Origin of the sequence: Streptomyces lincolnensis (assembly GCF_021173675.1) — a bacterium.
GTDB classification, from domain to species: Bacteria; Actinomycetota; Actinomycetes; order Streptomycetales; family Streptomycetaceae; genus Streptomyces; species Streptomyces lincolnensis_B.
Genome location: NZ_JAIHON010000022.1, coordinates 1 through 57,671, shown reverse-complemented (window position 1 = coordinate 57,671; position 57,671 = coordinate 1). Strand labels below are relative to the sequence as shown.

Genomic DNA, 57,671 nt, shown 5'->3' with positions numbered 1-57,671 from the left:
ACCTCGTCCTGAACGTCGACCCCGCCGGTGACCACAAGGACTACCTGCACCGCGCCGGCCGTACCGCTCGCGCGGGCCGTACCGGCACGGTCGTGTCGCTGTCCCTGCCGCACCAGCGGCGCCAGATCTTCCGGCTGATGGAGGACGCGGGCGTCGACGCCGGGCGTCACATCATCAACTCCGGTACGGCCTTCGAGCCCGAGGTCGCCGAGATCACCGGCGCCCGTTCGATGACCGAGGTCCAGTCCGAGTCCGCGGCCAACGCGGCTCAGCAGGCCGAGCGCGAGGTCGCCCACCTCAGCAAGCAGCTGGAGCGGGCGCAGCGTCGCGCGGCCGAGCTGCGCGAGGAGGCCGACCGTCTGGTCGCCCGTGCCGCCCGCGAGCGGGGCGAGGACCCGGAGACCGCGGTCGCCGAGGCGCAGGCCGTGGTGGCTGAGGCGGCGGAGGCGGCTGAGGCCGTGGTCGCCGAGCAGCCCGCCGAGCGTCCCGCGTACGAGCAGCCGCGGCAGCGCCGTGACGAGCGGGGCAACTACGAGCGTCGGGACGACCGTGGTGGCCGTTCCTTCGAGCGTCGTGACGACCGCTCCTCGGGTGGGTTCAACCGTGACCGCCGTGACGGCGAGCGTGGCGGGTTCCGCCGTGACGACCGCCGTGACGACCGTGGTGGCCGTTCCTTCGAGCGTCGTGACGACCGCTCCTCGGGTGGGTTCAACCGTGACCGCCGTGACGACCGCCCCACCGGTGGTTTCAACCGTGACCGTCGTGACGAGCGTCCCTCGGGCGGCTTCCGTCGTGACGACCGCCCCTCGGGTGGCTTCAACCGCGACCGTCGTGACGACCGCCCCACCGGTGGTTTCAACCGTGACCGTCGTGACGAGCGTCCCTCGGGCGGTTTCAACCGTGACCGTCGTGACGAGCGTCCGTCCACCCACCGGGGCAGCGACCGTCCCTTCAACCGTGACCGTCAGGGCGACCGCCCCACCGGTGGAGGTTTCCGCTCCGGCGGCCACGACCGCCCGCACGGCCGTCGTGACGACCGCCCGGCCGGTTCCTCCTTCGGCCGCCGTGACGACAAGCCGCGCTGGAAGCGCAACGGCTGACGCAACGTGAGCTGAGCTGGGGCCCGTACGACTTCGGTCGTGCGGGCCCTTTTCGCACGTTTTATCGACTACCGCAACCTGTGTGGCCGTTGTTAACATCCGTGCATCGCGTGGTGGAGCGTGGCCGAGGGGGACAGACACGAGGCCTGCCACCGCGCCTTTTCTGACTTCCCTGGGGAGGGACCCTTGACCCGGCATGCCCGGATCGCACTCACTCTTGTCTCGCTGGCCGCTCTGGGCGCCGGCACCCTGACGGCCGCGGGCCCGGCGGCCGCGGACACCACCCCGACGCCGATCGCCACGGACGGCGTCTGGGGCATCGACTACGCGGCCGGCTATCTCACCACCGTCGAGTACCGGCCGAACGGCGAGCAGTACGTCGTCGGCAGGCAGCTCTCGCCCGACGGCTCCACGGTGCTCCAGCAGGACACCCGCGGATACGCCGGCTACTTCGCCGACGGCACCCACCTTCAGCGGGTGCCGTGCGACGCGGGCGACTGCGTGCCCCTGCGGTCCACCGGCACGCAGGGCGTGGGCTACTTCCGCGTCGACGAGTACGGCAAGGAGCGCGCCCAGATCTGGCTGGAGCCCAACAGCTACCACTCCGCGTCCGAACCGGACGTCACCGGCGGTCGTTTCGTCGACGCCACCGGCCGCTACTTCGTCTACACCGCGGCCTCCACCGGCAAGCAGTACGTCGACGCCGTGAACCGCTTCCGCGCCGAGGACGTCCGCCTGACCCGCTCGATCACCGCCGCCTCCGTCTGGGGTTCGGCGCTGTGGACGCCGGGTTCGGGCAACGGTGTCGTCACCCAGTACGACCTGGAGGGGAAGAAGACGGTCGCGACCGTCTCCACCGGCGCCCCCTGCACGGTCAAGGAGCTTCAGGTCATCGGCCGTTGGCTCTACTGGAACTGCGGTCCGACCGGAGCCGCGGGCGTCTACGACCGTACGGCGAAGAAGAACATCAAGGTGCCCTCCGGGCCCGCCCTCGTCGGTGACGGCTACCTCGTCCAGCACGACCGGACGGCCGGCAAGCTGATGCTGACGGACTACCACTCCGGTACGGCAGCCGCCGCCCGCGAGATCGCCGACCTGCCGGCCGGGAACACCGCCGACCAGCGGCGGCAGACCTGGTCGGTGGACAAGTTCGGCGGGGGCATCGCCTACGTCGGCACGGACAACGTGATCCGGACCGTGCAGAGCGGGGTGCCCGCCCAGTCGCTCGGGAAGATCGAGTCGGACCTGGACAACCCCTACTTCGACGCCTCGGGCCGCAACGGCGGCAACATGGCGTGGATGAGCACCTGGCAGCTCAACAAGCCCGCGACCTGGACCTTCACCGTCAAGGACGCCCAGGGCCGCGTCGACCGCACCCTCCAGGGCAGCGGTACGGCCATCGACCTGTCCTGGGACGGGAAGACCAGCTCGGGTGCCTACGCGTACAACGGCAAGAAGACCTGGACGCTGACCGCGAAGGCCGCCGACGGCGTGGGCACGTACACCACCAGCGGCACGTTCGCGCTGACCGGCGGCCGCCAGGGCCACCACGACCAGGGCGGGTACGCCTACGGCGAGCTGGTCACCCTCAACTCCTCGGGCACGCTGAGCCTTCAGTTCACCAACGGCGGCGGCAAGTTCGACTTCAAGCAGAGCGCGTCCGGCTGGCCCGCGGGCACGGTCGCCGTCCCCTTCGGCGACATGGGCAAGGACCGTTGCGCCGAGATGCTGGTCCGCATGCCGAACGGCGAGCTGCGCCGCTACGCGGGCAAGTGCGGCAGCGGCTCGTACGCCCCGGCGAGCAGCCACACCTCCCTCGGCACCGGCTGGAACGCCTACAACGTCCTGACCGCCCCCGGCGACCTCACCGGTGACGGCCGCACCGACCTGCTGGCCCGCAAGGCATCGACCGGGGACGTCTACCTGTTCGCCAACGACGGCGCGAGCAAGCTCAAGGCGGGCGTGAAGATCCGCAGCTGGGCGACGTACAAGAAGATCGTCGGTGCCGGTGACCTCAACGGCGACGGCTTCGGGGACGTGCTGGTGCAGGACAAGGCCGGGACGCTGTGGCGCTACGACGGCACCGCGAGCGGCCAGGTCAAGGAGCGGGTGAAGGTCTTCTCCAACTGGGGGACCTCGTACAACGTGATCGTCGGCGTCGGCGACATCACCGGCGACGGCAGGAACGACCTGGTCTCCCGGGACACCGCGGGCAACCTCTTCCGCAACAACGGCAACGGCAAGGGCTCGTTCGGGGCGCGCACGAAGATCGCGACCGGCTGGCAGGGATACAGGGGGATCTTCTGATGCGGCTGATGCGGCGCCACATGATCAGAGCGGGGGCCACGGCCGGCATCCTGGCCCTGGGACTCGGGCTCACCCCCGTCCTGGCCGCCCCGGCCGTCGCCGCGGACACACCGGCCCAGCTCGACATCACGCCCAACTGGCGTGCCGTGCCTCGCGCGGACTCGCTCGGCTCCTTCGGCGCGACCGGTTTCGTGCACGCGCCGGAGGACGCCGACGAGCACTCCGGGCAGGAGTTCCGGTGGACCCGGTTCGACACGGGTCAGACGACCACCCTGCTCGGCTACGGCAACAACGAGGACGCCGGCTTCGCCGAGTTCGGCGCCGAGTCGGACTACGTGGCCCACCACTACCTGGGCTCGATCGACATCGAGAACATGGCGGACGGCACCGCCCGCCGCTTCACCGTGCCGTACGACTCCGGCGACCTCTTCAGGGGCCTGCTCGGCTCCACGGTCCTGGTGCAGGACTTCACGGACAGCGACCTGTCGACGGTGGACGGCTGGTACCTGCTGCCCGCCGACAATCCGGTGGCCGACGCCAAGGTCGCCGTCACCGGCTGGCCCGAGGGCACGGACCTCAAGCAGGTGCGGCTGGTCGCGGGCGACGCGCGGGAGGCCGTCGTACGGTTCTCCACCTCGGGCGGCGCGGAGTCCGGCGACTTCGACCACTTCGGCCTGATCGACCTGACGACGGGACAGCTGCGCCCGCTCGCCGCGGACACCGGCTGGACCGCCTCCGTCGCGCTCGCCGGCGACGACCTCCTGTGGATCGACCCCGAACGGGTCGCCCATGTGCGCTCCCGCACCGACCTGGACGCGCCCGAGCGGACCTTCCCGGTCCCCTCCGACCTGGACATCTCAAAGATCGGGCTGCTGGACGGCTGGCTGCTGACCTTCACCCAGGCCGACGGCACGGACGCGGCGCTCAAGCGGAACCTCGTCGCCCTCTCCTTCGACGGGCAGCGCCGGACCCTGCTGGAGAAGGCCGACAAGGAGGCCGTGCAGACCCCGGGCGGCGGTGTCGCCGTGCTCGGCGGGACCTCGTCGGCGGACTGGTACGTCCAGAAGGCCACGGTCGGCGCGGACGGCCTGCCCCGCCTGGAGAAGCTGCGGCGCCTGGACCCGGTCGCGGCGGGCGTGGACGCGATCGCGCTGAGCGCGGGCGTGCTGTCCACCGTGGAGAAGGAGGGCCCCCAGGGCGCCGGCTTCTACAACCGCGTCCTCACCCCCGCCCAGGCGCCCACCGCCGCCTCCGACCCGGTGTACGCCGGACGGGAGAGCGGACGGTCGTACGACTACACGGTCTGCGGGCAGTCGCTGTGCACCCAGCTGTTCAACAGCGGTGACGGGCGGACCGTCTACCAGGTCCGCAATTTCCAGCAGAGCCCCGCGCAGGTCGAGATCGTCGGCCGCCGCGGGCCCGACCAGGCGGACCGCGCCCTGACCGGGAGCTCCGACGGGCGGCTCACCGAGTCCACCGGCCGGTACGCCGTCTACCAGAGCGGCCGGCCCACGGTCCCGGGGATGCCGGTGGCGGACGGCGTGACGATCGTCGCCGATCTCGACACCGGCTCGGTCGTCGACCAGCGGGCGCAGGTGGGCGCGACCGTGTGGGGCGGCACGCTCTACGCGGCGACGGCCACCGCCGGCACGGTCGCCCGCAAGGACCTGGCGACCGGCAAGGACACCGGGACCCTCGACACGGGCGCGCCCTGTGTGCCGGTCGAGCTCCAGAGCGCCGGGCCGTGGCTGTACTGGACCTGCGAGCAGTTCCGCCAGCACGGCGTGGTCAACGTGACCAGCGGCGAGAAGATCGCCCTGCCCGCGGGTAGGGGCGGCCTCCTCGGCGACGGCTACTTCGTCAACCAGCGCTACACGGGCTCGAATCTGCGCCTGACGGAGTTCCAGAGCGGCGGCACCGCCGTCACCCGCGACCTCGGCATCCCGATGTCCACCGACGGCAGCGACTCCCGCCGTCGTACCTGGGCCGTGGACCGGTTCGGCGGCGGCATCGCCTACGTCGACAAGGAGAACGCCGTCCACGTCGTGTCGAGCGGCGTGCCCGCCTCCCCGCTGACCGCGACGCGGGCGACCACGCCCACGACGTTCAAGGCGGCGGACACCTTCCGGGCGTCCTGGCAGCTGTCCAAGCCGGCCGCCTCCTGGAAGCTGACCCTGAAGGCCGCGGACGGCACGGTCGTGCGCACCCTCACCGGAGGTGAGGCCCGCAACGCCATCACCGCCGCGTGGGACGGCCGTACGACGTCCGGGAGTTGGGCCCCCAACGGCACCTACGCCTGGACCCTCACCGCCCAGCCCGCCGACGGCCAGGGCGCGCCCCTGACCACCACCGGCAGGACGTCCCTGTCGGGCGGTGCCGCCGTCCGCCACGACCACGCCGGCGACGACGGCGTGGGCGACCTGCTCACCCTCGACGCATCCGGCGCCCTGGCCTTCCAGCAGGGCACGGGCAAGGGGACGTTCTCGGGGAAGGTCACCGGCACCGGCTGGCCCACCACCGCGCGGTTCGTCTCCTACGGCGACCTGAGCGGCGACCGCTGCAACGACGTGCTGGTCCGGCTGAGCAGCGGCGCCCTGCGCCTGTACAAGCCGGCCTGCGGGGCGGCGGTCAAGCCGTCGACGCCGTACACGTCGCTCGGCACCAGTGGCTGGAACCAGTACGACGTCCTGACCTCACCCGGCGACCTGACGGGCGACGGCCGCCCGGACCTGATCGCGCGGGCCGCCTCGACCGGCACGGTCTACCTCTACAAGGGCACCGCCACCGGCAAGCTCTCGGCCCGGGTGAAGCTCTACGACAACTGGAAGACGTACAAGAAGGTCGTCGGTGTCGGCGACCTCAACGGCGACGGTGTCGGGGACCTGCTCGCGCAGGACACGGCCAACACGCTGTACCGCTACTACGGCAGGGCCAACGGCACCTTCGGGGCGCGAGCCAAGCTGTTCGGCGCCTGGGGCGGGTCGTACAACGTCGTGGTCGGCGTCGGGGACGTCACCGGGGACGGGAAGGCCGACCTGGTGTCGAGGGACTCCGGCGGGAGCGTCTACCGCAACAACGGTGACGGCAAGGGGTCGTTCGGCGGCCGTACGAAGATCGCGAGCGGTTGGCAGGGTTACAAGGGCGTCTTCTAGCCAAGTTGTGACGTGTGTCACGCCCCCGGTGTGGGAATCGCTGGGGGCATGACAGATGACGCCATAGAGAGCGGGCAGTCCGGGCCTTCGGGGCTCTCGGACGAGGAACGGCTTGCCCAGCTCGGCTACACGCAGGTCCTGGCCCGCCGCATGTCGGCGTTCTCCAACTACGCGGTCTCCTTCACGATCATCTCGGTCCTGTCGGGCTGCCTGACGCTGTATCTGTTCGGCATGAACACCGGCGGCCCGGCCGTGATCACCTGGGGCTGGGTGGCCGTGGGCCTGATGACGCTGTTCGTCGGCCTGGCGATGGCCGAGATCTGCTCGGCCTACCCGACCTCGGCCGGCCTGTACTTCTGGGCGCACCGGCTGGCCCCGCCGCGGTCCGCGGCCGCCTGGGCCTGGTTCACCGGCTGGTTCAACGTGCTGGGCCAGGTCGCGGTGACCGCGGGCATCGACTTCGGGGCCGCGTCCTTCCTGGGCGCGTACCTGAACCTCCAGTTCGACTTCGAGGTCACCCCCGGCCGCACGATCCTGCTCTTCGCCGGGATCCTGGTCCTGCACGGCCTGCTGAACACCTTCGGCGTGCGGATCGTCGCGCTGCTGAACAGTGTGAGCGTGTGGTGGCACGTGGTGGGTGTCGCGGTGATCGTCGGCGCGCTGACCTTCGCCCCCGACCAGCACCAGTCCGCGTCCTTCGTGTTCGGCGAGTTCGTGAACAACACGGGCTGGGGCAGCGGGGTGTATGTGGTGCTGTTGGGGTTGCTGATGGCTCAGTACACCTTCACCGGCTACGACGCCTCGGCCCACATGACGGAGGAGACGCACGACGCGTCCACGGCCGGCCCGAAGGGCATCGTCCAGTCCATCTGGACGTCATGGATAGCGGGGTTCGTGCTGCTCCTGGGCTTCACCTTCGCCATCCAGTCCTACGACGGGGCCCTCTCCTCGCCCACGGGCGCACCGCCGGCCCAGATCCTGTTGGACGCGCTCGGCGCCACGGCCGGCAAGCTCCTCCTCTTGGTCGTGATCGGCGCCCAGCTGTTCTGCGGCATGGCCTCCGTGACCGCCAACAGCCGCATGATCTACGCCTTCTCCCGCGACGGCGCGCTGCCCTTCTCGCACGTCTGGCACACGGTCAGCCCCCGCACCCGCACTCCCGTGGCGGCGGTATGGCTGGCGGCGGGCGGCGCGCTCGTCCTCGGCCTGCCCTATCTGATCAACGTGACCGCCTACGCGGCCGTGACGTCCATCGCCGTCATCGGCCTCTACATCGCCTACGTCATCCCGACGCTGTTGCGGCTGCGCAAGGGCGAGGCGTTCGAGCGGGGGCCGTGGCATCTGGGCCGCTGGTCACGGGCGATCGGGCTGGTCGCGGTGGCCTGGGTCGGCGTGATCACGGTCCTGTTCATGCTGCCGCAGGTCTCCCCGGTCACCTGGGAGACCTTCAACTACGCCCCGGTCGCCGTCCTCGTCGTCCTCGGCTTCGCCTGGATCTGGTGGCTGGCCTCCGCCCGCCACTGGTTCCTCAACCCCGACCACGAACGCACCCGCACCCGCGAGGCCGCCCGCGCGAACGCCCCCGAACCGGTCGATCCATAACACTCCCCTCACGATCCCCCCGCCGACAGGCCCGTGTCACCGATACCCGATCGGCGACACGGCCTCCTGCGGCTATGCTCGGGGAGGCAACATCGCAACATCGCCAAGGGCCCTTAGCTCAATTGGCAGAGCAGTGGACTTTTAATCCATTGGTTGTGGGTTCGAGTCCCACAGGGCCTACCGGGTCGCCCCCAGCTCAGAGGTAGTTCGAGCTGGGGGCGTGTCCGTTTTCGGCTAGATCTCATGATCACTGGCTGGCCCGTGGCTGGCCCGAGTGGACGGCCATCCCGCCGACCGTGCGACTGGCCCCAGCCGCCGACCGTGCCGGCCTCGGGCGCTCGACGTGCCGCTTGTCGAATCGCTGCGCTGTGTGAGCGGACGTCATCCCGCAGCAGGCCTCTTGCAGCTCGCTTCTCGCGCTCGTCGTACAGGTCGAAGCCGGGCCGGAGCTCCTGGAAGACCTCGCGGTGGTCGCGGCCTTGCTCGTCCACCAGACACCCGCCGACATCGAGTATCACCGCGCGAAGCATGGGGAGCAGCGCGGTAAGGCGTGACGAAAGGGGCTCCCGCCGCTCGGTACGTCGGTCCAGGGCGGCGCGGAACTGCTTGGCGGCGGCGAGTTCCGACTGTCAATCGTCTGAGGGCAGGGAAGCGGGCTTGCGCAGCAGCCACTGTCCGAACGTCCGCCGCGGGTGCCGTACCACGACGTGGCCGTGGGTCGTCGTGCCGGCCAGTTCCACACGCAACGTGATCGGCGTTCCGGGGTCTGGAGCCTGACGGACCTTGATCTTGCTGTGTACGAGGCTCAGGGCGCCGGTGTCGACCACGATGCCTGGCTTGGTGATCAGCGTCAGTTTCTTGCCTACCGTGTTCATGTCGATCCGCAAGGTGTCCTGCGTGATCACTGCCTGCGTGAAGTCGAGCGTCACCTCACACCACGCGGTGGCCAGCTCCAGCCTCCGCGGCACCACCCAGCGCCCTTCGCGCTTGACCGCACCACTGTGAATCCCCTCGATCCGGAGGACGTCCTTGACGTCCGATACTGCGGTGCCGGTCGAAGTGGACACGGCCGGCAGGTCAGCGGTCAGGGCGGTGAGCTCCCTGACGGTACGAGCGGACAGGGCGGCTTCCAGGCGCTCGTCCAGCTCGTCGGCGGTCAGCAGGCCGTCCCCCGCCGCGATGCGCAGCACGTCCACCACTCGGTCCCGGTCTGCATGAGAGGCCCGCAGCTCGGGCGACGAGTCCGCACCGGAGCTCTTCCCGGTGGGCGAGATCTCTCCCGACATGCTTCCGTCCTGGTCCTGTCGAAGGGCTCCGCGCGACGCGGGCAGCGGCGTGAGAAGAAGACTAGCGCTACATCGCGATATAGGTCGGTCCCGTCTGGGACCCCGTCGCGGAGGGGCGACGGCCGCGATGTTGCTTCGGGAATGCTGGGTGCCGGGGGAATCAATATCTGTGCTCGGGAGGTTAGATTTTGGCGGAATGGGCGGGGAGATTCTTTGGTGTGAGAAATAGGGTGGGGCTCTTTTTCGCGTCCGAGCCGTTGCGGTGTGCTACTGTCGATCTCAGTTGCAGTTGTGGTTCCCGAAACTTCAAGTGCTCTCCGGTCGGCCTTCGGGTCGCTGGGGACGCTTCTGTATTTCCGGTCTTTTTCCGGGCGGGGTGATCATCGCAGCGACATGGGATCCGCGCAGCGTGGATTCCGTCACGCACTGCCCCGAAGGAGAAATGACATGGCTGCTGGTACCGTGAAGTGGTTCAACGCGGAAAAGGGCTTCGGCTTCATCGAGCAGGACGGTGGCGGCGCCGATGTGTTCGCCCACTACTCGAACATCGCCGCCCAGGGCTTCCGTGAGCTGGTGGAAGGCCAGAAGGTGAACTTCGACATCGCGCAGGGTCAGAAGGGCCCGACCGCCGAGAACATCGTTCTCGTCTGACGCTGACGCGTATTTCGTAGCTGGGGCCCGCATCCTTCGGGGTGCGGGCCCCAGCTGCACGCATTTTCCGCGGGGGTTCCGCCGTCGCGGCAGTGTCAGTCGGATTCGGTATTCCACTTTTCACCGGCCCTCATTCTTGCGATTCTCCGTGTTGTTGTTCATCGCCGGGAATTCCTTGATATGCGTGCCACATCGAGGAAGATTTCGCATGAACCGCACACGCACGAACGACCGCTTCGCCCGCACCCGCAACAGCGGTGGCGATTCCGGACGGGGCGGCGGTCGATTCCGCTCGTCGGCGCCGAGCCGTTCCGGTGGTTACGGTCGCCGACCCGCCGCGATCCAGGGGGAGTTCGCCCTCCCCAAGACGATCACCCCCGCGCTTCCCGCGGTGGAGGGCTTCGCCGATCTCGACATGCCCGGGGAGTTGCTGGCCGCGCTCGGCTCGGCCGGCGTGGCCGTGCCGTTCCCGATCCAGGCGGCGACGCTGCCGAACTCCCTGGCCGGCCGTGACGTTCTCGGCCGGGGGCGCACCGGCTCCGGCAAGACGCTCGCCTTCGGGCTGGCGCTGCTGGCCCGTACGGCCGGGCAGCGCGCCGAGTCCAGGCAGCCGCTGGGGCTGATCCTCGTACCGACGCGTGAGTTGGCGCAGCAGGTCACCGACGCGCTCACCCCGTACGCCCGTTCCGTGAGGCTGCGGCTGGCCACCGTGGTGGGCGGGATGTCGATCGGCAGGCAGGTGAGCGTGCTGCGCGGCGGTGCCGAGGTGGTCGTCGCGACGCCCGGGCGGCTGAAGGACCTCATCGACCGCGGTGACTGCCGGCTGGACCAGGTCGCCATCACCGTCCTCGACGAGGCCGACCAGATGGCCGACATGGGCTTCATGCCCCAGGTCACCGCACTGCTCGACCAGGTGCGCACCGACGGACAGCGGATGCTGTTCTCGGCCACCCTGGACCGTAATGTCGACCTGCTCGTCCGCCGCTACCTGCACGACCCGGTGGTCCACTCCGTCGACCCCTCGGCGGGCGCGGTCACGACCATGGAGCACCACGTGCTGCACGTCCACGGCGCCGACAAGCACGCGGCCACCACCGAGATCGCCGCCCGCGACGGTCGAGTGATCATGTTCCTCGACACCAAGCACGCCGTCGACCGCCTCACCGAGCATCTCCTGAACAGCGGGGTGCGGGCCGCCGCGCTGCACGGCGGCAAGTCGCAGCCGCAACGCACCCGCACGCTGGCGCAGTTCAAGACCGGGCACGTCAACGTGCTGGTGGCGACCAATGTCGCGGCGCGCGGCATCCACGTCGACAACCTCGACCTCGTCGTGAACGTCGACCCGCCGACCGACCACAAGGACTACCTGCACCGCGGCGGCCGCACCGCCCGCGCCGGCGAGTCCGGCAGCGTCGTCACCCTGGTCACCCCGAACCAGCGCCGCGAGATGACCCGGCTCATGGCGGCGGCGGGCATCGTCCCGCGCACCACCCAGGTCCGCTCCGGCGAAGAGGCCCTGCACCGCATCACCGGCGCCCAGGCGCCGACCGGTGTCCCGGTCGTCATCACCGCACCGGTGGCCGAACGCCCCAAGAAGCGCGGCGCCACCTCACGCGGCCGACGCCGCCCCGCGTCGGTGGCCCGCCGCAGCGCCGTACGGCAGTCCACGGTCGCCGCGGCCGCGTAGCACCCTCGTGATCAGGAAGCCGACCGACTCCCCAGGAGGCACTCTTTGACGCTGGTCCAGACGCAGGCCCGCCCGGCGAGCGCCCACCCCGTGCACCGCACGGTGGCCGACGCCGTCGACGCGGGCGGACCGCAGGTCGGGCCTCAGGCCGGGCCGCAGGTCTGGGGGGACATGACCGTGGAGGTGGCGTTGTCCGTGATGGACGCCGCCCGCACGGGTCATCTGGTCGTCTGCGACGAGGACGGGCTGCGCACCGGCCTGGTCACCCGGGCCGGACTCACGGCCGTCCGCGACAGCTCCGGATACTCGGACCGGATCCGCCTGCGCGACCTCGCCGACGGCATCGGGCCCGCTGAACCCCTCCACCGAGGTCGGCCCCGTCTCTCCTTCTCCCTGTGAGGCATCATGCGCTGTGTCATCGCACGCTTCCCGTTCGACCTGACCAAGAGCGGCGTCCTGGAGTCCATGAAGGGCGTCAAGCCCGAACCGGTCACCGGTGAGTCCGTGATCATCGGACGGCGCCACTACCCCGTCAAGCAGGTCGGCCAGGTCATCACCCGCCAGGACCGCCGTGATTTCAGTGCCGGCGAAGTCCTGCGGGCCATGTCCCGGCTCGGCTTCACCTGCCGCACCCTCTCCGACGCCGCCCCCGCGCGCCCGGACAGCCCGTTCCTGCGGGCCTCCGCGATGCTCGGCGGCGCCCCGGCGTCCGTCTGACCTACGGGCACCCCACAGTGAAGGGCCCGACCGGTACATGCCGGTCGGGCCCTTCACTGTTGTTCTCTGCGCACCGGTTCGGCGGTTCGGCGGTTCAGTGGTCGAAGTAGCTGAAGTCACCCACCGTCCAGGCGCTGACGTCCTCGATCGCGACGCGGTACATCCCGCCCGTCTCCGGGATACCCACCGCGCCCTGCAGGATCCGGGCGACATGGAAGTGCAGATGCGTGGGCGGCCCCTCGCCCTTCGCGGGGGTGTCGAAAACGGCGGAGAACTCGCCCAGGTGGGCGGAGTCCTTCAGGACCTCCGACACCCTCTGCCGCCACACGGCTTCGGGAGCCAGCCGGCCGGTGATGACAGCACCACCGGTGACCACGGTCAGGGACATCTGGTTGCTCTGCCCGGACTCCACGAGGGCGGCGATGTCAACGATCAGCTCGTCATGCTTCGACATGACAGCGGAGTCTATGCACCGGCCCGCCCGGGCGGCTCGGGCGGTGGGACCAACAGGCCAGGACGGACGTCTTCGGTCCCGCCGGATTCGTAGACCGGCCGATCGGGTTACCTCATCGCCGAGGCCACCAAAATCTATCCTCGCTGGAGTAGACATTGGGCTCTCGGATCATTACGGTTTCTCTTGTAGCCGAGATCAGAGAGGCCCGGCAGACACGAACTGCCGGGCAGCAGTACACGCACGACGGTGCGGTGGTGGAGTTTCGAAGCCAGGTGGTTGTACGACGGCGACGGGACTGACGACCGGACCGGGTGGCCCGCGGTGATCAGGGGCCGCCGTGAGCAGGACCGCAGTTGTTCGACAAGCAAGTGCTCCAGAGGGAAGAACGGAGGAGTCGAGCGCCATCAGGATCGCCCGGGCGCAAGGCCTGAGCCCGGGTACCGCAGGACATCGATAGGCAGGTGGTCTCCGGTCACGCATCCGCGATCCCCGCACCTTCGTCGCAGTATCGGGCGGCCGTGCGGAAACAGAAGGCCGGTGCAGTACTAGGGCCGGCAGATGGTGTTGTATTTCCTTCGGGGCCCTGGTGCCGTACGGCACCAGGGCCCCTCGACGCGTTCCACAGAGAGGTGAGATGACAGCAGACGAGTCGCTGGGCCGTCTCGACGACGACGACTACCCCGCCTACACGATGGGCCGGGCCGCCGAACTGCTCGGTACCACTCCCGGCTTCCTCCGCGCCATCGGCGAAGCACGGCTGATCACACCGTTGCGCTCCGAGGGCGGACACCGCCGCTACTCCCGCTACCAGCTGCGTATCGCGGCCCGCGCGCGCGAGCTGGTCGACCAGGGCACCCCGATCGAGGCCGCGTGCCGGATCATCATCCTTGAGGACCAGCTCGAAGAGGCCCAGCGCATCAACGCCGCATACCGCCGGGCCGACCCGTCGGCCCAGCCGTCGTCCGCGCCCTGAGGTGAGCGGGCCCGCCGGTACCGGCGGGCCCTCACCCACGCGTGCGGCCGGCATGGCCGGAAAACGTCGTGGGACTTTCCTGTGGTGACGACGTGTGCGGACAGGTAGCGTCTGTGCCAGCTGTCGTGGTTCGGAGTTCCCCTTGCCCACGCCCTTGGTGTGGGCGCTTTGCTGTGCTGTGCCGCAGGGACCAGGGCGATCACCTCCGTCTACCCCATCCCGGGGAGGCGTTCATCGACTGGAAGGCATGACTATGGCTACGGGAACTGTGAAGTGGTTCAACGCGGAGAAGGGCTTCGGCTTCATCGCCCAGGACGGCGGCGGTCCGGACGTCTTCGCGCACTACTCCGCGATCAACGCCTCGGGCTTCCGTGAGCTCCAGGAGGGCCAGGCCGTGACGTTCGACGTCGTCCAGGGCCAGAAGGGCCCGCAGGCGGAGAACATCACCCCTGCCTGATCTTTCCCAGGGTGTACGTCCGGGGCCGCGCAGCGCACGCTGCGCGGCCCCGCGCTTTTTCCGCGGCCCTCGTCCTTTCCGCGAGCCCACCTCGTCGACCTCGCCAGCCCCGTCAACCTCATCAGCCCCGTCAACCTCGTACTTCTCAGTGTTTCCGGCCGAACGGGTCGTCCTACGGTGCGTTCGTGGGCGCGGTGACCGGTGCGAGTTGGGGAATCCGTGTGGAGATGGCGGTGAGTGTGAAGTCGGGCATGGTTCCTGTGCGTCCTCTGGGAGAGAGTACGAGTCCGGACGGACACGGATAAATGATCAAGGAGTACGGGGGCCATGGCGTGGGACGAATGGGAGCAGCTCAAGGCGGACGCGGCGGAGCGGCAGTCCACGAGGATGCAGCTCAACCAGTTGCCGCCCGACGGGGGCAGCGGAAGCGGCGGCAACAGCAAGACCTCGCACGGTGATCTCACCGTCGGCCAGGACGATCTGGCGGCGATCGGAGACCGGGCGTTCGCGCTGTTCGACAAGTTGAACAGCCAGGGCAAGGTCGCGGACGCGAGCACGGGAAGCGCCGCGACCGATCTGAAGACCCAGGGCTTCGCGCTCGGCGGCGCGCTGGAACGGGTCGACCAGCAGTGGGAGAAGCAGCTCAGGTCGCTGATCGACGCGTGCGCGCACATCTCCAACCACATGGAGTTCACGGGCAAGGTGCACCAGGGCGACGAGTACCACATCGTCGGTCAGGTCAGCTCGATCTCGACCCTCGACCAGGGCTTCGACGAGAACCCGAACAACCCGGAGGGCCGATGAACCTCAACACCCTCCGCTTCGGTGAGTTCGGGAAGCTCTCCACGGCCGTCGCCGACTGGACCACCCTGGTCACCAACCTGGAGGCCCTGCAGCGGGAGGCCGCCGAAGGTCTCAAGGGGTTCGCCGACAAGGCGAACTGGACCGGTGTGAACTCGCAGGTGACGAAGGGGTTCATCACCAAGACGGCCGGTGAGTTCTCCGACGCCTACAACCAGGCCAAGACGATCCGGAACATCCTCCAGGACACCCACGACGAACTCGTCGGCCATCGCGAACGGCTCAAGACGGCCATCGCCAACGGCCTCAAGAAGAACCTGACCGTCATGGACACCGGCAACGGCTCCTTCACGGTCACCATGAACGTCCACCCGGACCGCGCGGCCGAGGGCCACACGCCGCCCGAGCACACACCGCAGGACGTGACCGCGCTGCGCGACGAGGTGGCGAGGATCCTCGGCGACGCCATCACCAGCGACGAGACGGCCGCGGAGGCCCTGAAGGCGATCGTCGGCCAGGCCGAGCTGGGCTTCTCCGACTCCTCGTTCAAGGACCGGGACTCGGCGGCGCAGTCCCTGAAGGACGCGCAGCGCGTCGCGGACCTGATGAAGAAGGGCGACGACATGTCGCCCGAGGAGTTCGACGAGGTCAACCGCCTCATGGCGGACCACCGGGCCGACCCGCTGTTCCAGGAGAAGTTCGCCACGACCATGGGCCCGCGCGGCACCATGGACTTCTGGGCCGACATGTCCGATCCCTCGGACGGCAGCAGGCTCCTGCACGACCGCAGGGACCAGTTCGCCGAGTTCCAGAAGAACCTCGGCCTCACCCTCGCCGGAGCCACCCAGTCCGACTCGCCCGCCATGCGGAACTGGACCGACCAGATGGTCCAGCTGGGCGACCAGCGCTTCACCCAGCGCGGCGGCGACGTCTACGGCTTCCAGATCATGAGCAACCTGATGCGGACCGGGGACTACGACAACGGATTCCTCAACCGCTACGGCGACAAGCTCGTGTACATGGAGAAGGAGATGGGGATCCCGGACCGCTACTGGCAGATGCAGCCGACGTTCAAGACGAACTTCATCGGCGAGGAACGCGGCCTCGACCCGATGTCCGGCTTCATGAACGCCCTGTCGAACAGCCCGGACGCGGCCACCGAGTTCTTCAAGGACGACCAGCCGCAGGACAACGCGCGCTGGGTGCTCAAGGACCGCCCGTACTTCGACGACAGCCCGCTGCACGACGGCCCCAACGAGGGCAAGGACGCGGCCGGCCGGGCGCTCGTCGCCGCCACCACGGGCATGAACCCCAACGACCCGAACGCCCGCTACGTCGAGCACACCGACGACCAGCGCCGGGTCCTCGACCGCTCCCTGGGGATCCTCGCCGAGTCCAAGGACGACTTCCCGGCCGAGTTCCGCGACGACATGGCCAAGATCCTGGTGAACCACGGCGACGCCACGCACCACACGATGAGCTCGCTCGCGACCGACGAGAACGACCCGCGCCAGCTGGACCGCAAGCAGCTCCTGGAGGTCACCAAGCAGATCTCCCGCGACCAGGGCGCGTACGGCATGCTCAACCAGGGCCTGACCCACGAGATCGTCCACGACATCCACACCGACAAGCCCGGCGACCCGCGCCAGACCCTGCTGCGGGCCGGCGCCACCATGGGCTTCCTGGAGGAGGCGCGCTACCAGGCGCTGGAGGTCGACAAGGACAACCCGACCTGGAGCGCGAAGTTCATCGAGAGCGGGGTCGGCGCCGCGGTCAGCTACATCCCCGTGGCCGGTCCCGTGGTGGACAAGGGTGTGGGCATCGCCGTGGAGGCGTGGAAGCAGGACGAGGAGGCCCGTATCAACGAGGAGAACGCTCGGGTGAAGGGCGAGACGTTCACCGCGCGCGAGGGCCAGCTCCAGGCTCTGGCGCGGGAGTGGATGGCGGCCAATCCCGGCAGTCTGGCGGGCCGCGACGAGTACACGATCACCAACGACATCAACGGCGCCGCGTTCGACGGCAACAACCGGGCGCAGGGACTGGCGGGCAAGTGACGACGATGCGACCGGCCCGGCGGCGCGGCACCCGTGCGCTCGCGGTGGCCGCGTTGGCCGGGGCGCTGGCCCTCGTCTCGGCGGGGTGCGGTGAGTCCGGGGGGTACGCCGTGCCCGACCGGGTGTGCGGTGTCCCCGTGGACGCCGACACGCTCGGGCCGCTGCTGCCCGACGGCGAGAAGGTCACCGAGAGCCACCGGGACAAGGGCCGGGAGAGCGGGTCCTGCCGGGTGACCGTGGACGACACCCTTGTGCTCTACCTCGCCGGGGACGTCACGGACCGTGGCACGGAGGCGGTGTCCTTGGAGGACCGGGGGCTGCGGCGGCTCGGGGAACCGGCCCTCGTCCAGGGGGTGGGGGACAGGGCAGCGGTGGCGGACGGCGGGGCCAAGGCGGTGGCCTCGTGCACGTACGAGGGCGAGCCCCGGCAGTTCGTCGGGCTGGTCCAGCTGGAGTCCGACGACCCGGTCCCCGCGAAGACCGCGGACCGCCGGGACGCCCTTCTGGCGTTCCTGAAGTCCTGGTTCCCGGCGGCGGGCAAGGCCCAGGGCTGCGCGTCCTGAGACCCTGCCCCCTGTGATCCTCTAGGCCGTGAGCGGCTTGGTGGCGCGGACCAGGGCGGAGTGCATGCCGTCGGCGACCGGGTGGGTCGGGGTGATCTGGATGCCCGTGAAGCCGGCGGCCGCGAGGCCCGCCCGGTACTCGGAGAAGGACAGGGCGCCGGCGATGCAGCCGACGTGATCGCCGCGCTCGGCGCGCTGTTCGGGGCCGAGGGTGTCGTCGGCGACGACGTCCGAGACGCCGAGCCGGCCGCCGGGCCTGAGGACGCGGAAGGTCTCCGCGAAGACGGCGGCCTTGTCGACGGACAGGTTGATCACGCAGTTGGAGATGACGACGTCGACGGTGCCGGCGGGCAGCGGGATGGCCTCGATCGTGCCTTTGAGGAACTCGACGTTCCGGGCGCCCGCCTTCTCGGCGTTGGCCACGGCCAGCGCCAGCATCTCGTCGGTCATGTCCAGGCCGTACGCCTTGCCGGTCGGGCCGACACGGCGGGCGGAGAGCAGGACGTCGATGCCCCCGCCGGAGCCGAGGTCCAGGACGCGCTCGCCCGCGCGCAGATCCGCTACGGCGGTGGGGTTGCCGCAGCCGAGGGAGGCGGCGACGGCCTCGGCGGGCAGGGCGGCGCGTTCGTCGGCCGCGTAGAGGGTGGCGCCGAAGTTCTCGTCGACCTCGACGGGTTGCGGTCCGCAGCAGGCGGTGCCGCCCCGGGTGACGGTGAGGGCGGCGGTGGCGTAGTGCTCGCGGACGGTCTCGCGCAGGCGGGCGGTCTCGCGCGGGTCGGTGGGGTGCTCGCTCATGTCGAACTCCTCGCGTTCTGTGCTGTCAGCCTGCTCCTTGGATCGATGAACGTCAACATAGAGGAGTGTCAAAACAGGGGGCTGGTGCGGCTACGGGCCCGGTGTCACCCGGCGGTAGGCGGCGCGGGCGTGGGCGAGGCGGGCCAGGAGCGTGCCGGCGAGGGTGGCGGCGGACAGACAGGCGAGCCAGAAGGTGTCGCGGTGGCCGGTCCAGGTGAGGGTGCCGGCGGGCGGGACGGCGAAGCCGTTGAGCGTGAGCCAGCACAGTACGACCGTGCCGGGGGCCGCGGTGAAGCGGGCGTGGACGCCGAGCAGGGCGGCCAGCAGGGAGAGGACGGCCAGGGCGGTTCCGGGGTTGTTCGGGCCTATCAGCGCGTTGTGCAGGGCCACCAGGGCCAGGGCACCGCCGAAGGCCGTGGCCCACACCAGCGGGGTGGCGACGGGCTGGGGAACGGGTTTCGCGCCGATCCTCAGGGGCACCAGCTCGATCATGTCCACGCCTCCTCACGGCCCTCCCCGATGCCCACCGGCGTCGGCCGCCACCACGGCGTGGAGCCTGGACACGGATTCTCCCACCAGCCGTCCGGCGCAGTGCCGTTGCCCGATCCCGGACGCTGGCTAGGGTGGCACCCACAGCTGTTCGAACCGACGCTCACACCAGCCAGGGGGCAGACGTGGGGACTCCGCGCCTGAGCAGTACGCCGTTGCCGGGGATCGGGGTCCGCTACGACCTGACCACACGGGAGCGGCGCCGGCTGTCCGTGGTCGCGCACCGCGACGGCGCCCGGACGCTGAACGCGTACCACGAGGACGACCCGGACGCCTGCGCCCTGTCGGTACGGCTGACCTCCGGGGAGGCGGCGGCGCTCGTCGACGCGATGCTGCCGGCGCACCACAGCCCCAGCCTGCTGTCCACCACCGAGCTGGGGCTGGTCGCGGAGCGGATCGAGCTCTCGGCCGTCTCGCACTGGAACGGACGGCACCTGGGCGAGACCCGCATGCGCACCGACACCGGCGTCTCCATCGTCGCCGTACTCCGCCGCGCCGAAGCCATCCCCTCCCCCCGCCCCGACTTCCGCCTGGCCGGCGGAGACACCCTCATCGTCATCGGCACCCGCGAGGGCGTGGACACGGCGGCGGAAATCCTGGCACGGGAGTGATCCCCGGGGCGGGGGTGCCCTGTGCGGCCGGGCGGACGTCTTACGGGGGCGATCCGCCCCGCACCTCGAGCGGCGACTGAGCGGACCTGCCCACCCCGCGCCTGACCTGTATCGCCACGTGGACGTGCTTCCAAGCAGCTTCGTGCGGCCGGGTCGGCACCCTCCCGCCACCGCTTGCCCGGGGAGTGACCTGACACCCGCCTCGCGCGCCCGTCTCGCGCGCCCGTCTCTCGTGCGGTGGGGTCGGCGGGCCGTCTGTATCGGCGGCTGGGAGTGGCCCCTTTCCCCGCTACGACCCGGTCGGCGACCTGCCCGTGCCGCTGCCCGGGGTGAGTCCAAGCCCGTTCCGCGCGGGTGGGTGTGGCGGGCGGCCTGTAGCGGCTCGGGCCCGGACTGACGCCCGTCCGCTACCTCTACGGCTCGGTCGGCGGCCCGCCGGTGGCGGCGGCGCCCGGGGGTGCGCCCAGGCATGCTTCCTGCGGCCTGGTCGGCGGCTTGCCGTGCTGCCCGGGGGTGAGTCCAAGCCCGTTCCGCGCGGGTGGGTGTGGCGGGCGGCCTGTACTGGCTCGAGGCCGGTCCCACGCCCGTCTCCTACCTCTACGGCTCGGTCGGCCGCCCGTACCGGCGCCCGGGAGTGAGTCAACGCCCGCCCGCTATGGCCCCGGTCGGCGGTGCCTGCCCGTGCCGGCGCCCGGGAGCGGGCCCGCGCCTGCTCCCTTCGGCCCGGTCAGCGGCTTGCCTGTGCCGGCGCCCGGGAGCGGGCCCGCGCCTGCTCCCTTCGGCCCGGTCAGCGGCTTGCCCGTGCCGGCGCCCGGGAGCGGGCCCGCGCCTGCTCCCTTCGGCCCGGTCGGCGGTGCTTGCCCGTGCCGGCGCCCGGGAGCGAGCCCACGCCTGCCCCCCCACGGCCCCGTCAGCGGCGCCTGCCCATGTCCGCACCCCGGGGAGGGGCCCGCATGCTCCGCCCCGCCGCCCCCTCAACCGCCCGTCCGGGTCGGTTTCAGGGGCTCGGGGGTTGGGGGAGTCGGATTGAGGGGGGCGGGGTGGAGGCGGGTGGTGAGGTGGTGGGCGAGGGGTTCGGTCCAGCGGGCGGTGATGGGGCCGAGGATGACGAGGATGAGGACGTAGGCGGTGGCCAGGGGGCCGATGCGGGGTTCGGTGGCGACGGCGAGGCCGGCGATGACGATGGAGAACTCGCCGCGTGCGACGAGGGTGCCGCCGGCCCGCCAGCGGCCCTTGGCGGAGATACCGGCGCGGCGGGCGGCCCAGTAGCCGGTGGCGATCTTCGTGAGGGTGGTGACGGCGGCGAGGGCGAGGGCGGGGAGGAGGACCGGTGGGATGTCGGCCGGGTCGGTGTGCAGGCCGAAGAAGACGAAGAACACCGCCGCGAACAGGTCCCGGAGCGGGGTGAGGAGGGCCCCCGCGCCCTCGGCGACCTCGCCCGAGAGGGCTATGCCGACCAGGAACGCGCCCACGGCCGCCGAGACCTGGAGGTGCTGGGCGATACCGGCGACGACGAGGGTGAGCCCGAAGACGACGAGCAGCAGCATCTCCGCGCTGTCCGAGGAGACCGCCCGGCTGATCAGCCGCCCGTGCCGCAGCGCGAGATAGAGGACGGCGCCCACCGTGCCCAGCGCGATGAGCAGCGTGACCGTGCCGCCGGCCAGGCTCACCCCGGCGAGCAGGGCGGTGAGGATCGGCAGATAGACGGCCATGGAGAGGTCTTCCAGGACCAGGACGCCCAGCACCACCGGGGTCTCCCGGTTGCCGAGACGCCGTAGGTCGCCGAGGACCTTGGCGATGACGCCGGAGGAGGAGATCCAGGTGACGCCGGCCAGCGCGACGGCGGCGACCGGACCCCAGCCGAGCAGCAGCGCCATCACCGCGCCCGGGGTCGCGTTGAGGACGAAGTCGACCGCGCCGGAGGGGTACTGGGTCTTCAGGCTGGTGACGAGTTCGGAGGCGCTGTACTCCAGCCCGAGCAGGAGCAGCAGCAGGATGACGCCGATCTCCGCACCGATGGCGACGAACTCCTCGCTGGCCTGCAGCGGCAGGATGCCGCCCTGTCCGAAGGCGAGCCCGGCGAGGAGGTAGAGGGGTATGGGGGAGAAGCCCACCCGTCCGGCGAGGCGTCCCAGCAGGCCCAGGACGAGGATGATCGCCCCGAGTTCGATGAGCATGGCGGTGGTCTGGTGCACGGGCGTCTGTCCTCCGTCGGTCGGTTCGGTGGCGGCGTCTGTGCCTTCGCGGGTGCCCTGGCCGTGCGTCGGGAGCAGGGAATGGGGCGGCGGTGTCGTACAGGTGTGCGGGTGCGCGGGGCCACCCCTCGGAGCCGTCGGCGGCTCAAGGGGTCGGAGAAGAGGGCGGATCGGGCCGGGAGCGGCGGGGTGCACGAGCCTCGACGCGGCTCGACGGTGTCACGGCGTGGGCGCGGGACCACGCCGGACGGCGTGCGGCGTCAGCGCACAGGGCGGTGGTGCGGGCGGCTGAGGCCGGTATCAGGGACGCCGTCGCGAGCGGCGTTGTCGACGCGCACAGGGATGATTCGACCCATGACACGCCCCTCGACTCATGTCGGCGGCGGAACGCCGACCCCCACCACGGCTGAGCAATGCGAAGCTCAGGAGAGCGTAAGCGCTCGGTAAAGGATTCTAGCGCACACGGAACGGACGGTCGGCGACCGCCAAATGGGTTACAGCTGGCCGCTGTTGGCGCCGGACGGAGGCTCCGGCAGGGCCGTGCCGTGCCAGTTCAGCGCCTGTGACGCCTCGTGCTGCGCCTGCTCGGCGACCACCCGCGCTTCCGCCACGGCGTCACCGCGCTCGCGCACCAGGCTGTCGTAGACCGGCAGATGGTCGCTTCCGGACAAGTGCTCGCTTCCGGACGGGTCGGGTGTCACAGGTCTGGTCCTTTTCGATGTCGTACGTCTCTTCCGGTCCGTATGGGTCAGCGTCGCGGATCCGGCCTGGCGTTACCCGGTTTTCGGGGTGCCCCGAGAACCCCCGCACGAGCCTCACACCACCTGCACATGGCTCTGTGGAGGCGTCGTTAGTGTTACTGGCTGCTCGATCCCACGTGCGAACGTGACCGAGCCGCGGCCCGGTGGGGTCGGCGGCCCCATACAGGAAGACCGCAGATGGACTACTGCTCCTCGTGTCGTCGGCATCTCAACGGCGCCCTGGTGTGCCCCGGGTGCGGTGCCTACGCCCCCGACATCGCCCCGGCCGCGGCCGACGGCCGGATCGCTCCGGCCGCCGTCGCCCTGACGGTGGCTCCGACGGCCGCGCCGGACTCCACGGCCTGGGACGCCTGGTACGACGGCCGCCCCTACGACGAGACGGTCGAGCCGGGCGACGCGGGTGAGCCGGACGTCGACGCCGAGGGTGTGCCCATCGCGCCCGAGGGGCGGGCGGCACGGCGTCGTCAGCGCGCCCGCTGGAAGAAGAACCAGCGCCGGGCCGTGGTCGCGACCGCCGTAGCGCTCGTCGGCGGCGGCCTGACCCTGGCCTCCATGGACCGGCAGTCCGGCGACCACACCCAGGCGGCCACCGCCCCCCTGGACCCCGGCACCGGTGTCGAGGAACAGACGGCCCAGGTGTCCGGCCCGACCGGGACCCAGCCCGGGACCCGCCACACCACATCCACGCCGGCGCGCTCCGCCTCGGCCTCGGCCGGCCACGAGAACGGGCGCTACGTCACCGCCGCGCAGCGCACCACGGCGTCGAACACCGCCCGTACGGACTCCGCCACCGCTCCTCGCGAGACGACGGCGTCCACCTCTCAGGTCCGCTCCACCGTCACCTCGGCCTCCGACACGGTCTCCCAGGTCACCGGCACGGCCGGCAGCACGGGCACGACGAACACCACGGGCAACACCGGCACTTCGGGTACGTCGGGCACCTCGGGCGGTTCGTCGGGCTCGACCGCCACGACGCCCACCGACACCGCCACCGACGGCACCGGCACCTCCGGCTCCGGGACGTCCGGCTCCGGCACGGGAGCCTCGCAGTCCGACAGCTCCACCTCCGCGACCTCGCCGTCGGGGATCTGCGTGCTCGGCCTGCTCTGCATCAGCTGAACCCGGTACGCCACGACGAAGAACCCCGGGGCCTCGGCCCCGGGGTTTCGTCGTCTACGCGGCCTGCCTGCGCTGCAACGCCCGTGCCGCCGAACGGCGGTCGCCGTCCTGGGTGTCCCGGGCGATGCCGGCGCCCTCGCCGGGGGAGGCGTTCCAGGCGCGGAGCTTGTCGGCGACGCGCCCGAGCGCCGGGGAGGTGGGCGGGACGTCGATCTGGAAGTGGCTCTCGTCGGGGGTGGCGAAGTCGCCGCCCCACTTCACCACGCCCTCGCAGTCCGCGAGGATGTCGCGGATCACCGCGGCCTGGGGCGCGAAGAACCCGCCCCTCACGCCCGCCGGGTAGCAGTCCGGGCGGATGTCGACGGCCGTGCCCGAGGCGTGGTTGGTCTCGTAGCCCTTGGTCGTCGCCGGGGCCCGGTAGCCGATCACGTCGCCGGCGCGCAGCGCCTCGATCTCGTAGTGGAAGCGGCGGACGACGTGCACGAGGATCGTCTCCACGTCCCCGATCGCCACCGCGACGCCGAAGCCCGTGCCCGGCACCGGGCGCGTCCAGACACTGCCGCCGTCGTCCGGGGCCGCGGCGATCGGCCAGCCGTTGGCGGAGACCGCGCCGGAGCCGGCCGCGGTGTCCGACGCCGTCGAGCCCGAGGTGGCGCCGCCGCTCGCCGAGGCCGTCACCGCCGTACCGGAGACCGCGCCCACCGCGACCGCCGTGGTGACCGCCGAGCGCAGGAAGTGCCGTCGTGTTGCTGCCATGGGTGTGCTCTGCTCTCTTCTCTGGGTTCGTCGGCTTCCGATGACCGTCAACGGCCCGCGCGCAGCGGCGCGTAGTACTTCTCCAGCACCTGGTACAGCCCCAGCTGGACGGGCCCGTCCAGGAGCCGCAGGGTGCTGTGGTCCGTGTCGGCCAGGCCGGGGCGCGGCAGGCCCAGGTCGTGGGCGGACGTGATGAGGGCGTAGGCGACGGTGTTGACGCGGAACGTGGTGTCCTCGCGCAGCTTGCGCCCCATCGCGCGCACGTCCGCCGGGTCGTTCGCGTCGAGGATCGGGCCGCGCAGGATGCGCTGCCGGACGCAGTGGTTGCGGGCCGCGACGGCCGCCTTCGGCGAGAGCGTCGTGCCCGTGCGCTCCGCCCACAGCACGCTCGCCGCGATCAGCGCCTTGCGCATCCGCAGGGTGCGGGCCAGGTCGGTCAGTACGGCGTCGTAGGCGATGAGGGTGTCGAAGGCCGCGGTGGTGCTGGTCGCCCCGGAGGCGATCGTGGTGGACGTGGGTGTCGGGTCGCCGGTGCCCTCCTCCGGGATGCCCCAGGACTGGAGGTAGGCGCGGACGTCGGCCAGGGCGACCGCGCGCCGGGAGAGGTCGAAGCGGACGTCGAGGTCGGTCGCGGCGCCCGGGGGGTCGTAGGAGATCTGGCCGCGGTCCCGGCCCGAGGCGATGTTCTTGTCGATCTCGATGGCGCCGTCGCCGCTGCCCACGGAGAGGGTGACGATCTGGTCGAAGGCCCAGTCCTCGGGCAGCGGGGAGGCCACGTTCCCGGTGTACGCGGTGGACATGTCGGAGACGAAGCTCGCCGAGGTCAGGCCCTCGCCGCCGACCCGGGAGCAGACCGCGCGCGGGCCGTAGATACCGGTGCGGTAGCCCGCGCCGTCGGCGTCGATCGCGGCCTTGAGCGCCCGGAAGTAGGGGAGGACGCCGGTGGTGACCTCGGCGTCCACGGCGTCGTAGTCGACCGCGAAGTAGATACGGGTGCCGGGGCGGAAGCCGTGGTAGCGGGCCCAGTAGAGGGCGTCGGCGGCGTCCGAGGTGCCCTGCGCGGCGGTGAAGTAGCTCGCGGCGGCCCCGTTGGTCTGGTAGATCGGGAAGCAGGCCAGGCCGTTGTCGGCCATGACCTTGAGCTCGCCCGGCTTGATCATCTTGTCGAGGCTGGTGCCCGACACGTTCGACAGATACCGCCCGACCACCTCGTACCCGGCGGCGGCCAGCTCCTTGGCCCGGGCGGCGGTGACCTCGGTGGAGCAGTCCGCGGCGGTGCCCGGACGGGAGGTGTCGCCGGTGGAGACCAGCAGGGACGCCCAGGTAGCGAAGTCGCCCTTCCCGGTCACCGGCAGCCGTACGAACTCCTGGAAGGCGCCCACCCGTACGGCCAGCCGCGCGTCGAAGGTGTCCGTGAAGACGACCCCGCGCCGCCGGTTGAACGCCATCGCCGCCGAGAACAGCCGCACCCACGCCCCGGTGGACCCCACGCCCACCGGGTTGTTCCGGACACCCGCCTGGGTGCCGGGCCCGAAGACGCCGTTGGCCACGTCGTCGGTCATGCCGATCTCGTACTGCACGGCGAACATCAGCGCCCGCTGCACGTCCCGCGAGTAGCGGCCGTCGCAGGCGATGACGAAGAAGTTCGCCCGGCCGATGTAGGTGGCGTTGAGCCAGCGCTGGGCCGCGCGGACGGTGTCGTCGCCGCCGTCCTTGAGCGTGTACGCGTCCATGTTCAGGAGCGCCTTGAACAGCTTGGGCACCACCGCGTCGCCGGGGAACGGCACGTCGAGACCGGCGTCCGCCTTGATCTCCCGTACGGCGGCGGCGACCCGGGCGTTGTACGTGCCGTCGATGTCCCCGCCGTCGTAGCCCTTGCAGTACAGGGCGGACTGGAGGATCCGTATGACGTTGGCCGGGGCGGTCGAGGCCGCGTCGATCGACGGCCACTTCTCGGTCAGCGTGCGCAGGGTGGTGGGCCCGAAGTTGTCCGCGAGGGCGGTGATGCCCAGCTCGTACTGGAGGGCGCGGATCAGGGCGAACAGCGTCGGCCAGGTCACCACGCCGGTCTCGTCGACCTTGGTGATGCCCGGTACGTCGCCATAGGTGCTGTTGATGAATCTCTGGGCGCGCAGCACCATCTCGTCGGCCATGGGCGGCTTTCCTCTCACATGGGGGGGTGAGGGAAAGCAAACATCAGCAACATCACAGGTCCACCAGCGCCTCTTCGTTACCGGCCGGTCTCCTCGGGAGGATCACGGAACCTTCGCATCCCGCACGTTTCGGCAAGCCGCCGTTTCGCGGCCGGTCGCCGTTGTGCGCCTGGTGGAGTCCGCTCCACCGTCGTCCGGGTGCCTGCTCCCCCGACCGCCCGGTGACCTGTCCCTTAGCGTTGGCGCATGTGGACAACGGTGCGGGAGGCCGCCCGGGCGACCGGATACCTGGTGGTGGTCGCGGCGATGACCTTCGCGCTGTACCTCTTCATCACCGTGCTGCTGATCACCGCCGTCGGCACCGTCGCGGTGGTGGGCGCCTGGATGCTGCCCGAGACGGTTCTGGTGATCCGCCGGATCGCCGGGGCCAAGCGGAAGATGGTGGCCGCGTGGACGGGCCGGCGGATCCCCGAGGCGTACCGGGCCGTCGAGGGCACCCTGCGCGAACGGCTGCGGACCGCCGTACGCGATCCCGGCACGCTGGTCGACCTGCGCTGGATGGTCGCCTCCTACGTCTACGGCGCCCTCCTCGCCCTCGCGCTCCCGCTGTGGCCCCTCGGGCTGGTCGTCGACGGGGTGGGGTGCGGGCTGCTGCGGCGGCGGGCGGTCGTGCTGCCGCTGATCACCCGGCTCGCGGACACCGAGGCCCGCTGGTCGACCGCCCTGCTCATGCCCTCCCCGCAGGCCCGCCTCACCGCGCGGGTCGAGGAGCTCAAGGAGACCCGGGCCGACGCGATCGCCGCGCACGGCGCCGAACTGCGCCGTATCGAGCGCGACCTGCACGACGGCGCCCAGGCCCGCCTGGTGGCCCTGTCGATGCGCATAGGGCTCGCCAAAAGGGCCTACGACCGTGATCCCGAGGGTGCGCGCAAGCTCCTCGACGACGCCCAGGACCAGGCCGAACAGGCGCTCACCGAGCTGCGGCACGTGGTGCGCGGCATCCACCCGCCGATCCTCACCGACCGCGGTCTGGCCGGGGCCGTCCGGGCGCTGGGCGCGAGCAGCGGGCTCGCCGTGACCGTCGACGGCGGTGAGGTGGAGGAAGGTGGCGTGCGGGCGCCCGCGGCCGTGGAGGCCGCCGCCTACTTCGTCGTCGCCGAGGCGCTGACCAACGCCGCCAAGCACAGCGGCTCCCCGATCGCCGAGGTCCGCCTCGCCCGTACCCGGCGCGGACTCGCCGTCCGCGTGCGCGACGACGGCCGGGGCGGCGCCGACGAGTCCGGCGACGGCTCGGGGCTTCTCGGCATGCGGCGCCGGGTCGCCGCGCTCGACGGGGTGTTCCATGTGACCAGTCCCGTCGGAGGGCCGACCGTGATCGAAGTGGAGTTGCCGTGCGTGTGGTGATCGCCGAGGACAATGCCCTGCTGCGGGAGGGACTGGTGCTGTTGCTGACCTCCGCCGGCCATGAGGTCGCGGCCGTCGTCGGCACCGGTCCGGAGATCCTTCCGGCCCTGCTGGAGCACCGGCCCGAGGTGGCCGTGCTCGATGTCCGGATGCCGCCGGGGTTCCGGGACGAGGGGCTGCGGGCCGCGCTTGAGGCGCGCAGGGAGATTCCCGGGCTGCCGGTCCTGGTCCTGTCCCAGTACGTGGAGGAGTCCTACGCCGCCGAGCTGCTGGCCGGGGGCAGCAGTGGGGTCGGCTATCTGCTCAAGGACCGGGTCGGGCGGGTGGACGAGTTCCTCGACGCGCTGGAGCGGGTGGCGGGCGGGGGGACGGCGTTGGATCCCGAGGTGGTGACCGAGCTGCTGACCCGGCGCCGGGACACTCCGCTGGACTCGCTCACCCCGCGCGAGCGGGAGGTGCTGGCGCTGATGGCCGAGGGGCACGACAACGCGACCATCGCCAAGACGCTGGTGGTGACCGAGCGGGCGGTCCACAAGCACATCGGGAATGTGTTTCTGAAGCTGGGGCTGCCGGTGAGTGACAGTGGGCATCGGCGGGTGCTGGCCGTTTTGGCTTATTTGGCGCACGCGGCCCGGTGATGTGTGGGGGCGGTGGTCTCGGGGTGCGTGGTCTTGGGGTGCGGCTCCGGGGTGGGTGTGGCTTTTGGTGCGGGGTGCGGGGTGCGGGGTGCGGGGTGCGGCGTGCGGCGTGCGGGTCAGCCTGCGTGGAGGCCCGTCAGTTCTCCCAGGGGGAGCGTGTGGTGCGTCTGGAGCACCTTCGCGCGCAGGTAGCGGACGTTGTGCGCGGTGGTGAAGACGCCGGTGGGGGTGCGGTCGCGGACGTCGATGCCCAGGTCGCGGAGCTGCTCGGCCTTGTCGGGGTTGTTGGAGAGCAGGTCCAGGGTCGTGACTCCGAGCGCCTGGAGCATCTGCGCCGCCGCCGTGTAGTCACGGGCGTCCTCGGGCAGGCCCAGCGCGGTGTTCGCGGCGTACGTGTCGAGGCCCTGGTCCTGGAGGGCGTACGCGTCCAGCTTGTTGTAGAGGCCTATCCCGCGGCCTTCCTGACGGAGGTAGAGCAGGATCCCGCCGCGGTCCGCGATGCGCTCGACCGCCTCGCGCAGCTGCGGGCCGCAGTCGCAGCGGGCCGAGCCGAAGACGTCCCCGGTCAGGCACTCGGAGTGCAGCCGGACCAGGGGGGTGGTGCCGGGGGCGGCCGGGTCGCCGAGGACGACCGCCACGTGTTCCTGGCCGTCGGCCAGGCCGTGGAAGGTGACCAGTTCGGCGTCGACCGCGTAGCCGTCGTGGAAGCGCAGCGGGACCCGGACCCGGGAGCGCTGGGTGGCGGCCGGGATCTGGGTGGCGGCGGGGGTTGGCGTGGCGGCCGGGGCCGGGGTCGGGGTCGCGGCGGGGAAGTCGGGCATGCGGGTTCTCCCGGGTCCGTGCTCACTGCTGTTTCAGATTTGAAGCAGCTCTCTGGGTGAGGACCCTACCCCATGCTTGAAATTTGAAGCAACTGGTTTGTGGTGCTCGTCATGAGCAGGTGGGGGGCGTGGAGCGGCGTCGCCACGGCACGTCGTCCATGGCGGGGCGGGTCGTGTCGCCCTCCAGGGCGAGGGTGATCCCCGTGCAGATCTCCTCCAGCTGGCCCACCTGCTCCTCGGTGAGATGGTCGAAGAGCGAGGCCCGGACCGTCTCGACGTGGCCCGGCGCCGTGCGTTCCAGTACGGTCATCCCCTCGTCGGTCAGTCTGGCGATGCTGCCCCTCTTGTCCCACCGGCAGTTCTCCCGCCGGATCAGACCGTCCTTCTCCAGCCTGGTCACCGCGTACGTCAGCCTGCTCCGCGTGATCTTCAGGCTCTCGGCGAGCTCCGTCATGCGCAGGGCGCGTTCCGGGGTCTCGGAGAGGTTGGCCAGGATGGAGTAGTACAGGTGCGGCATGCCGGCGTCCTGCTGGAGCTGCCGGTCGAGCGTGTCCTCCAGGAGGTGCGTCGCGGCGATGTACGCGCGCCAGGCGCGTTGCTCCCTCGAGGTGAGCCAGCGAGTCGTCATGCCGCCAGTGTAGGTTTGTTTCAAACTTGAACCAAGCCCTGCTTCGCCCTGTCGTTCAGTCAGCCCCGGGAGCGCCGAACCGATGCCCCTTCCCTACGTCCTCCTCTCCGCCGCCGTCTCCCTCGACGGCTACCTGGACGACACCGGGCCCGACCGCCTGCTGCTGTCCGGCCCCGCCGACTTCGACCGGGTCGACGAGGTGCGCGCGTCCGTCGACGCGATCCTTGTCGGGGCGGGGACCATTCGGGCCGACAATCCCCGGCTGCTGGTCAACTCGCCTGTGCGGCGGGCCGCGCGGGTGGCGGCGGGGTTGCCGGAGTATCCGCTCAAGGTGACCGTGAGCGGCTCCGGGGACCTTGATCCCGGTGCGCGGTTCTGGCACACGGGGGGTGACAAGGTCGTCTATACGACCTTGGCGGGGGCCGAGGTGGTGCGGGAGCGGGGGGTGGCCGCCGATGTGGTGCCGCTCGGGGCGGAGCTGTCCTGGCCGGTGCTGCTGGAGCATCTGTACTCGGTGCGGGGGGTGCGGCGGCTCATGGTCGAGGGGGGTGGGCGGATCCATACGCAGCTGCTGCGGGAAGGGCTTGCGGACGAGCTCCAGCTGGTGCTGGCGCCCTTGTTCGTGGGTGATCCCGATGCGCCTCGGTTGTTCGGGCCCGGGGGGTATCAGGGTGGGCGGCTTCGGCTGGTGGAGACTCGGCGGATCGAGGACGTCGTGCTGATGCGGTACGAGCCGACTGCGCCGGGGGTGGGGCGGGGGGTGTGTGCGGCGGACCGGCACTGGCTGGCTCTCGCGTGTGAGCTGGCCGCGGAGTGTCCGCCTTCGCGGACGGCGTTCAGTGTGGGGGCGGTGGTGGTGGCCGCGGACGGGACGGAGCTGGCGCGCGGGTACTCCCGTGAGGGGGGCGACCCCGTGGTCCACGCGGAGGAGGCGGCCATCGCGAAGATCGCCCCCGACGATCCGCGACTGCCCTCCGCCACGGTCTATTCCAGCCTCGAACCCTGCGCCCGCCGCGCTTCCCGCCCCGCCCCCTGCGCCCGCCTCATCCTCTCCGCCGGCATCCACCGCGTCGTCACCGCCTGGCGCGAGCCCGACACCTTCGTCCCCGCCGCCGACGGCAACGGCCTCCTCTCCGCCGCCGGCGTCGACGTCGTCCACCTCCCCGAGTACACCTCCCGCGCCAAGGCTCCCAACCACCACCTCATCTACGACGCCTGACAGATGCCTGCGGCGCGCTGTGCGGCTCCGGTGGGGGCGTGCGTAGCGCCTGCGGTCCGGTGGGTGGGTCGGGGCCGGGTCGGGGGGTCTCCGTCCTCGGTCCGGCGGAACTGTGTCTCCGGGTTGTGCTGCGTGTCGGACGCCGGCCGCTGCGGGCGGACACCCCCCGCCCCGTCCCCTTCCCGCCGTGGGCGGCTACGACGCCAACGGCCGACGGTGCTTGATGTCCCAGGGCGACTGCAGGTGCCTTCTTTTAGGGGCGCGGGGCTGTATCGATTTGCGGCTCCGCCGCGTGGGCGCGACCAGCCACAACGGACCCGCAGACGTGCTACGACCGCACGAGGCACCCACCTCAGGGGCGCGGGGAACTGCGCGACCAACCACAACGCACCTGCAGCCGCCCCACGACCTCACTCGGCAGGTCGGATGGCGCCCCCCGCACTCTCAGACATAGGGCAACCCTGGTCCCCCTAGGGGCGCGGGGAACTGCGCGACCAGCCCCACGCACCCGCAGACGACACGCGACCCCACCCGGCACCCCCCCCGCACAATCACCCCGCACTAGACCGAACGGCCCACCATTTCAGGCGGCTCAACCCCCGGAGGGCCACGCTGCGAGGGGGAGGAAGGGAACCCGGAGTGAGAGGCGCGCGGAGGTGTTGATGAGGTCTGCCCGAAGACGTGCCGTGGGTGTCGTGGCCGTCGCCTTGGTCGCAGGGCTCCTGGGATCCTGCGGAACCCCCGGGACGGGCACGCGGACGATGGCGAGGGCGTTGCCGGCGGACGCGGAGTTCACGCATCCGGGGGTGCTGGTGAGCAAGGGGCAGCTGGACGTCGTACGGGAGAAGGTCGCGGCGGGGAAGCAGCCGTGGTTGAAGGCGTACCTGGGGATGAGGGACAGCAAGTACGGGGCGTACAGGTACCGGCCGGAGCCGTATGTGACCGTGGCCTGTCCGGCGGGGGACATGGCGGGGCACGGGTGTGTGGAGGAGCGGGAGGACGCGCTCGCGGCGTACACGCAGGCCCTGCTGTTCGGCATCACCGGCAAGCGGCGGCACGCGGTGAAGGCCAGGGAGATCATGGACGCCTGGTCGGCGCGGATCAGGCGGCACACGGAGGAGAACGCCGGGCTGCAGACCGGGTGGGCGGGGGCGACCTGGGCGCGGGCGGCCGAGATCGTGCGGCACACGCCGGGCGGGGGCTGGCCGGCGGACCGGGTGCGGCGGTTCGAGAACATGCTGCGTACCGCGTATCTGCCCGAGGTGACGAAGAAGGTCCCGGACTTCAACGGCAACTGGGATCTGGTGATGACCGACGCGGCCATCGGCATCGGCGTCTTCCTCGACGACCACAGGGTCTTCGACCACGCTCTGGAGCGGTTCCGGGAGCGGGTGCCCGCGTATTTCTACGTGGAGAAGGACGGCGGCGTGCCCCTCACCCCGCGGGGGAGCGGCGTGGACACCCCGCAGGAACTCACGGCGTACTGGTTCCGGCAGACGACGTACAAGGACGGCATCGCGCAGGAGACCTGCCGTAACTTCCGGCATGTCGGGTACTCCATCGCCGCGACCGCGCATGTCGCCGAGACCGCCTGGCATCAGGGCGTCGATCTGTACGGCGAGGTCAAGGACCGGCTGAAGGCCGCGCTCTCCTTCCACTCGCGCTACCAGGCGGGGGAGGCCGCGCCCGTGTGGCTGTGCGGCGGGAAGGTGGAGCGGAGCATGGGGCCGGATCTGGAGGTCGCCCTGAACCATCTGGAGGGGCGGCTCGACGTCTCCGTTCCGGCCGCGCGCAAGCTGGTCGAGGAGACCAGGCCGGGTGGTACCGACGATCTGTTCGTCGCCTGGGAGACACTCACGCACGCGGGCAATCCGGGCCGCTGAGGGCGGCGGACTCCGGCGATGCGACTTCTGTCCTGCGGATGGCGTACAGTGGTCTCAACGACGCGGGGTGGAGCAGCTCGGTAGCTCGCTGGGCTCATAACCCAGAGGTCGCAGGTTCAAATCCTGTCCCCGCTACTGAAGGCCTGGGGCCGGAATCCGAAAGGGTTCCGGCCCCAGGTCGTTTTGCTTGTCGGGAGTGGACTGAGTGGCCTGAGTGGTTCCTTGATCGTTGTCACGAGGGGTGAGTGGGTGGGTCCTCTCCGGTAACAACTGACATACCGTCAGTTCCTGTGTGGCTTCTGAGGCGTGGTCAACTCGCCCGTTTTTTGCCGCTCATGGGCCGTAAGTCCAGGCGGATTTCGTTAATGATCAAGCGGAACAGCTTGGAATCGAGCCCTCACGTCTATTAACGTTCGATAACGCAGCGCGGTCGTCCCAGCCGTCACAAGAGGCGGCTCCGTGCTCACGCGCCGAATCCTGCAAGGAACCGGGGAACCATCACCTTGGGGTGAATCGCGCGGATGCCACCGTGGAACCACGGTCGGTATACGCGCGTAGGAGACCTTCCTGCTCCGAACCCGTCAGCTAACCCGGTAGGCGATAAGGAAGGAAAGGAGTACGCCCACGTGGCGTCCAACCCGCCTGCCCCAGAGGCCCCGTTCGTTCCGGGTCAGCGTGACTCCGGCACCCTTGTGTACGGCGGCTACGCCGGCGACGAGGCCCCCTTGGGAGAGTGGAACCCCACCGCGGAATCCATTCGCCCCGTACGCGGCCGGCATCGCGTCGCCAAGCAGCGCGGCGGACTCGCCCGCAGCTCCACCGTCCTGGGCGTCGGTGTCATAGCCGCCGTCGGCGCGGGCGGCATGGCCAGCGCCAACACCGGCAAGCCGCCGGTCTCCATCTCCCTGCCCGACCTGGGCTCCGTGGGCTCCCTCATCTCGGACGGCTCCGACGACGAGCCGGTCGCCACGACCACGCTCAGCACCCTCGGTACGACCACCGCGGACACCGCGCAGGGCACCTCCGACGCCGGTGAGGCGCTGCGCTCCCGGATCCTGGCCCAGGCCGAGCGGCAGCAGGACCAGGTCGAGAGCAAGGCCGCCGCCGAGGCCGCGGCCGCCGCCGAGAAGCAGGTCGCCGACGCGGCCGCCAAGGCGGAGAAGGAAGCCAAGGAGAAGGCCGCCGCCGCGAAGAAGAAGGCGGAAGAGGAGGCCGAGAGGAAGGCTGAAGCCGCGCGCCTCGCCGAGCTGGCCAAGCAGTTCACGCTGCCGACCTCCTCGTACACCATCACCTCCACGTTCGGTCAGGCCGGCTCGCTGTGGTCCTCCGGCTACCACACCGGCCTCGACTTCGCCGCGCCCACGGGCACGCTCATCAAGGCGGTCCACACCGGCACGATCACCCAGGCCGGCTGGGACGGTTCGTACGGCTACAAGACCGTCCTCACCCTCGATGACGGCACCGAGATCTGGTACGCCCACCAGTCGTCGATCAACGTCAGCGTCGGCCAGAAGGTCAACACCGGTGACGTCATCGGCCGCGTCGGCGCCACCGGCAACGTGACCGGCGCCCATCTGCACCTTGAGGTGCACACCAGCGGTGGCGGCGACATCGACCCGATGGCCTGGCTGCGCGGCAAGGGGCTCAACCCGTAACAGCGGCTCCCATGACGGATCCTCCGCCTGTCCGGCATCCGGCGGAGGATTCTTTGCGGGGAGTTTGCGGCCGGAGCGGAAGGCCGTCCTCCGGGGCGGGCGTTGATGTGAAGCATGACTGCTTTTTCCGGTTCTTCTGCTTCTGCTTCCTCGCCGCTTCGTAAGCTCGGTACCTCGGATCTTGAGGTCTTCCCGCTGTCTCTTGGCGGGAATGTCTTCGGCTGGACCGCCGACGAGGAACGGTCCTTCGCCGTCCTCGACGCCTACACGGCCGCCGGCGGCAACTTCATCGACACCGCCGACTCCTACTCGGCCTGGGTCGACGGGAACTCCGGCGGTGAGTCCGAGACCATCATCGGCAAGTGGCTGAAGGCGCGTGGCAAGCGTTCGGACGTCGTGATCGCCACCAAGGTCAGTCAGCACCCGGAGTTCCAGGGGCTGTCCGCCGCCAACATCAAGGCCGCCGCGGACGCCTCCCTGCGCCGCCTGGGGACGGACTACATCGACCTCTACTACACCCACTTCGACAAGCCCGAGGTGCCGGTCGAGGAGATCATCGGCGCGCTCGACGAGCTGGTGAAGGCGGGCAAGGTGCGGCACATCGCCGCCTCCAACATCTCGCCCGAGCGGCTGGAGGCCTCCCTCGCCTTCTCCGAGCGCGAGGGGCTCGCCCGGTACGTCGCCCTCCAGCCCCACTACAACCTCGTCTCCCGCGACACCTACGAGGGTGACCTCCAGGCTCTGGCCGAGCGCTCCGGTCTCGCCGCCGTTCCCTACTTCGCCCTCGCCTCCGGCTTCCTCACCGGCAAGTACCGGCCCGGTACGACGGTCGACAGCGCGCGGGCGGCCGGGGGTGCCGGCAAGCACCTGGAGACCGAGCGCGGGCGCCGGGTCCTCGACGCTCTGGACGAGGTCGCGCAGGCCCACGCGGCGCCGGTCGCCACGGTGGCGCTCGCCTGGCTCGCCGCGCAGCCCACGGTCGCGGCGCCCATCGCTTCCGCGCGGACGGTGGAGCAACTGCCGGCGTTGCTGGGGGTGGGGGAGCTGGCTCTGACGGAGGCGGAGGTGGCTCGGCTGACGGAGGCGTCGGGCTGATTCCGCGGTAGCCGCTACGAGCGGTACGGGTTGTAGTTGTACGCGGAGTACGGGAGCGTCGTGCGGGTGGCTGGGGCTGGGGGGCCATAGGTGTAGCCGTAGCCGTACGCGCCGTGTACCGGCCACGGTGGCGCCGTCACCGCTACCGGCGGTGCCGTCATCCTCGCCGCGTGGTCCAGTGCGGGACGTGCCACCTCGCGGCGCCACCACAGCTCGTGCAGCAACTCCCGCTCCCGTACGACGAAATCGGCGCCCGCCCGGCCGCGGCGTCCCCGATGCCGCAGGAACGCCAACGACGTCGCGTACGACTCGTACTCCGACACCGCCCGTGCCGCCGGCTTTCCGCCGCGCCGCAACGCGTACTCCCGGGCCAGCCGTCGCGCCCGCATCGAGCCGAGCGCGTACGGCTCGGCCGGGGTCAGCCAGCCCGCCGCGACGTAGGCGGGCAGTTCCTCGCGCACCGTCCGCAGTTCGCGCTGCCTGGTCCAGACGACGAGCCAGGTCAGCAGGCCGAACGCGGGCACCATGAACACCGCGTAGACCGCGAAGAACCCGTACTCGCCGAATGTCGACGAGCCGTTCCACATCGCGTGCATGCCCATCGCGAGCAGCAGTCCGGACAGGGGGAGCAGCACGCGCCGCACGTGGTGGCGTTCCGCCGAGAGCGCGGAGATGCCGAAGCCGATGCCGGTGAGCACCGTGAACAGCGGGTGCGCGAACGGCGACATGATGATCCGTACGAAGAACGTCGCCGCGGTGACGGACGCGATGCCGCTGCCGCCGCTGAGCTGGTCCGTGCCGAACGCCGTGCCGAGGTAGAGGATGTTCTCGGTGAACGCGAAGCCGGTCGCTGTGACGCCGGCTATCACCACGCCGTCGACGATCCCGGTGAAGTCTCGTCTGCGGAAGAGGAAGACCAGGAGGACTGCGGCTGCCTTTGCTGTCTCCTCGACCACCGGCGCTATCACCGTTGCGCCGAGGGTGTCCGCGCTGGACGGGTCCGCCGTGGCCATGGCTATCCATCTCGTCGCGAAACTGTTCGCGATGATCGCTATCAGCGCCGCCGCGCAGGCGCCCCACGCGAACGAGAACAGCAGGTTCCGCCAGGGGCCCGGTTCGACCCGGTCCAGCCAGCGGAACGCGGCGATGAGCAGCGGTACGGGGAGGATGGCGAGGGCGAGACCGACCAGGAATCCCTGGGTGCCGGTCTGTTCGCGGACCAGGGCGAGGATGACCAGGCCGGAGAGCGCGAGCAGGGTGCTCAGGGCGGCGTAGCGCACCCACGTCCGCTGCCACCACTGCGCGTGCCGCGGCGTCGCGCCGCCGGCGGGGGCGCCGGTGGGGCCGCTGGGGGGCGTCGGGTACGGGGGACAGATGGCCACAGCATCGACCTTAACGAGACAGGGGCGTCGCCCGCAGGGGTGCGAGGGCCCTTCAGGCGCCGGTGGGGGGTTGGTCGCCGTGCTGTACGCGGCGGAAGAGCAGGTCGTTCACGACATGTCCCTTGTCCAGTCCCTGGCTCTCGAAACGGGTCTGCGGCCGGAACTGCGGACGCGGCGCAAAACCGCCGTCTTCCTGTGTGTTCTCGAAGGCGGGGTGTGCCGTCAGGACGTCGAGCATCTGCTCCGCGTACGGCTCCCAGTCGGTCGCGCAGTGCACGATGGCGCCGGGGGCGAGGCGGGTGGCGGCGAGGTCGAGGAACTCCGGCTGGATCAGGCGGCGCTTGTGGTGGCGCTTCTTCGGCCAGGGGTCGGGGAAGTAGACGCGGAGGCCGTTCAGGGCGTCCGGGTGGAGCATCTCGCGGAGGAGGATGATCGCGTCGCCGTTGGCCACGCGGATGTTGGTGAGGCCGTTGTGGTCGGCGAGGTTGAGGAGGTTTCCCTGGCCGGGGGTGTGGACGTCCGCGGCGAGGATGTTGGTGGTGGGGTCTTCGGCGGCCATCTGGGCCGTTGCCTCGCCCATGCCGAAGCCGATCTCCAGGTACACGGGGTTGTCGTTGCCGAACAGCTCCGTCAGGTCGATGAGCCGTTGGCCGTCGATGTCCAGGCCCCACTTCGCCCACAGCCTCTGCAGCGCGTCCGCCTGTCCGGCGGTCACCCTGCTGCGTCGCGGCTGAAAACTCCGGATCCGCCGCTCGAAATGCGACCCCGCGGGGTCGGCACGGGGGCCGTCCGGGAAGCGCGGCTCGCCCTTGGCCCGGGTGCGGCGGAGGGGGGCGCCGGGGGCGTGCGGGGTTTCGGGGGCGTTGAGAGAATCAGACACAGTGAGTCGATTTTACGGCGTGCCTGCGATGCCTGCGGCGCGCTGCGCGGGTCCGGTGGGGGCGGATGTAGCGCCTACGGTTGTGTGGTGGGTCGGGGCCGGGGCGGGGGGTCTCCGTCCTCGGTCCGGCGGAACTGTTCCGGCAAGAGGTCCTGCGTGTCGGACGCCGGCCGCTGCGGGCGGACACCCCCCGCCCCGTCCCCTCACCGCCGTGGGCGGCTGGGGCGCCCACGGCCCGGGTGCCTCATGTCGCCGGGCGACCGCAGCTTCCCTAGGGGCGCGGGGAACTGCGCGACCAGCCACGACGCACCCGCAGACGTGCTACGACCATCTGCGGCACCCACCTAAGGGGCGCGGGGAACTGCGCGACCAGCCACAACGCACCTGCAGCCGCCCCACGACCTCACGCGGCAGGTCGGATGGCGCCCCCCCCCCGCACCATTAGGCATAGGGCGACCCTGGTCCCCCTAGGGGCGCGGGGAACTGCGCGACCAGCCCCCACGCACCCGCACACGACACGCGACCTCACACCGCACCCCAAGACCCCCGCGGCCCGAACTACATCGCTCCCAGCGCGGCCAGCGCCCTGCGGGCCACTTCTCGGCCGATCGGGAGGGACGCCGTCGCCGCGGGGGAGGGGGCGTTCAGGACGTGGACGGCGCGGTCGGTTTCTTGGATGAGGAAGTCGTCGACGAGGGTGCCGTCTCGGAGGACGGCTTGGGCCCGGACGCCGGCGGAGGTGGGGAGGAGGTCGGTTTCCTGGACGGGGGGCAGGAGGCGTCGGACCGCTGTGGTGAAGGCGGCCTTGGAGGCGGATCGGCGGAGCTCGCCGGCGCCGTAGCGCCAGTGGCGGCGGGCTATGCGCCAGGAACCGGGCCAGGTGAGTGTGGAGGCGAGTTCGCGGGGCCGGAGGACGCCCCAGTCGTAGCCCTCGCGGGCCAGCGCGGGGACGGCGTTGGGGCCGATGTGGACGCTGCCGTCGATGCCGCGGGTGAGGTGGACGCCGAGGAAGGGGAAAGCGGGGTCGGGGACGGGATAGACCAGGCCTCGGACCAGCTCGGGTCGGGCGAGCTCGTAGTACTCGCCGCGGAAGGGGACGATCCGCATGCCGGGGTCGTCGCCGGTCATGCGGGCGATCTCGTCGCAGTAGAGGCCGGCGCAGTTGACGAGGACGCGTGAGCGGACGATGTCGCCTGTCCTGGTGAGGACGGCGACGCCCAGGCCGGTCCGTCGGTCGGCGCGGACGACCTCCGCGCCGTAGCGGATCTCCGCGCCGGACGCCTCGCCGAGTTGCCGGGCGACCCCGGCGAAGTCGCACACCCCGGTCGTCGCGACGTGTATGGCGGCGAGGCCTCTGACCTCCGGCTCGTAGTCGGCTATCTGGGGCGCGCCCAGCTCCCGTACCGGGATGCCGTTCTCCCGGCCGCGTTGCACGAGTGCGTGGAGGCGGGGGAGCTCGTCCCGCTCGGTGGCGACGATCAGCTTGCCGGTGACGGCGTGCGGGATGTCGTACTCCGCGCAGAACTTCACCATCTCGGCGGCGCCCTTCACGGCGAAGCGCGCCTTGAGGGAGCCCGGGCGGTAGTAGATCCCGCTGTGGATGACACCGCTGTTGCGCCCGGTCTGGTGCCGGGCGGGTCCCTGTTCCTTCTCCAGCACGGTGACCCGCGTCCCCGGTACGGCACGCGTGATCGCATACGCCGTCGAGAGACCGACGATTCCGCCACCGATCACCAGCACGTCGCAGTCGTACGCGATCCCCGGCCGCACCTGCACCACCTCCCACCCTCGATAGTGCACTGCGCCACTGACAGTCACTTCAAACGCGGGACACGGCAGTACTGCGGCGGGGGCAGGCCGCGCCTACGCCGGCGCCATCAGTAACGGCCGCGCCCTCTCCCGCAGCTCCACCACCCGCGGCTCGTCCCCGTACGGCTCCAGGCGGTGGAGGAGGTCCTTCACGTACTCGGTGGTGCGGGCCGAGGAGATGCGCCCCGCGACCTCCACCGCCCGTACGCCCTGCTCGCACGCCGCATCGAGATTGCCCGACTCCAGCTCGGCGACCGCGGAGACGACGAGCCGCAGGCCGTGCGAGCGTACGAACTCCTCCGTCGGCTTCGAGAGGGCCTGCTCCGTGAAGCGGCGCACCTGGCGCGGTGCCTTCAGGTCGCGGTAGCACTCCGCGGCGTCGGCGGCGAAGCGGTCGTAGGAGTAGAAGCCCAGCCAGGACGGGTCGGGGTCGCCCTCGCGGGAGCGTTCCAGCCAGCCCTCGGCGGCCTTGAGGGCCGCGCCGGCGGCCTGGGCGTCGCCCGCGCGCGCGTGGGCCCGGGCCTCGACCAGGCGGAAGAAGCTCATGGTGCGGGCGGTGGCCAGGCCCCGGTTGCGTTCCAGTGCGGCCTGGGCGAGGTCGACGCCCTCGTCGCCGAAGCCGCGGTAGGTCGCCTGGAGGGACATGGAGGCCAGGACGTAGCCCCCCAGGGGCACGTCCGCCGCCGCGCGGGCCAGGCGCAGGGCCTGGATGTAGTAGCGCTGGGCGGCTTCCTGCTGGCCGGTGTCGAAGGCCATCCAGCCGGCCAGGCGGGTGAGCTCGGCGCTCGCGCCGAAGAGGGCTCTGCCGACCTCGTCGGAGTAGGAGCCGAGCAGCAGCGGGGCCGCCTCCACCCTCAGGCACTCGGGCACCATCGAGGAACGCCAGTCGCCGCCGCCGTACTTGGAGTCCCAGCGCCGCGCGTCCTCGGCGGCCTCGCGCAGCTTCTGCACGTCGCTGTGGCCGACTTTGAGCGGTGCGCCGGAGGCTTCGGCGGGGCTCACCTCGCGCGCGACCGAGCTGTCGGCCGGGGTTATCAGCCATCGTGAGGCGGGCGTTGCGTATGCGCTCACTGCGAACGATCCGGCCAGCGACTGCCAGATGCCTCCGGAGCCGGCCCGGCGGCCCGCGAGGTCGAGACGGTAGAGCTCCGTCGCCGACTTCACCGCCTGTCCGACGTCCCTGGGGAAGGCGAGGCCCACCTCGGGTGCGGGATCCGCGTCCGCCAGGCCGATCTCGTGGAGCGGCACCGGGCGGCCGAGCTTCTGCCCTATGGCGGCGGCGATGAGGTGCGGCGCGGCGCCCTGCGGCACCATGCCCTTGGAGACCCAGCGCGCCACCGAGGTCTTGTCGTAGCGAAGAGTCAACCCGCGTTGAGCGCCAAGATCGTTGACGCGTCGCGCGAGTCCTGCGTTGCTGATTCCCGCGAGGGCGAGAACGGCGCCGAGTTTTTCGTTCGGCCCGCGTTGCTCCCTGGACATTGCGCCACCCCTCGACACAGACGGCTGCCGCGCTGGCATAACCACGCGGCATTCGTAAACCCAGCGTAGTTCGCCGCATCCCAAGCGTTAAGAGGCATTGTTCCGGATGGCGGGATTGTGGTCCGTACTGAAGTACGGGTCCGATACGCGCAGTTGCGTCGTGCTCCCGCTGTGTGGCCGTGCGCCTGTGCGTGCGCTCTTCTCCGGCCATCGCGGGAGCGGTTCCATGGGCCGTGCGTGGGTCGGCCCGCTGTACTGGATCCAGTGGGCTGGGGGACACCGCCGCCTCATATCCCCGCGGGCGGCGGACGGGCCCGGGGGGCGTAGCGCGTCCCCCGGGCTGCGCGACGTCCGGGTGGTGGGCGGAGCATGTACGGAGCGTGCGCAACGCCGCACCCTTGACGCCGATTTGGCCGAAAATCGACCCCACCCCTCACAGGTGATCAGCCCTCCTACCACGGTACTTGAGGGCGCGCGGGGCGTTTTTGGGGAGCGTTTCGGGGGCGCATTCGCGTCGCAGTCGTCCGGCCGACGGATCGTCAACTCCCGTACCCACGACGCCCGCACCGCCCTTGCGGCGATTTCCGGAGGCCCTGTGGGAGTATCCGCCGGGGCGCGTTCCGGGGAGCACAAGCGGCTCCGCCGCCCCTCCGGTGCACCGTCCTTCATGGCAGCATGGTGCCGAGTTCGTACGGTGCACTGGTTGTCCACAGCCTGTGGAGGCGGCGATGCGGTGGTTGGTGGGATGGAGCAGCACCGCCGCGGGGGCCCCCGAGTTCGGCTCCGCGGGGGCGGTGGGACACGACGGCGAGACCCTGCACCCGGTGGGCTCCCATCTTCTGTGGGGCGACCCCGATCCGCTGTGGGCGGTCGGCGACTGGCGCCCGGACGAGGTGCGGGTGGTGAAGGCCGACGCCCAGACCCGGATCGCCGTCCTCGGCATCTGCGGGGCGACGGACGAGCAACTGCGGGTCGGGCTGTTCGCCGCGCGCGGCGGAGCCCTGCGGCACCTGACCGCCTGGCCGGGCAGCTACACGGCCGTCGTCCAGGTCGGCCGCCGCATCACCGTCTGCGGCGATCTGGCGGGCGCGCGGCCCGTGTTCTACACCCCCTGGAGCGGCGGCACCGCGTACGCGACGGCCGCCCTGCCCCTCGCCGACCTCATCGAGGCCAACCTCGACTACGGCCATCTCGCCGCACTCCTCGCCGCCCCCGACGTGCCGGCCGCGGTGTACGACTCCACGCCTTACGACGGCGTACGGCGCATTCCGCCGGGGCACGCGCTGATCCTGCGCGCCGGGGCGCGGGAGATCGCCGGCTATGAGCAGGTCGCCTCCCTCGCGGTGGCGGCGCCCTCGGCCGACCCCGACAGTGCGGTGGACGCCGTACGCGACGCCCTGGTGGAAGCGGTGCGGGCCCGGCTGTCGGCGCCCCGGCACGTCCCCGGCGCCGACATAGACCCGGGTCCCGTCCCGGGCATGGGGCCCGCCGAACGCCGTGCCGCGCGCGGGATGCCGGTCCCGGGCATCGGCGCCGACCTGTCGGGCGGCCCGGCCTCGGGCACCCTCGCGCTGCTCGCCGCCGGCCTGCCGGGCATGCCGGGCACCGTCCTGGGCCACGGCACGGGCGCGGGGGAGCGGCTGCTGGCCGTCACCTTCAACGACCTCGCCGTCGGCGGCCGCGAGGCCGAGCTGCAGCGGGCGGGCACCCTCGCGGCCAACCCGCGACTGCACCACGTCGTGGTCACCGGTGGCGAGGAAACGCTTCCGTACTCCGAACTGGACGGCCCGCTCACCGACGAACCCGCCCCGAGCCTGGTCACGGCCGCCCGCCACCGCGCGCGCCTCGCGGCCGGCAGCGCGGACCACTTCACCGGCTACGGCGCCCGCCAGGTGCTCGACGCCCACCCGGCCCGCCTCGCCGACCTGCTGATGGACCGCAAACGCCGCCACCTGGTCCGCCCGGTCGCCGCCCTCACCAAGGCGGACGGCTCGGTCCTCGTCCCCGCGCGCGTGTACGGCGCGGCGCGGCGCCTGGCCCGTACGCCGTACCGCACCGGCCTGGAAGTCCTCGCCGACCGCCTCATGCAGCGCCGCTTCGACGATCCCGGAGGTGCTGTGGGGGCGTCTCTCGCCGCGCTCACCTGGGGCAGACCGGGTCCCGCGGCACGCTGGCTCACCGGCGAGGCCCTTGCTGAAGTATCGGTTCGCCTCCAGGGTGCGACCCACCGCTCCGGGGTCGGTCCCGGCCAGCGTCCCGGCGACTTCCGCGCGCGTGCGGCCCTCACCCGCAGCGCGGCGGATCTGCGCGTCCTGGACCAGGCCGCCGAGATCCGCTTCCAGCGCCTGCACGCGCCGTTCCTCGACAACCAGGTCGTCCGCGCCTGCCGCACCCTCCCGGAGGCCCTCAGGGTCCAGCCCGGGGCCCGCGCGGCCATCCTCCGTACGGTCCTGGAGGGCGCCGGCGTCGCCGACCTCCCGCCCGGCTGGGGCGCCCCCTCCCACGCCTCCTCGGCCGCCGCCGCCCGCACGGGCCTCCGCGTCGCCGCCGACCCCCTGATGGCCCTCTTCGCCAACCCCCTGCTCGCCCAGGCCGGCCTCGTGGAGGCCCGCGTCGTCCGCAAGGCCCTCCGCGCCGCCGCCGAGGGCGAACCCCTCCCCCTCGACGGCCTCGCCGACCTCGTCTCCCTCGAACTCTGGCTCCAACGCCTCCTCGCCCGCCGCGGCACCTGCTGGACCGGCACCCCGGCTCGCGCCCGCGCGGTCCCCGCGGGGATCACTCCGCAACGGGGGGCACTGGGGGCGGGGGCGGCGGCGCGGCGGGCGTAGGCGGTCCTCCGCTCGCTTGTAGGGGGCGGTGCTGTGTCGGCGTCGGTCGGGGGCTTTGCGGCTTGTTCGGTGTGGGGGCGGGGGCTTGCCGCCCCGGTCCTCCGCCCATCCGTGTCGGGCAGCGCTGTGTCAGTGCCGGCGGGGGTCTTTCCGGCGTGTTCGGTGTGTGGGGGCGGGGGTTGGTGTCCCGGTCCTCCGCTCGCTTGTAGGGGGTGGCGCTGTGTCGGTGGCGGTCGGAGTCTTTCCGGCGTGTTCGGTGTGTGAGGGGGGCCTTGTTGTCCCGGTCCTCCGCCCGCCCGCAGGGGGCGGCGCCGTATGAGTGTCGGCGGGGGTCTTTCCGGCGTGTTCGGCGTGTGGAGGCGGGGCTTGCCGCCCCGGTCCTCCGCCCGTCCGTGTCGGGCAGCGCTGTGTCAGTGCCGGCCCGGGTCTTCCAGCTTGTTCGGTGTGTGAGGGGGGCCTTGTTGTCCCGATCCCCCGCCCACCCGCAGGGGCCGGCACTGACACAGCGCCGGCCCAGGTACTTCCAGCCCGTCCGGCGTTTGAGGACGAGGCCCCTTCAGGGCCGATGGGGGTCTGGGGGCGGAGCCCCCAGTGGGCGCCCGGTGGAACCCCTGGCATGCAGCCCGGTGGAACCCCTCGCTCCCCGACCGTCGCCGACACGGCCGCCCCCACAAACACCGTGCCCCGCACAGCCACCCCGGCGACAATGACCCGGTGCGGTACAGAATTCTGGGCATCACCCAGGCGGAGGACGTCCACGGCACCGCCATACCCCTCGGCGGCCCCCGCCTCCGCGCGCTGCTCACCGCGCTCGCCCTGCGCCCCGGCCGCGTCACCACCCCCGGCACCCTGATCGACGAGGTCTGGGCGGACACCCCGCCCCAGGACGCCCCGGCCGCCCTCCAGGCACTGGTCGGCCGCCTCCGCCGTACCGTCGGCAGGGACGCGGTCGTCTCCGCCCCCGGCGGCTACCGGCTCGCGGCGACCGCGGACGACGTCGACCTGTACGTCTTCGAGCGGCTGGTCCGGCACGGCACCGCCGCCCTGGCCCGCGGCGACGCCCAGGCCGCCGCACGCGACCTCGCCGACGCCCTCGCCCTGTGGCGCGGCCCCGCCCTCGCCGACCTGCCCGACCGCACCGCCGCGACCGGCCCGGAGGCGCGGCGCCTGGAGGCGACCCGGGCCCGGGCCGAGGCCGACCTCCTCCTCGGGCGCGCCCACGACGCCGTACCGGAACTGAAAGCCCTGACCGCGGCCCATCCGTACGACGAAGCGCTGCACCTCCTGCTCATCCGGGCCCTGCGCGACACCGGCCGGCCCGCCGACGCCCTCGCCGCCTACGAGACCGCCCGCCGCGCCCTCGCCGACGGCCTCGGCACCGACCCGGGACCCGCACTCCGGGCCCTGCACACCGAACTCCTCGAACCGACGCCGACACCAACGCCGACGCCGACACCAACGCCGACGCGGGCATCGACACCCACCCCCGACCGCGTACGCCCCGAACCCCCCACCCCCACCGGCAACCTCCGCCCCCGTCTGACGACTTTCGTCGGCCGGGAACCCGAACTCGACGCCATCCGTTCCGAATTGCACAGGGCCCGCCTCGTCACCCTCACCGGACCGGGCGGCTCGGGAAAGACCCGCCTCGCCGAGGAAGCCGCCGCCGGGCTCCCGCAGGCCTGGCTGGTCGAGCTCGCCCCGCTCGACCGGCCGGAGGCGGTGCCAGGCGCGGTGGTCAGCGCGCTCGGTCTGCGCGAGACCGTGCTCATGACCACCGAGCTGACGGCCCCGCAGGACGACCCGCTCGCCCTGCTCGTCGAGTACTGCGCCCCGCGCAGCCAGCTCCTGATCCTTGACAACTGCGAACATGTCATCGAAGCGGCGGCCCACCTCGCCGAGACGCTCCTCACCCGCTGCCCGGGGCTCCGGATCCTCGCCACCAGCCGCGAACCCCTGGGCGTCCCCGGCGAGTCGGTGCGCCCGGTCGAGCCCCTCCTCCCCGACCAGGCCCACCGCCTCTTCGCCGAGCGCGCCGCCGCCGTCCGTCCCGACGCGGACACCGTGCTCGGCGACAAGCAGGCCGTCGCCGAGATCTGCCGGCGTCTGGACGGCCTGCCGCTCGCCATCGAACTGGCGGCGGCCCGGCTGCGACTGCTCACGCCCCGGCAGATCGCCGACCGCCTGGACGACCGCTTCCGCCTGCTGACCACCGGAAGCCGTACGGTCCTGCCCCGCCAGCAGACCCTGCGTGCCGTCGTCGACTGGTCCTGGGAGCTGCTGGACGAGCGGGAGCGCACGGTGCTGCGCGAGGTCTCCGTGTTCGCGGGCGGCTGGGACCTCGCCGCCGCCGAGGCCGTGTGCACCGGGCCCGTCGCGGACGTCCTCGGGGCGCTCGTGGACAAGTCCCTGATCGTGGCCGCCCCCCGCGCGCGGGACGACGGCGACGGCATGCGGTACCGCATGCTGGAGACCATCCACGAGTACGCCGTCGAGCGCGCCGCGGAACACCCCGGACCGCGCGCCGCGACCGAGGACCGGCACCGCGCGTGGGTGCGCGCTCTCGTGGAGGAGGCGGATCCGCAGCTGCGTTCCGCGGGACAACTGCGGTGGATCTCCCGCCTGGAGACCGAGGTGGACAACATCCGTGCGGCCCTGCGGCGCGCGATCACCGCAGGGGACGAGACCGGGGCCGGGGCCCTCGTGATCGCGATGGGCTGGTACTGGTGGCTGCGCAACTACCAGCACGAAGGCGCGCAGTGGGCCGACCAGGTGCTGCGCCTCGGCGCCGCCCGGGACGCCGCCGCCGGCCTCCTCCCCGGTACCGCCGCCCTCGACCCGGTCGACGCCTTCCTCGCCGCCCCGGACGGCGAGCGGCACCATCCCTCGCACTCCCTGCGCATGAACCTCCGGATGCTCCACCTCTTCCTCAAGACCGAGGTCGAGCCGGTGGAAGGGACACTGGACGACCGGCAGCGCGCGTACGTCGAACTGACCCGCGACCACTTCGCGCGGGGCGGCCCGCACGCGGCCCGGATGCCGGGTCTCGCCTGGCCGTTCACCACGTACATGCTGGACAGACCGGCCGAAGCCCGCCCCCTCATGGCCGCCGCCATCGCCAACTGCCGTGTCCACGGCGACGACTGGGCCGTCGCCGTGTCCCTGATGTTCCGGACCCACATGGTGGTCGACTCCGCGGGCGGCCTGGCCGGCGTGGACGAGGACCTCGGGGAGCTGCGGGTGCTCAGCCGGAGGTCGGGCGACCGCTGGCTGCGGGCCCAGGTCTCCAGCGCGGCCGCCGAGGCCGCCTTGGCCCGCGGTCGTCTGGCGGAGGCGAAGGAGGCGTACGAGGAGGCCTTGCGGCTCGCCCGCGAGGTGGGCGCCAACGGCGAGACGCCGTTCCTCCTCGCCCGGCTCGCCGAGATCGCCTACCGGGAGGGCGACCGCCCGGCCGCGCTGATCGCCCTGGACAAGGCGAGCGCGGCCGGCGAGCGCTACCGCGTCGCGCACACCGGGGCGTTCGTCCGGCTGCTGCGGGCCCAGATCGCGCTGGACGAGAAGAACATCGCCGACGCGCGCGAGCTGCTGGCGACGGTCCGCGCGGAGATCGCACAGAACGTGCCGCCACCCCAGTTCACGGTCATGCTGAACGCCGTCGAGGCCATGGTGACCGTCGCCGACTCGGGGCCGGAGCACGGGCTGCCGATGATGGCCGACACGGTCCGCGACGCCCTCCACAAGCGCTGCTCGGACACGGTCGTGGCCGCGCTCGTGGACGGTGCCGCCGCCCTGCTCTGCGACCTGGGCGACCACCCGCGCGCGGTCCGGCTGCTCGCCGCCGCCGAGCACTGGCGTGCCGGCGACGCGCGCCTGATGCCGGACGGCGAGCAGGCCGAGCGCGCCGAGACCGCCGCCCGCGCCCGCCTGGGCCCCGCCCGCTACGGCGCGGAGTACGCCAGGGGTGAGGCCCTCACCCCGCAGGACGCCCTCACCGAACTCGACGAGGCCGTGGGCGCCCTCTGAAGCGGCGCGGCCCGCCGGGAACAGACGAACCCCGCTAGGAACAGGCGAACTTCGACTCCGCCCAGTCCGCGAGCGCCAGCTTGTCGAAGGGGCTGTGCGGCTCCACCACCAGCCGTACGGTCTCCCGCCCGGCGAGGTTCACCCGCACCGGCACGGCCGCGTCCCCGCCCTCGACCAGGCCGGACCGCCACAGCAGGACCCCGTCGGCGTAGACCGAGAAGTAGACCTTGCCCAGACCGAGCATCGAGTCGTCGACGCCGACCTTCGCGTCGTAGGCCGTGCACGCGCGGTTGAGGTCGATCGTGACGGAGGAGTGTCCGTGCACGGTCACGCCGTGGGTGTACTGCTTCCCGCCGATCGGCACGCCGTACCGCTGCCACACCCAGCTGCTCTCGCCGATCCGCATCTCGGGCTCGGAGCCGTCGCCGGTGATGTCGTACGACAGCTGGCTCCACTGGTAGACGGCCGGCACGGGCGGGGGAGGCGGTGCCGGCGTGGGGGTCGGTGTGGGGGTGGGCGTCGGCTCGGGAGTCGGTGTCGGGGTGGGGGTCGGGGGCGGAGGAGTGGGGGTCGGCGTCGGTGTGGGGGTGGGGGTCGGTGTGGGCGTGGGGGCGATCACCGGCGGTTTCGGCGCGGGCTGCTTCTTCGGGGGTGCGGGGGTGTTCTCGGCGGGCTCGACCACGGGCGCGGACGCGGGCGGTTTGGCGTCCGGCTTCTTGGGCGGGTTGTCGTTGTTCATCAGCGCGAGCGCCACGGCGGCGGTCGCGACCGCCACCACACCGGCCGCGATACCGGCCTTCACCGGCGCGCCCAGGCCCTCGGAGGCCGCCGCGCCTCCGGCACCCGCCCCGCCGGACGAGCCGCCGCTCGCCGCGGCGGCCGCCCCGGCGGCACCGGCCGCGCCCGCTCCGGCGCCCCCGGCGATGAGCCCGACCGCCTTGGCGTATCCGGCGGCACCGAACCAGCCGATGACGGCGATCGGCACGACGGTGGGGATACCGCTGGCGACTTCCTTGATCTGGCCCGCGGCCAGCCGGCACTTGGCGCACTCCTCCAGGTGCTTGCGCAGTCCCCGTTCGGCCCGGGTGCGCAGGCCGCCGCGGGCGTAGGCGCCGAGCCGGTCGGCGTGGCGGGCGCACTCCTCGTCGCCGGCGAGGGTGGCGCTGACGTGGGCCTGGAGGTAGGCCTGCTTGAGGCCCTCGCGGGCACGGCTGGCGAGCACGCGGGTGCCGTTGGCGTCCAGCCCGAAGAGCGTGGCGACCTCGCTGGGTGACTCGTCCTCGACCTCGGTGTGCCACAGCACGGCCTGCCAGCGCTCGGGCAGCGACCGGAAGGCCTGCATGGCCATCGACTGCTCGGCCTCGTGCATCGCCCGCACATCGGCGCCCAGGTCCAGGGTGTCGTCGTCGGACACCTCCGAGACCCGCGCGGCCTGCGAGGCGAACACCGCGAAGTCGTCGACCAGCTGCTCCCGTTTCGCGGACTTCGTCCAGCTCGCGGCGACCCGTCGGACGGAGGTCAGCAGATACGCGCGTACGGCGTGCTCGGGGCCGGAGCCGCCGCGCACCGCCTGGAGCATGCGGGCGAAGACCTCCGCGGTGAGGTCGTCCGCGGTGTGCCCGTCGCGGCAGCAGGTGCGGGCGTACCGGCGCACCGCGTCGGCGTGGCGCCGGTAGAGCTCCTCGTAGGCGGAGTCGTCGCCGGCGCGCATCCGCTCGATCAGGTCGGCGTCGGGCGGTGGCAGCTCCCTCGGCGGCGGCAGCACACCGCTGTCCTCGCGCCGGTCGCGCTGGGACGGCACGCTGCCCTCGACGGGCTCGACCGGTTCGACGGGTTGTGCCGGGATGGCGACGGCCTCCAGCGGCTCGCCCTGCGGGGCACCGGACCGTCCCCCCTGATTCGGCACCTGTGGCGTGCCGCCGGCCTCCGCGTCACCGTCTCCGAGTGACCCGCCCCGCCCGTCAAAACTCATCGCGGAAAGCCCCCGCCGCCGGCCCAACCAGTCCAGAACACCGGGTCAGAGTGCCATATTGGCTTTTGGTCAGGACCGGTCGGTGCGGAGCATCCACTCGTCCGTGGGGTTGTCCCGCAGGGCAGTACTAACCATCACCCGTACGGGGAAGGCTCAACGGGCATTGCCTGGCCAGGAGTTGGATGCCACGCCCGAAAGGTCCGGAATGCTCCGGGGTGCGGGCGCCACGGGACCGGGGTGCGGGCGCCGCAGCACCCACACCCCGCAGTCACCCGTTAGAGGCACCGGCCAGACACCGCTGAGGCACCGCTCAGACCCCGCTCAGGCATCGTTCACGCACCGGACGTCACACCGGCCGCGACCGCAGCCCCTCCAGCAGGATGTCCAGCAGCCGTGCCGAGGCCGCCGCCTGCTGTGCTGCGTCCGGCAGCGAGGGCGCCGCCGTGGCGATCACCAGCAGGACGTCCGCCACCGACACATCGGCCCGCAGCTCGCCCGCCGTACGCGCCCGCTCCACGAGCTGGCCCACGACCTCCAGCAGCGCCGCAGCCCCCGAGTCGTCGTCCGCGGAGACCGCCGGGGCCTCCTCCGCCACCAGCCGCAGCTCGCCGGAGCCCGGCTGCATCCGCTGCTGGGGCACCCGCGCGCCGTCGTACCCGGTGGTCTCGTCCGCCACCCCGACCCGCAGCACCTGCGGCGGCAGCAGCCGCCCGGCGCCCGAGGCCACCGAGGTCCGCAGGAAGCGCGACAGCGCCGACCACGGCTCGTCCTCCTGACCGAGCGCCGCACGTGCCTGGTCGGTCAGCCGGGAGGTCTCCTCCTCGGCTATCCGGCGCACCAGGACGTCCTTGCTCGGGAAGCGCCGGTACACCGTGCCGACGCCGACCCGCGCGCGCCGCGCCACGTCCTCCATCGGCGCGCCGTACCCCAGCTCGCCGAAGACCTCGCGCGCCGCACGCAGTACGTGCTCCAGATTGCGCTGTGCGTCCACGCGCAGCGGCGTGGTGCGCGAACCGTCGCGCCCGTTGCCCGCCGCCCCGCTCACCGCTGAACCCATCGAACCCATGGAGCCGCCCAACGGCCCACCACCGGGTGCGATGGTGGACGCGGACGACCAATGAGAGTCCTGAACATGCATAAGTGATCCCCCGGTAATGACGTCTCCCCCCGGAGACTCTCCCCGCCATCGAAAGCCGGAGCGAACGGAAGCCGCTTGCCGGACCCGCCCGTCGCGGATCCGAAGGCGCATCCCCCTACACCCCGTCGACACACGAACATAGTTGAGCGGGGGTCAATTCAGAAGGGGCACGTTCCGCACGGAGCGTTCCCCGATCGGAGTACGCGAGGCATACGTCCTGAATGCGCCCCCTCCCATCGCCCGGCGCACACCATCTGACCTGCGAGGCTTCCGCGCCCTTCGAGTATTCGGCCAACTCGGCGCGCCGACGGCACGCGGTCACACAATTTGTCGGGGCTGTGGACAAACGCAAGCGCCGGGTGCGTCATGGGATGGTGAAGGAACGTGCGCGCATTCTCGTTGTCGGCGGCGGCTACGTCGGGATGTACACGGCCCTGCGTCTCCAGCGGAAGCTGAAGAAGGAACTGGGCCGGGGCGAAGCCGAGATCACGATCGTCAGTCCCGACCCGTACATGACCTATCAGCCGTTCCTTCCCGAGGCGGCCGCCGGTTCCATCTCGCCGCGTCATGTGGTCGTACCGCTGCGCCGCGTCCTGGACCGCTGCCGGGTGGTCATCGGCGAGGCCACCGCCATCGACCACGCCAAGCGCACCGCCTCCCTCACCACGCTCGCCACCGAGGAGGAGGGCACCGGCTCCGAGCAGCTGGTCTACGACGAGCTGGTCCTCGCCCCGGGCTCGGTCTCGCGCACGCTGCCCGTCCCCGGTCTCGCCGAGCACGGCATCGGCTTCAAGACCGTCGAGGAGGCCATCGGCCTGCGCAACCACGTCATCGAACAGATGGACATCGCCTCCTCCACCCGCGACCCGGCCGTCCGCGACGCCGCCCTGACCTTCGTCTTCGTCGGCGGCGGCTACGCCGGAGTGGAGGCGCTCGCCGAGCTGGAGGACATGGCCCGCTACACCGCGCGCTACTACCACAACATCCGCCCCGAGGACATGAAGTGGATCCTCGTCGAGGCCTCGGACCGCATCCTCCCCGAGGTGGGCGAGGAGATGGGCCGCTACACGGTCACCCAGCTGCGCCGCCGCAACATCGACGTACGACTGAACACCCGCCTGGAATCCTGCGCGGACCGCGTCGCCGTCCTCAGCGACGGCGCCCGCTTCCCGACCCGTACGGTCGTCTGGACGGCCGGCGTCAAACCGCACCCGGTCCTCGCCGCCACCGACCTGCCGCTGACCGAGCGCGGCCGTCTGAGGTGCACGGCCGAGCTCGGCGTGGACGGCGCCCCGCACGCGTGGGCCGCGGGAGACGCCGCCGCCGTCCCCGACGTCACCGCCGGGGAACCCGGCAAGGAGTGCGCCCCGAACGCCCAGCACGCCGTCCGCCAGGCCAAGGTCCTCGGCGACAACATCGCGCACACCCTGCGCGGCGAGCCCCTCCAGACGTACTCCCACGCCTACGTCGGCTCGGTGGCCTCCCTCGGACTCCACAAGGGCGTCGCCCACGTCTACGGCCGCAGGCTGAAGGGCTACCCTGCCTGGTTCATGCACCGCGTCTACCACCTCAGCAGGGTGCCCACCTTCAACCGCAAGGCCCGCGTCCTAGCCGAATGGACGCTGTCCGGGCTCTTCAAACGGGAGATCGTCTCCCTCGGATCACTCGAACATCCCCGAGCGGAGTTCGAACTCGCGGCCGGTGGAAAGCCTCCTCACAACCCGACGAACGACCCGAAGGGGTCGTCCTGACCGGACCGAGGAACTCCGGCCGCCAGGTAGGCGTCTGACGGATGTCGACCCGGCAGGCCGCCCTGCCAGACTGGTCCCCACTTGGACCGACCTTGGACGGACCGACCCCGCCCTTCGAACCCACGAGGCTCTCCCCACCGTGCTGCAACCCCGGGGCCACCGGATCCCCCAGCGGGTCCGGAGCCGGCGGAACACGCCGCAGACGACGACACGAGGCAAGGATTCGTGAACTTCACGCGCTGGAGCGCCCGGCTCCCCGGAACGCAGCGCCGCGCCGCAGCGCGGACCGACCACCAGGTCACCACCGACCGGCGTGAGGACGGCACGGGTTCCGTCCCGGCGGCCCGCGCCGAACAGCTCACCGACGGCACCCCGCCCACCGTGCCCGCCGTCGACGAGCTCCCGGTGCGTGAGGTCCTCGACCGCGTCCCGGCCCTCGTCGCCCTCGTCCACGGCACCGACCACCGCCTCGCCTACGTCAACGACGCCTACGTGACGGCCTTCGGCGTACGCTCCACCGGCGTCCCCGCGCGCGAGTCCCTCCCCGAGTTCGAGGAACTCGGCCTCTTCCCCCTCCTCGACCAGGTCCTGCGCAGCGGCAAGCCCCGCACGGTCAAGTCCCGCAAGGCCCCCGACGGCCGCTCCTACACCTTCACGTGCACCCCGGTGGCCGAGGGCGGCGGCGGAGTCCTGATCTTCGCCACGGACGTCACCGACCACGCCGAGGCCGCCGAGCGCCTCAGAGCCAGCGAACGCCGCCAGCGCGAAACGGCCGTCACCCTCCAGCGCTCCCTGCTCCCGCAGGAGCTCGAGGAACCGGACGACCTCCGCGTCGCGGCGACCTACCACCCCGGCGGCACCGAGGCCGCGGTCGGCGGCGACTGGTACGACGTCATCACCCTCGGCGGCGGCCGCACCGCCCTGGTCATCGGCGACGTGATGGGCCGCGGCGTCCGCGCGGCAGCCGTCATGGGTCAACTCCGTACGGCGGTCAGGGCCTACGCCCGCCTCGACCTCCCTCCGCACGAGGTCCTCCAACTCCTCGACGGTCTGGCCACGGAGATCGACGCCAACCAGATCGCCACCTGCGTCTACGCCATCCACGACCCGAACGAGGGCCGGCTGATCTACTCCTCGGCCGGCCACCTGCCCATCCTCGTCCGCGACGAGAGCGGCGCGGTCCAGCGCGCCGACGAACCCACCGGCCCGCCCCTCGGCACCGGCGGCTGGATGCACGCCTCGGGCTCCATCCCGCTCACCCCCGGCTCCACGGCGGTCCTGTACACCGACGGCCTGGTGGAACGCCGGAACGAGGACCTCGACGAGGGCATCGCCTCCCTGGAGCGCGCCCTCTCCGGCGCGACCGGCACCCCCCAGGTGGTCTGCGACCGCCTGGTCCGCGCGGCCGGCGTGACGGCGGAGCACGACGACGACGTGGCGGTCCTGGTCCTCCAGCACCCGGCCCGTACCGGCCCCGACAGCGACCTCTTCCGCAACGCCGCCCTGGAGCTCCTCGGCGGCGTGGAAGCGGCCCCACGCGCGCGTGCGTTCGCCTCCGGCGTGCTGACCAGCTGGCGGTTCCCGGCGGAGCTGCACGACCTGGGGGTCCTGGCGGTGAGCGAGCTGGTCGCCAACTCGCTCCAGCACGGCACCCCGCCTATGCGCCTGCGCCTCCGCCGCACCGACCGCCGCCTGATCGTCGAGGTCACGGACGGCGACGACCACCTGCCCCGGCGCCGCCGCGCGGAACCGGGGGACGAGTCGGGCCGTGGCATCGCCATCGTCGCGACGATCGCCTCGAACTGGGGCTCCCGCAGGACGCCCGGCGGCGGAAAGGCGGTGTGGTGCGAGTTCGCGCTGCCCAAGGCCCCCTGAGACAAGGCCCCGTGAGCGGGGCTCCCGTCAGGCGCTGACCGACTCCTGCTGCGCTCCGCCCTGGGCCACCACCCGGCTCTTCCGCAGCGCCGGCTGGTCCTGCACGGCGGTGAGGTGCCGGCCCAGACGAACGGCCAGGACCGTGATCCCCAGCGAGAACAGCAGGAACGTCACGATGTACGGCGCGTGCAGTGACGCCCCCATGGGACCGCCCACCGCCGGGCCGACCGCCAGGGCCAGCTGCTTCACCAGGGCGAAGGCCGAGTTGTACTGACCGGCCATGCCCTCCGGCGCCAGATCGGCGACCAGCGGCGCGACGGTCGGGGACAGCATCGCCTCACCCAGCCCGAAGAGCGCGTACGTCGACACGAACGCCGCCGTCGCCATCTCCTGGCTGCCGTGCCCGAGCCCCGCGTACCCCGCCGTGAGCCAGGCCACGGCCCAGATCAGGCCGACGGCCGCGATCACCCGGGACCGCCTGCGCCGCTCCACGAACCGCAGTACGGCGAACTGCGCGACCACGATCATCGCGGTGTTGGCGGCCAGCGCCGTCCCCAGCGCGGACGTGGAGATCCCGGCGGCCTCCACCCCGTACGCGCTCAGCCCCGACTCGAACTGGCCGTAGCAGGCGAAGAACAGCACGAACCCCAGGACGGACAGCTGGACCATGGCCCGGTTGCCCAGCAACTGCTTCCAGCTGCCCTTGGCGGACCGGGGCGCGCCCTCGACGCGGGGCGAGCGCGGCATCCGCACCGTCGTCATCACCACGACCAGCAGCAGGAACATTGCCGCCTCGATCGCGAACAGCAGAGTGAAGGACGCGGCGCTCGACGTGTCGACGAGATGCCCGCCGATGAGGCCACCGACCCCGAGGCCGAGATTCTGGAGGAAGAACTGCATGGCGAAGGCCCGCGAGCGCGTGTCCGCGGTCGAGCAGTCCACGATCATCGTTGCCAGCGCCGGCTGCATCACCGCCTGCCCGGCCCCCAGAGCGGCCGCCGACAGCAGGACGGTGGCCGCCGTGCTCGCGAGCCCCAGGCTCAGCGCGCCGATCGCGGCCGTGACCAGGGCGGTGAGCAGCACCGGCAGCGGACCGCGCCGGACGATGGCCCGTCCGGCGAACGGCAGCACGACCAGCGCCGCCACGGCGAAGACGGCGAGGACGAGCCCCGCCGTCACGGCCCCCAGCCCTCGCACCTGCGTCACGTAGACGTACAGGTAGGGGACGGTGAAACCGAGCCCGAACGCGCTGAGTGCGTTACCCACGTGGATCCGGCGCATCGCTGCGCCCATCGCCCTGGTCACGTTCACCTCTCTCAGGTAGTTGGAGTCCCTCAGTACTTAGAACCGAAGACTTCAAAGATAAAGTTCGAAGTTAAACGGTACACCTAGAAGAACTTCAACGCCAAGCGGCCCCATGCGATACTTCCGCCCATGGGTGACACCCCCGGCAACACAGGCATGGGCAGCGGCGGCGAGCCGACCCTCGAAGAGCAGATCGCCGCCTACCAGCGCGAGTTCCAGGACCTCGACCCCCAGGTCGAGAAGATCGTCTCGGCCCTGTCCCGCCTGAACCGCCGTATGAACGTCGCCTACGGCCGCCAGACCTCCGCCCTCGGCATCAGCAACGCCGAGTGGGAGGTGCTCAAGGCCCTCGTCCTCTCCGGCGCTCCGTATCGCCTGGGCCCCAGCGACCTGGCCAAGCGGCTCGGTCTGACGCCGGCCGCGATGACCCACCGCATCGACCGCATGGTCACCGAGGGACTGGTCACCCGGGAGCGCGACGAGTCCAACCGCGTCCGCGTGATCGTCGAGCTGACCGGCGAGGGCCGCGAGAAGTGGCTGGAGGCGATGCGCCTCGCGTCGGTCTTCGAGGAGGACCTGCTCCAGGACCTCTCCCCGGACGAGCGCACGGCCCTCGGTGAGGTCCTCACCCGCCTCCTGCGTAGGGTGGAGGACGCGCAGCCGGACGCCGGCGGCCGCCTCAGCGACCTGGACTGAGGCCGCAGGAAAAGATCTTGACAGGCGGTGCTTGACAGCCACCTGCCCGATCCGTAGAGTTCTTCGGGTTGCCACGGAGCCGTAACGGTTCTGCGGCAGCACCTCCGCCGCGATAGCGGCACCTCACACCACAAGCATGATCTCCCAACAGGGTTGAATTCGGCGTGCCCGAATTCAATTCGATTTGGGGTCGGCCCCTCGATTTGAGCCCGGCCGACAGAGTCCGCTAAGGTTTGAGACGTCGGAACGGCCCAACAGCCGGGAAGGCAGCCCCCTTCTGACGGGGAGTCAGGCCCGAAAGGATCTGATAGAGTCGGAACCGCCGGAAAGGGAAACGCGGAAGCGGGAACCTGGAAAGCACCGAGGAAATCGGAACCGGAAACGGTCTGATAGAGTCGGAAACGCAAGACCGAAGGGAAGCGCCCGGAGGAAAGCCCGAGAGGGTGA

General features: G+C 71.6%; 43 protein-coding genes, 2 tRNA genes and 1 riboswitch (1 of these 46 running past the window's edge). Of the genes, 28 read left to right on the top strand and 17 right to left on the bottom strand.

What is annotated here, in order from left to right; genetic code table 11:
- The 5 genes from K4B79_RS43460 to K4B79_RS43435 form a co-directional block, all read left to right on the top strand.
- Positions 1 to 1,100 carry the 3' portion of a DEAD/DEAH box helicase gene (locus K4B79_RS43460; RefSeq protein ID WP_232032979.1) on the top strand. 1,036 nt of this gene lie to the left of the window's left edge, so only the last 1,100 of its 2,136 coding nucleotides appear in the window; its start codon lies beyond the left edge, outside the window; the stop codon is at positions 1,098 to 1,100.
- Between the two features lie 186 nt (positions 1,101 to 1,286).
- A complete protein-coding gene (locus K4B79_RS43455) occupies positions 1,287 to 3,407 on the top strand; it encodes an FG-GAP repeat domain-containing protein (protein ID WP_232032978.1) in 2,121 nt (706 codons plus the stop codon).
- Positions 3,408 to 3,415: 8 nt separating this feature from the next.
- A complete protein-coding gene (locus tag K4B79_RS48125; RefSeq protein WP_269464665.1) occupies positions 3,416 to 6,559 on the top strand; it encodes an FG-GAP-like repeat-containing protein in 3,144 nt (1,047 codons plus the stop codon).
- A gap of 48 nt (positions 6,560 to 6,607) precedes the next feature.
- Positions 6,608 to 8,161 carry an amino acid permease gene (locus tag K4B79_RS43440; RefSeq protein WP_232032977.1) on the top strand — a complete coding sequence of 518 codons (1,554 nt, stop codon included), beginning with the start codon at positions 6,608 to 6,610 and terminating at the stop codon, positions 8,159 to 8,161.
- 107 nt (positions 8,162 to 8,268) lie between these two features.
- Positions 8,269 to 8,341: transfer RNA gene (locus K4B79_RS43435), tRNA-Lys, on the top strand.
- A 449-nt stretch (positions 8,342 to 8,790) separates the two neighbouring features.
- On the opposite strand, the gene K4B79_RS43430 is transcribed toward K4B79_RS43435, so the two are convergent.
- On the bottom strand, positions 8,791 to 9,447 hold the full coding sequence (locus K4B79_RS43430) for a DUF1707 SHOCT-like domain-containing protein (RefSeq protein WP_232032976.1): 657 nt from the start codon (positions 9,445 to 9,447) through the stop codon (positions 8,791 to 8,793).
- 447 nt (positions 9,448 to 9,894) lie between these two features.
- Here K4B79_RS43430 and K4B79_RS43425 point away from each other — a divergent pair, with 447 nt between their 5' ends.
- From K4B79_RS43425 to K4B79_RS43410, 4 genes are all read left to right on the top strand, one after another.
- Positions 9,895 to 10,098 (top strand): cold-shock protein, encoded by a 204-nt coding sequence (locus K4B79_RS43425; RefSeq protein WP_232032975.1) that lies wholly within the window; start codon positions 9,895 to 9,897, stop codon positions 10,096 to 10,098.
- A 208-nt stretch (positions 10,099 to 10,306) separates the two neighbouring features.
- On the top strand, positions 10,307 to 11,785 hold the full coding sequence (locus K4B79_RS43420) for a DEAD/DEAH box helicase (RefSeq protein ID WP_232032974.1): 1,479 nt from the start codon (positions 10,307 to 10,309) through the stop codon (positions 11,783 to 11,785).
- A 45-nt stretch (positions 11,786 to 11,830) separates the two neighbouring features.
- Entirely contained in the window at positions 11,831 to 12,184 is a 354-nt protein-coding gene (locus K4B79_RS43415) for a CBS domain-containing protein (RefSeq protein ID WP_232032973.1), read from the top strand.
- 6 nt (positions 12,185 to 12,190) lie between these two features.
- Entirely contained in the window at positions 12,191 to 12,502 is a 312-nt protein-coding gene (locus K4B79_RS43410; protein ID WP_232032972.1) for an SCO5918 family protein, read from the top strand.
- 94 nt (positions 12,503 to 12,596) lie between these two features.
- Here the strand turns inward: K4B79_RS43410 and K4B79_RS43405 are convergent, their stop codons facing one another.
- A complete protein-coding gene (locus K4B79_RS43405) occupies positions 12,597 to 12,956 on the bottom strand; it encodes a hypothetical protein (protein ID WP_232032971.1) in 360 nt (119 codons plus the stop codon).
- A 634-nt stretch (positions 12,957 to 13,590) separates the two neighbouring features.
- Here K4B79_RS43405 and K4B79_RS43400 point away from each other — a divergent pair.
- The 5 genes from K4B79_RS43400 to K4B79_RS43380 all read left to right on the top strand — a co-directional run bounded on the left by K4B79_RS43400 (position 13,591) and on the right by K4B79_RS43380 (position 17,804).
- Positions 13,591 to 13,929: a MerR family transcriptional regulator gene (locus K4B79_RS43400; RefSeq protein WP_232032970.1), complete on the top strand. Its 339-nt coding sequence runs from the start codon at positions 13,591 to 13,593 to the stop codon at positions 13,927 to 13,929.
- Positions 13,930 to 14,182: 253 nt separating this feature from the next.
- Positions 14,183 to 14,386: a cold-shock protein gene (locus tag K4B79_RS43395; protein ID WP_232033025.1), complete on the top strand. Its 204-nt coding sequence runs from the start codon at positions 14,183 to 14,185 to the stop codon at positions 14,384 to 14,386.
- Between the two features lie 327 nt (positions 14,387 to 14,713).
- A complete protein-coding gene (locus K4B79_RS43390; protein ID WP_232032969.1) occupies positions 14,714 to 15,190 on the top strand; it encodes a hypothetical protein in 477 nt (158 codons plus the stop codon).
- Complete coding sequence (locus K4B79_RS43385; RefSeq protein ID WP_232032968.1) at positions 15,187 to 17,241, top strand: DUF6571 family protein; 2,055 nt, start codon at positions 15,187 to 15,189, stop codon at positions 17,239 to 17,241. Before K4B79_RS43390 ends, K4B79_RS43385 begins: the two co-directional genes overlap by 4 nt.
- On the top strand, positions 17,238 to 17,804 hold the full coding sequence (locus tag K4B79_RS43380; protein WP_232032967.1) for a hypothetical protein: 567 nt from the start codon (positions 17,238 to 17,240) through the stop codon (positions 17,802 to 17,804). The genes K4B79_RS43385 and K4B79_RS43380 overlap by 4 nt, the downstream gene beginning before the upstream one ends.
- A gap of 21 nt (positions 17,805 to 17,825) precedes the next feature.
- Here K4B79_RS43380 and arsM read toward each other — a convergent pair whose 3' ends face one another.
- On the bottom strand, positions 17,826 to 18,599 hold the full coding sequence (gene arsM / locus K4B79_RS43375; RefSeq protein WP_232032966.1) for an arsenite methyltransferase: 774 nt from the start codon (positions 18,597 to 18,599) through the stop codon (positions 17,826 to 17,828).
- Between the two features lie 90 nt (positions 18,600 to 18,689).
- Positions 18,690 to 19,091 carry a hypothetical protein gene (locus tag K4B79_RS43370; protein WP_232032965.1) on the bottom strand — a complete coding sequence of 134 codons (402 nt, stop codon included), beginning with the start codon at positions 19,089 to 19,091 and terminating at the stop codon, positions 18,690 to 18,692.
- A 197-nt stretch (positions 19,092 to 19,288) separates the two neighbouring features.
- Between K4B79_RS43370 and K4B79_RS43365 the strand changes: the two genes are divergently transcribed.
- A complete protein-coding gene (locus K4B79_RS43365; RefSeq protein WP_232033024.1) occupies positions 19,289 to 19,759 on the top strand; it encodes a cation:proton antiporter regulatory subunit in 471 nt (156 codons plus the stop codon).
- A 974-nt stretch (positions 19,760 to 20,733) separates the two neighbouring features.
- Here K4B79_RS43365 and K4B79_RS43360 read toward each other — a convergent pair.
- Together K4B79_RS43360 and K4B79_RS43355 are read right to left on the bottom strand one after the other, a co-directional pair.
- Positions 20,734 to 21,954 carry a cation:proton antiporter gene (locus tag K4B79_RS43360; RefSeq protein ID WP_232032964.1) on the bottom strand — a complete coding sequence of 407 codons (1,221 nt, stop codon included), beginning with the start codon at positions 21,952 to 21,954 and terminating at the stop codon, positions 20,734 to 20,736.
- Between the two features lie 494 nt (positions 21,955 to 22,448).
- Complete coding sequence (locus tag K4B79_RS43355) at positions 22,449 to 22,625, bottom strand: hypothetical protein (RefSeq protein WP_232032963.1); 177 nt, start codon at positions 22,623 to 22,625, stop codon at positions 22,449 to 22,451.
- 267 nt (positions 22,626 to 22,892) lie between these two features.
- Here K4B79_RS43355 and K4B79_RS43350 point away from each other — a divergent pair, with 267 nt between their 5' ends.
- The gene (locus tag K4B79_RS43350) at positions 22,893 to 23,834 is read left to right on the top strand and encodes an SCO2400 family protein (protein WP_232032962.1); all 942 of its coding nucleotides are present in this window, start codon (positions 22,893 to 22,895) and stop codon (positions 23,832 to 23,834) included.
- Positions 23,835 to 23,888: 54 nt separating this feature from the next.
- Here K4B79_RS43350 and K4B79_RS43345 read toward each other — a convergent pair whose 3' ends face one another.
- Complete coding sequence (locus K4B79_RS43345) at positions 23,889 to 24,590, bottom strand: M15 family metallopeptidase (protein ID WP_232032961.1); 702 nt, start codon at positions 24,588 to 24,590, stop codon at positions 23,889 to 23,891.
- A 47-nt stretch (positions 24,591 to 24,637) separates the two neighbouring features.
- The gene (locus K4B79_RS43340; RefSeq protein WP_232032960.1) at positions 24,638 to 26,743 is read right to left on the bottom strand and encodes a glycoside hydrolase domain-containing protein; all 2,106 of its coding nucleotides are present in this window, start codon (positions 26,741 to 26,743) and stop codon (positions 24,638 to 24,640) included.
- 246 nt (positions 26,744 to 26,989) lie between these two features.
- Between K4B79_RS43340 and K4B79_RS43335 the strand changes: the two genes are divergently transcribed.
- Entirely contained in the window at positions 26,990 to 28,147 is a 1,158-nt protein-coding gene (locus tag K4B79_RS43335; protein ID WP_232032959.1) for a sensor histidine kinase, read from the top strand.
- Positions 28,135 to 28,785, top strand: coding sequence for a LuxR C-terminal-related transcriptional regulator (locus K4B79_RS43330; protein WP_232032958.1), 651 nt, complete (start codon positions 28,135 to 28,137; stop codon positions 28,783 to 28,785). The genes K4B79_RS43335 and K4B79_RS43330 overlap by 13 nt, the downstream gene beginning before the upstream one ends.
- A 116-nt stretch (positions 28,786 to 28,901) precedes the next feature.
- Here K4B79_RS43330 and K4B79_RS43325 read toward each other — a convergent pair whose 3' ends face one another.
- Both K4B79_RS43325 and K4B79_RS43320 read right to left on the bottom strand, forming a co-directional pair.
- On the bottom strand, positions 28,902 to 29,606 hold the full coding sequence (locus tag K4B79_RS43325) for a GTP cyclohydrolase II (protein ID WP_232032957.1): 705 nt from the start codon (positions 29,604 to 29,606) through the stop codon (positions 28,902 to 28,904).
- Positions 29,607 to 29,715: 109 nt separating this feature from the next.
- Complete coding sequence (locus tag K4B79_RS43320; protein WP_232032956.1) at positions 29,716 to 30,234, bottom strand: MarR family winged helix-turn-helix transcriptional regulator; 519 nt, start codon at positions 30,232 to 30,234, stop codon at positions 29,716 to 29,718.
- Between the two features lie 82 nt (positions 30,235 to 30,316).
- On the opposite strand from K4B79_RS43320, the gene K4B79_RS43315 reads away from it, so the two are divergent.
- The 5 genes from K4B79_RS43315 (at position 30,317) to K4B79_RS43295 (ending at position 36,086) form a co-directional block, all read left to right on the top strand.
- On the top strand, positions 30,317 to 31,453 hold the full coding sequence (locus K4B79_RS43315) for a dihydrofolate reductase family protein (protein ID WP_232032955.1): 1,137 nt from the start codon (positions 30,317 to 30,319) through the stop codon (positions 31,451 to 31,453).
- A 761-nt stretch (positions 31,454 to 32,214) separates the two neighbouring features.
- Complete coding sequence (locus K4B79_RS43310; RefSeq protein WP_232032954.1) at positions 32,215 to 33,336, top strand: alginate lyase family protein; 1,122 nt, start codon at positions 32,215 to 32,217, stop codon at positions 33,334 to 33,336.
- 61 nt (positions 33,337 to 33,397) lie between these two features.
- Positions 33,398 to 33,471: transfer RNA gene (locus K4B79_RS43305), tRNA-Met, on the top strand.
- Positions 33,472 to 33,794: 323 nt separating this feature from the next.
- A riboswitch (cyclic di-AMP (ydaO/yuaA leader) is annotated at positions 33,795 to 33,951 on the top strand.
- 11 nt (positions 33,952 to 33,962) lie between these two features.
- On the top strand, positions 33,963 to 34,991 hold the full coding sequence (locus K4B79_RS43300; protein WP_232032953.1) for a M23 family metallopeptidase: 1,029 nt from the start codon (positions 33,963 to 33,965) through the stop codon (positions 34,989 to 34,991).
- Between the two features lie 114 nt (positions 34,992 to 35,105).
- Positions 35,106 to 36,086 carry an aldo/keto reductase gene (locus tag K4B79_RS43295; RefSeq protein WP_232032952.1) on the top strand — a complete coding sequence of 327 codons (981 nt, stop codon included), beginning with the start codon at positions 35,106 to 35,108 and terminating at the stop codon, positions 36,084 to 36,086.
- Between the two features lie 14 nt (positions 36,087 to 36,100).
- Here K4B79_RS43295 and K4B79_RS43290 read toward each other — a convergent pair whose 3' ends face one another.
- The 4 genes from K4B79_RS43290 to K4B79_RS43275 form a co-directional block, all read right to left on the bottom strand.
- Positions 36,101 to 37,468, bottom strand: coding sequence for a PrsW family intramembrane metalloprotease (locus tag K4B79_RS43290; RefSeq protein WP_232032951.1), 1,368 nt, complete (start codon positions 37,466 to 37,468; stop codon positions 36,101 to 36,103).
- Between the two features lie 52 nt (positions 37,469 to 37,520).
- Positions 37,521 to 38,348 carry a tRNA (guanosine(46)-N7)-methyltransferase TrmB gene (gene trmB / locus K4B79_RS43285; RefSeq protein WP_232032950.1) on the bottom strand — a complete coding sequence of 276 codons (828 nt, stop codon included), beginning with the start codon at positions 38,346 to 38,348 and terminating at the stop codon, positions 37,521 to 37,523.
- 558 nt (positions 38,349 to 38,906) lie between these two features.
- Positions 38,907 to 40,127, bottom strand: a complete 1,221-nt coding sequence (lhgO, locus tag K4B79_RS43280) for an L-2-hydroxyglutarate oxidase (protein ID WP_232033023.1) — start codon at positions 40,125 to 40,127, stop codon at positions 38,907 to 38,909.
- Between the two features lie 84 nt (positions 40,128 to 40,211).
- Positions 40,212 to 41,636: an MFS transporter gene (locus K4B79_RS43275; RefSeq protein WP_067435454.1), complete on the bottom strand. Its 1,425-nt coding sequence runs from the start codon at positions 41,634 to 41,636 to the stop codon at positions 40,212 to 40,214.
- A gap of 728 nt (positions 41,637 to 42,364) precedes the next feature.
- Here K4B79_RS43275 and K4B79_RS43270 point away from each other — a divergent pair.
- Positions 42,365 to 44,464, top strand: a complete 2,100-nt coding sequence (locus K4B79_RS43270; RefSeq protein WP_232032949.1) for an asparagine synthase-related protein — start codon at positions 42,365 to 42,367, stop codon at positions 44,462 to 44,464.
- A gap of 714 nt (positions 44,465 to 45,178) precedes the next feature.
- Entirely contained in the window at positions 45,179 to 48,487 is a 3,309-nt protein-coding gene (locus K4B79_RS43265) for an AfsR/SARP family transcriptional regulator (RefSeq protein WP_232032948.1), read from the top strand.
- A gap of 34 nt (positions 48,488 to 48,521) precedes the next feature.
- Here the strand turns inward: K4B79_RS43265 and K4B79_RS43260 are convergent, their stop codons facing one another.
- Both K4B79_RS43260 and K4B79_RS43255 read right to left on the bottom strand, forming a co-directional pair.
- Positions 48,522 to 50,459, bottom strand: coding sequence for a sigma-70 family RNA polymerase sigma factor (locus tag K4B79_RS43260; protein ID WP_232032947.1), 1,938 nt, complete (start codon positions 50,457 to 50,459; stop codon positions 48,522 to 48,524).
- Between the two features lie 346 nt (positions 50,460 to 50,805).
- Positions 50,806 to 51,597, bottom strand: coding sequence for a TetR/AcrR family transcriptional regulator (locus K4B79_RS43255; protein WP_232032946.1), 792 nt, complete (start codon positions 51,595 to 51,597; stop codon positions 50,806 to 50,808).
- Between the two features lie 371 nt (positions 51,598 to 51,968).
- Here K4B79_RS43255 and K4B79_RS43250 point away from each other — a divergent pair, with 371 nt between their 5' ends.
- Entirely contained in the window at positions 51,969 to 53,348 is a 1,380-nt protein-coding gene (locus K4B79_RS43250) for an NAD(P)/FAD-dependent oxidoreductase (protein ID WP_232032945.1), read from the top strand.
- 225 nt (positions 53,349 to 53,573) lie between these two features.
- Positions 53,574 to 55,223: an ATP-binding SpoIIE family protein phosphatase gene (locus K4B79_RS43245; RefSeq protein ID WP_232032944.1), complete on the top strand. Its 1,650-nt coding sequence runs from the start codon at positions 53,574 to 53,576 to the stop codon at positions 55,221 to 55,223.
- 27 nt (positions 55,224 to 55,250) lie between these two features.
- Here K4B79_RS43245 and K4B79_RS43240 read toward each other — a convergent pair whose 3' ends face one another.
- Positions 55,251 to 56,516, bottom strand: coding sequence for an MFS transporter (locus K4B79_RS43240; protein WP_232033022.1), 1,266 nt, complete (start codon positions 56,514 to 56,516; stop codon positions 55,251 to 55,253).
- Positions 56,517 to 56,657: 141 nt separating this feature from the next.
- Between K4B79_RS43240 and K4B79_RS43235 the strand changes: the two genes are divergently transcribed.
- Positions 56,658 to 57,224, top strand: coding sequence for a MarR family winged helix-turn-helix transcriptional regulator (locus tag K4B79_RS43235; RefSeq protein WP_232032943.1), 567 nt, complete (start codon positions 56,658 to 56,660; stop codon positions 57,222 to 57,224).
- Positions 57,225 to 57,671: the final 447 nt, after the last annotated feature.

Coding starts and splice junctions, on each gene's coding strand:
- K4B79_RS48125 (WP_269464665.1), top strand. CDS start 3,416: ATGCGGCGCCACATGATCAGAGCGGGGGCCACGGCCGGCATCCTGGCC.
- K4B79_RS43440 (WP_232032977.1), top strand. CDS start 6,608: ATGACAGATGACGCCATAGAGAGCGGGCAGTCCGGGCCTTCGGGGCTC.
- K4B79_RS43430 (WP_232032976.1), bottom strand. CDS start 9,447: ATGTCGGGAGAGATCTCGCCCACCGGGAAGAGCTCCGGTGCGGACTCG.
- K4B79_RS43425 (WP_232032975.1), top strand. CDS start 9,895: ATGGCTGCTGGTACCGTGAAGTGGTTCAACGCGGAAAAGGGCTTCGGC.
- K4B79_RS43420 (WP_232032974.1), top strand. CDS start 10,307: ATGAACCGCACACGCACGAACGACCGCTTCGCCCGCACCCGCAACAGC.
- K4B79_RS43410 (WP_232032972.1), top strand. CDS start 12,191: ATGCGCTGTGTCATCGCACGCTTCCCGTTCGACCTGACCAAGAGCGGC.
- K4B79_RS43405 (WP_232032971.1), bottom strand. CDS start 12,956: ATGTCGAAGCATGACGAGCTGATCGTTGACATCGCCGCCCTCGTGGAG.
- K4B79_RS43400 (WP_232032970.1), top strand. CDS start 13,591: ATGACAGCAGACGAGTCGCTGGGCCGTCTCGACGACGACGACTACCCC.
- K4B79_RS43395 (WP_232033025.1), top strand. CDS start 14,183: ATGGCTACGGGAACTGTGAAGTGGTTCAACGCGGAGAAGGGCTTCGGC.
- K4B79_RS43390 (WP_232032969.1), top strand. CDS start 14,714: ATGGCGTGGGACGAATGGGAGCAGCTCAAGGCGGACGCGGCGGAGCGG.
- K4B79_RS43385 (WP_232032968.1), top strand. CDS start 15,187: ATGAACCTCAACACCCTCCGCTTCGGTGAGTTCGGGAAGCTCTCCACG.
- arsM (WP_232032966.1), bottom strand. CDS start 18,599: ATGAGCGAGCACCCCACCGACCCGCGCGAGACCGCCCGCCTGCGCGAG.
- K4B79_RS43370 (WP_232032965.1), bottom strand. CDS start 19,091: ATGATCGAGCTGGTGCCCCTGAGGATCGGCGCGAAACCCGTTCCCCAG.
- K4B79_RS43350 (WP_232032962.1), top strand. CDS start 22,893: ATGGACTACTGCTCCTCGTGTCGTCGGCATCTCAACGGCGCCCTGGTG.
- K4B79_RS43345 (WP_232032961.1), bottom strand. CDS start 24,590: ATGGCAGCAACACGACGGCACTTCCTGCGCTCGGCGGTCACCACGGCG.
- K4B79_RS43340 (WP_232032960.1), bottom strand. CDS start 26,743: ATGGCCGACGAGATGGTGCTGCGCGCCCAGAGATTCATCAACAGCACC.
- K4B79_RS43335 (WP_232032959.1), top strand. CDS start 26,990: ATGTGGACAACGGTGCGGGAGGCCGCCCGGGCGACCGGATACCTGGTG.
- K4B79_RS43325 (WP_232032957.1), bottom strand. CDS start 29,606: ATGCCCGACTTCCCCGCCGCGACCCCGACCCCGGCCCCGGCCGCCACG.
- K4B79_RS43320 (WP_232032956.1), bottom strand. CDS start 30,234: ATGACGACTCGCTGGCTCACCTCGAGGGAGCAACGCGCCTGGCGCGCG.
- K4B79_RS43315 (WP_232032955.1), top strand. CDS start 30,317: ATGCCCCTTCCCTACGTCCTCCTCTCCGCCGCCGTCTCCCTCGACGGC.
- K4B79_RS43310 (WP_232032954.1), top strand. CDS start 32,215: ATGGCGAGGGCGTTGCCGGCGGACGCGGAGTTCACGCATCCGGGGGTG.
- K4B79_RS43295 (WP_232032952.1), top strand. CDS start 35,106: ATGACTGCTTTTTCCGGTTCTTCTGCTTCTGCTTCCTCGCCGCTTCGT.
- K4B79_RS43275 (WP_067435454.1), bottom strand. CDS start 41,636: ATGTCCAGGGAGCAACGCGGGCCGAACGAAAAACTCGGCGCCGTTCTC.
- K4B79_RS43270 (WP_232032949.1), top strand. CDS start 42,365: ATGCGGTGGTTGGTGGGATGGAGCAGCACCGCCGCGGGGGCCCCCGAG.
- K4B79_RS43260 (WP_232032947.1), bottom strand. CDS start 50,459: ATGAGTTTTGACGGGCGGGGCGGGTCACTCGGAGACGGTGACGCGGAG.
- K4B79_RS43255 (WP_232032946.1), bottom strand. CDS start 51,597: ATGCATGTTCAGGACTCTCATTGGTCGTCCGCGTCCACCATCGCACCC.
- K4B79_RS43250 (WP_232032945.1), top strand. CDS start 51,969: ATGGTGAAGGAACGTGCGCGCATTCTCGTTGTCGGCGGCGGCTACGTC.
- K4B79_RS43240 (WP_232033022.1), bottom strand. CDS start 56,516: ATGGGCGCAGCGATGCGCCGGATCCACGTGGGTAACGCACTCAGCGCG.
- K4B79_RS43235 (WP_232032943.1), top strand. CDS start 56,658: ATGGGTGACACCCCCGGCAACACAGGCATGGGCAGCGGCGGCGAGCCG.